The sequence below is a fragment of the Bradyrhizobium valentinum genome, assembly GCF_001440405.1.
In the GTDB taxonomy this organism is placed as follows: Bacteria; Pseudomonadota; Alphaproteobacteria; order Rhizobiales; family Xanthobacteraceae; genus Bradyrhizobium; species Bradyrhizobium valentinum.
In genome coordinates this window covers 1-43,306 of sequence record NZ_LLXX01000026.1, presented here as the reverse complement: position 1 = coordinate 43,306, position 43,306 = coordinate 1, and the positions used below count along the sequence as shown (strand labels likewise).

40 protein-coding genes are annotated in these 43,306 nt (G+C 63.0%); 16 read left to right on the top strand and 24 right to left on the bottom strand.

Annotated features, from left to right (window positions below; genetic code table 11):
* Window positions 1–3,452, bottom strand: a 3,452-nt coding sequence (locus CP49_RS45755; RefSeq protein WP_057849001.1) for a VCBS domain-containing protein, incomplete at its 3' end; no start/stop codon positions are given.
* Between the two features lie 698 nt (window positions 3,453–4,150).
* Here CP49_RS45755 and CP49_RS03980 point away from each other — a divergent pair.
* Window positions 4,151–4,951 carry a transglutaminase-like cysteine peptidase gene (locus tag CP49_RS03980; RefSeq protein ID WP_057849000.1) on the top strand — a complete coding sequence of 267 codons (801 nt, stop codon included), beginning with the start codon at window positions 4,151–4,153 and terminating at the stop codon, window positions 4,949–4,951.
* Window positions 4,952–5,196: 245 nt separating this feature from the next.
* Window positions 5,197–7,371, top strand: a complete 2,175-nt coding sequence (locus tag CP49_RS03975; protein WP_082645858.1) for a PQQ-dependent dehydrogenase, methanol/ethanol family — start codon at window positions 5,197–5,199, stop codon at window positions 7,369–7,371.
* 164 nt (window positions 7,372–7,535) lie between these two features.
* Here CP49_RS03975 and CP49_RS03970 read toward each other — a convergent pair whose 3' ends face one another.
* From CP49_RS03970 to CP49_RS03945, 6 genes are all read right to left on the bottom strand, one after another.
* A complete protein-coding gene (locus tag CP49_RS03970) occupies window positions 7,536–8,735 on the bottom strand; it encodes an ABC transporter substrate-binding protein (protein WP_057848999.1) in 1,200 nt (399 codons plus the stop codon).
* Between the two features lie 94 nt (window positions 8,736–8,829).
* Window positions 8,830–10,668, bottom strand: a complete 1,839-nt coding sequence (locus CP49_RS03965; RefSeq protein ID WP_057848998.1) for an AMP-dependent synthetase/ligase — start codon at window positions 10,666–10,668, stop codon at window positions 8,830–8,832.
* Window positions 10,669–10,805: 137 nt separating this feature from the next.
* Window positions 10,806–11,585 (bottom strand): ABC transporter ATP-binding protein, encoded by a 780-nt coding sequence (locus CP49_RS03960; RefSeq protein WP_057848997.1) that lies wholly within the window; start codon window positions 11,583–11,585, stop codon window positions 10,806–10,808.
* Window positions 11,586–11,595: 10 nt separating this feature from the next.
* Window positions 11,596–12,354: an ABC transporter ATP-binding protein gene (locus CP49_RS03955; protein ID WP_057848996.1), complete on the bottom strand. Its 759-nt coding sequence runs from the start codon at window positions 12,352–12,354 to the stop codon at window positions 11,596–11,598.
* Window positions 12,351–13,502 (bottom strand): branched-chain amino acid ABC transporter permease, encoded by a 1,152-nt coding sequence (locus CP49_RS03950; protein WP_057848995.1) that lies wholly within the window; start codon window positions 13,500–13,502, stop codon window positions 12,351–12,353. Before CP49_RS03950 ends, CP49_RS03955 begins: the two co-directional genes overlap by 4 nt.
* Entirely contained in the window at window positions 13,502–14,377 is an 876-nt protein-coding gene (locus tag CP49_RS03945) for a branched-chain amino acid ABC transporter permease (protein WP_057849044.1), read from the bottom strand. Before CP49_RS03945 ends, CP49_RS03950 begins: the two co-directional genes overlap by 1 nt.
* Before the next feature lie 288 nt (window positions 14,378–14,665).
* On the opposite strand from CP49_RS03945, the gene CP49_RS03940 reads away from it, so the two are divergent.
* Both CP49_RS03940 and CP49_RS03935 read left to right on the top strand, forming a co-directional pair.
* The gene (locus CP49_RS03940) at window positions 14,666–15,418 is read left to right on the top strand and encodes an ABC transporter ATP-binding protein (protein WP_057848994.1); all 753 of its coding nucleotides are present in this window, start codon (window positions 14,666–14,668) and stop codon (window positions 15,416–15,418) included.
* Window positions 15,415–16,935: a hypothetical protein gene (locus tag CP49_RS03935; protein ID WP_057848993.1), complete on the top strand. Its 1,521-nt coding sequence runs from the start codon at window positions 15,415–15,417 to the stop codon at window positions 16,933–16,935. Before CP49_RS03940 ends, CP49_RS03935 begins: the two co-directional genes overlap by 4 nt.
* Before the next feature lie 2 nt (window positions 16,936–16,937).
* Here CP49_RS03935 and CP49_RS03930 read toward each other — a convergent pair whose 3' ends face one another.
* Both CP49_RS03930 and CP49_RS03925 read right to left on the bottom strand, forming a co-directional pair.
* Window positions 16,938–17,909 (bottom strand): Bug family tripartite tricarboxylate transporter substrate binding protein, encoded by a 972-nt coding sequence (locus tag CP49_RS03930; protein WP_057848992.1) that lies wholly within the window; start codon window positions 17,907–17,909, stop codon window positions 16,938–16,940.
* A gap of 94 nt (window positions 17,910–18,003) precedes the next feature.
* Complete coding sequence (locus CP49_RS03925; protein ID WP_197423014.1) at window positions 18,004–18,888, bottom strand: alpha/beta fold hydrolase; 885 nt, start codon at window positions 18,886–18,888, stop codon at window positions 18,004–18,006.
* Window positions 18,889–19,102: 214 nt separating this feature from the next.
* On the opposite strand from CP49_RS03925, the gene CP49_RS03920 reads away from it, so the two are divergent.
* Window positions 19,103–19,933, top strand: coding sequence for an MBL fold metallo-hydrolase (locus CP49_RS03920; protein WP_057849043.1), 831 nt, complete (start codon window positions 19,103–19,105; stop codon window positions 19,931–19,933).
* A gap of 167 nt (window positions 19,934–20,100) precedes the next feature.
* Window positions 20,101–21,153 carry an amidohydrolase family protein gene (locus tag CP49_RS03915; protein ID WP_057848990.1) on the top strand — a complete coding sequence of 351 codons (1,053 nt, stop codon included), beginning with the start codon at window positions 20,101–20,103 and terminating at the stop codon, window positions 21,151–21,153.
* On the opposite strand, the gene CP49_RS03910 is transcribed toward CP49_RS03915, so the two are convergent.
* From CP49_RS03910 to CP49_RS03885, 6 genes are all read right to left on the bottom strand, one after another.
* A complete protein-coding gene (locus tag CP49_RS03910) occupies window positions 21,154–22,410 on the bottom strand; it encodes an aminopeptidase (protein WP_057849042.1) in 1,257 nt (418 codons plus the stop codon).
* A gap of 219 nt (window positions 22,411–22,629) precedes the next feature.
* Window positions 22,630–22,920: a DUF1330 domain-containing protein gene (locus CP49_RS03905; RefSeq protein ID WP_057848989.1), complete on the bottom strand. Its 291-nt coding sequence runs from the start codon at window positions 22,918–22,920 to the stop codon at window positions 22,630–22,632.
* Between the two features lie 47 nt (window positions 22,921–22,967).
* Window positions 22,968–23,690, bottom strand: coding sequence for a Crp/Fnr family transcriptional regulator (locus CP49_RS44295; RefSeq protein ID WP_057848988.1), 723 nt, complete (start codon window positions 23,688–23,690; stop codon window positions 22,968–22,970).
* Window positions 23,674–25,005 carry a heterodisulfide reductase-related iron-sulfur binding cluster gene (locus tag CP49_RS03895; protein WP_057848987.1) on the bottom strand — a complete coding sequence of 444 codons (1,332 nt, stop codon included), beginning with the start codon at window positions 25,003–25,005 and terminating at the stop codon, window positions 23,674–23,676. The genes CP49_RS44295 and CP49_RS03895 overlap by 17 nt, the downstream gene beginning before the upstream one ends.
* Window positions 25,006–25,009: 4 nt before the next feature.
* Window positions 25,010–25,399 carry a RidA family protein gene (locus CP49_RS03890; protein WP_057848986.1) on the bottom strand — a complete coding sequence of 130 codons (390 nt, stop codon included), beginning with the start codon at window positions 25,397–25,399 and terminating at the stop codon, window positions 25,010–25,012.
* A 121-nt stretch (window positions 25,400–25,520) separates the two neighbouring features.
* Complete coding sequence (locus tag CP49_RS03885; RefSeq protein WP_057848985.1) at window positions 25,521–27,431, bottom strand: DEAD/DEAH box helicase; 1,911 nt, start codon at window positions 27,429–27,431, stop codon at window positions 25,521–25,523.
* A 318-nt stretch (window positions 27,432–27,749) separates the two neighbouring features.
* Between CP49_RS03885 and CP49_RS03880 the strand changes: the two genes are divergently transcribed.
* Complete coding sequence (locus CP49_RS03880; RefSeq protein ID WP_057848984.1) at window positions 27,750–28,469, top strand: DNA-3-methyladenine glycosylase I; 720 nt, start codon at window positions 27,750–27,752, stop codon at window positions 28,467–28,469.
* 39 nt (window positions 28,470–28,508) lie between these two features.
* Here the strand turns inward: CP49_RS03880 and CP49_RS03875 are convergent, their stop codons facing one another.
* Window positions 28,509–29,741, bottom strand: a complete 1,233-nt coding sequence (locus CP49_RS03875) for a rhodanese-like domain-containing protein (protein ID WP_057848983.1) — start codon at window positions 29,739–29,741, stop codon at window positions 28,509–28,511.
* Between the two features lie 165 nt (window positions 29,742–29,906).
* Between CP49_RS03875 and CP49_RS03870 the strand changes: the two genes are divergently transcribed.
* Window positions 29,907–30,830, top strand: coding sequence for a LysR family transcriptional regulator (locus CP49_RS03870; protein ID WP_057848982.1), 924 nt, complete (start codon window positions 29,907–29,909; stop codon window positions 30,828–30,830).
* Between the two features lie 73 nt (window positions 30,831–30,903).
* Here the strand turns inward: CP49_RS03870 and CP49_RS03865 are convergent, their stop codons facing one another.
* Together CP49_RS03865 and CP49_RS03860 are read right to left on the bottom strand one after the other, a co-directional pair.
* Window positions 30,904–31,503, bottom strand: coding sequence for a thiamine pyrophosphate-dependent enzyme (locus tag CP49_RS03865; protein ID WP_057848981.1), 600 nt, complete (start codon window positions 31,501–31,503; stop codon window positions 30,904–30,906).
* Window positions 31,500–32,066, bottom strand: a complete 567-nt coding sequence (locus CP49_RS03860; protein ID WP_057848980.1) for a thiamine pyrophosphate-binding protein — start codon at window positions 32,064–32,066, stop codon at window positions 31,500–31,502. Before CP49_RS03860 ends, CP49_RS03865 begins: the two co-directional genes overlap by 4 nt.
* A 463-nt stretch (window positions 32,067–32,529) precedes the next feature.
* Here CP49_RS03860 and CP49_RS03855 point away from each other — a divergent pair, with 463 nt between their 5' ends.
* Window positions 32,530–33,489 (top strand): VOC family protein, encoded by a 960-nt coding sequence (locus CP49_RS03855; RefSeq protein WP_057848979.1) that lies wholly within the window; start codon window positions 32,530–32,532, stop codon window positions 33,487–33,489.
* A 102-nt stretch (window positions 33,490–33,591) separates the two neighbouring features.
* Here the strand turns inward: CP49_RS03855 and CP49_RS48555 are convergent, their stop codons facing one another.
* Window positions 33,592–33,726, bottom strand: coding sequence for a hypothetical protein (locus CP49_RS48555; protein WP_275187196.1), 135 nt, complete (start codon window positions 33,724–33,726; stop codon window positions 33,592–33,594).
* 62 nt (window positions 33,727–33,788) lie between these two features.
* Window positions 33,789–34,028 (bottom strand): hypothetical protein, encoded by a 240-nt coding sequence (locus CP49_RS03850; protein ID WP_057848978.1) that lies wholly within the window; start codon window positions 34,026–34,028, stop codon window positions 33,789–33,791.
* Between the two features lie 539 nt (window positions 34,029–34,567).
* On the opposite strand from CP49_RS03850, the gene CP49_RS03845 reads away from it, so the two are divergent.
* Entirely contained in the window at window positions 34,568–34,795 is a 228-nt protein-coding gene (locus tag CP49_RS03845) for a hypothetical protein (protein WP_057849041.1), read from the top strand.
* A gap of 113 nt (window positions 34,796–34,908) precedes the next feature.
* Here the strand turns inward: CP49_RS03845 and CP49_RS03840 are convergent, their stop codons facing one another.
* A complete protein-coding gene (locus tag CP49_RS03840) occupies window positions 34,909–35,715 on the bottom strand; it encodes a transglutaminase-like domain-containing protein (RefSeq protein ID WP_057848977.1) in 807 nt (268 codons plus the stop codon).
* A gap of 192 nt (window positions 35,716–35,907) precedes the next feature.
* On the opposite strand from CP49_RS03840, the gene CP49_RS03835 reads away from it, so the two are divergent.
* The 6 genes from CP49_RS03835 to CP49_RS03815 all read left to right on the top strand — a co-directional run bounded on the left by CP49_RS03835 (window position 35,908) and on the right by CP49_RS03815 (window position 40,318).
* Window positions 35,908–36,177: a hypothetical protein gene (locus CP49_RS03835; RefSeq protein ID WP_057848976.1), complete on the top strand. Its 270-nt coding sequence runs from the start codon at window positions 35,908–35,910 to the stop codon at window positions 36,175–36,177.
* Window positions 36,170–36,469 carry a hypothetical protein gene (locus tag CP49_RS03830; RefSeq protein WP_057849040.1) on the top strand — a complete coding sequence of 100 codons (300 nt, stop codon included), beginning with the start codon at window positions 36,170–36,172 and terminating at the stop codon, window positions 36,467–36,469. The genes CP49_RS03835 and CP49_RS03830 overlap by 8 nt, the downstream gene beginning before the upstream one ends.
* 84 nt (window positions 36,470–36,553) lie before the next feature.
* On the top strand, window positions 36,554–36,742 hold the full coding sequence (locus tag CP49_RS49125; RefSeq protein WP_082645857.1) for a hypothetical protein: 189 nt from the start codon (window positions 36,554–36,556) through the stop codon (window positions 36,740–36,742).
* Window positions 36,743–36,784: 42 nt separating this feature from the next.
* Window positions 36,785–37,063: a DUF1488 family protein gene (locus CP49_RS03825; RefSeq protein WP_057848975.1), complete on the top strand. Its 279-nt coding sequence runs from the start codon at window positions 36,785–36,787 to the stop codon at window positions 37,061–37,063.
* Window positions 37,064–37,188: 125 nt separating this feature from the next.
* A complete protein-coding gene (locus CP49_RS03820) occupies window positions 37,189–38,664 on the top strand; it encodes an amidase (RefSeq protein ID WP_057848974.1) in 1,476 nt (491 codons plus the stop codon).
* 241 nt (window positions 38,665–38,905) lie between these two features.
* Window positions 38,906–40,318 (top strand): DUF7986 domain-containing protein, encoded by a 1,413-nt coding sequence (locus tag CP49_RS03815; RefSeq protein ID WP_057848973.1) that lies wholly within the window; start codon window positions 38,906–38,908, stop codon window positions 40,316–40,318.
* 205 nt (window positions 40,319–40,523) lie between these two features.
* Here the strand turns inward: CP49_RS03815 and CP49_RS03810 are convergent, their stop codons facing one another.
* The 3 genes from CP49_RS03810 to CP49_RS03800 all read right to left on the bottom strand — a co-directional run.
* Window positions 40,524–42,053 (bottom strand): ABC transporter substrate-binding protein, encoded by a 1,530-nt coding sequence (locus CP49_RS03810; RefSeq protein WP_197423012.1) that lies wholly within the window; start codon window positions 42,051–42,053, stop codon window positions 40,524–40,526.
* Between the two features lie 49 nt (window positions 42,054–42,102).
* Window positions 42,103–43,053 carry an ABC transporter ATP-binding protein gene (locus CP49_RS03805; RefSeq protein ID WP_057848971.1) on the bottom strand — a complete coding sequence of 317 codons (951 nt, stop codon included), beginning with the start codon at window positions 43,051–43,053 and terminating at the stop codon, window positions 42,103–42,105.
* Window positions 43,050–43,306 (bottom strand): oligopeptide/dipeptide ABC transporter ATP-binding protein (locus CP49_RS03800; RefSeq protein ID WP_338060326.1); only part of this gene is annotated, 257 nt, incomplete at its 5' end. The genes CP49_RS03805 and CP49_RS03800, both read right to left, overlap by 4 nt.

Here is a 43,306-nt window from a genome sequence, read left to right as displayed (position 1 = left end):
ACCACGCCGGTGATGGCTGCGGTATGGCCGACATCGGTCAGGTCGACGTCGGTGAAAGCGACGGGGATCGTCACCGTCAACGCCGACGTATCGGCCTGCTCAGCCAGATTCGTTTGCACGATGTTGGCAATGACAGGCGCGTCGTCGGTGCCGGTGACGGTAACGACAAAACTCTTCGGCGTCACCCCGCCATCGCCATCGCTGATTGCGACCGTATAGGTCAGCGTCAGGACCTCGCCCTTCGCCAGGTAGTCGAACGCCGTCGAGGAGGCCGAGAACGAAAGGTTGGCGGAGCCGGAGGATGAACCGGCAGCCTTGGTCACTGAGCCCGGCGTGACCAGTGCGATCAGCGCCGCCGCGTTGAGCGAAAGGCCCGTGGTGGTGCCGGATGCCAGCACGCCGGTGATAGCTGCGGTGTGTCCGGTGTCGGAGAGGTCGCGATCGGTGAACGTGACCGGGATCGTCGTCGTCAGCGCCGTGGTGTCGGTCTGCTCGGTGAGGCTCCGCTGCGCTATATCAGCGATTTCGGGCGCGTCGTTGCTGCCGTTAACGGTGACGACGACATCCTGCCAGGTGATGCCGCCATGGTGGTCGTCGACCTCCACCGTGTAGGTCAGCGTGACCGTCTCGCTAGCGGCGAGATAATCGAAGTAGCTGTCCGGCGCCGAGAACGACCAGCTCTGCGAGCCGGTCACTCCGTTGGTGGAATCGGTCAGCGTGCCCAGCGACAGCCAGCCGAACTGCGTATTGTAGTCAGCGAGACCAGTCTGGATGCCGGATGCGATCACCTTGGTAATCGTCACCGCATGCGTGTCAGTCCAGTCGACATCTGCGAACGTGATCGCGCCATCGGCATTATCTGGCGCTGCCGAGCCGGAGGCGTCGGCGATCTCCGCGATTGCCGCGGTTTGCGGACTACTGGTGATATCAGCCGTATCGTTGGTGCCGGTAACCGTGACCGTGAGCGGCTTGGTGATGATTCCGCCATGCCCGTCATCGACCGTTGCGGTGTAGGTCAGTGTCAGGATCTCGTCGTCGGCCAGAAAGTCAAACGCGCTGTCGGCTACGCTGTAGGTCCAGCTTGCCGAGCCATTGTTGGTATTGCCGGCGGTCTGAACCACCGTCAGCGCGGCATCGACGGCGTCGAGTTGCGCGGCCGTGAGCGTGAAGCCGACACGGACCGAGATCTGGTTGGGGTCGGCGAAAGCGGCGCTCCAATAGGTGTACGAGGTAAAGGCGGCGCTCGCCACCGGCCGGTCGGTCAGATCGACGTCGGTGAACTTGATGGTGCCGGATGCGACATGGAGCGCGTTGGAGCCCGTCGGGTTTGGCTGGCTGGTGTTCGAAAGCTCGGCAAAGCCGTCGCTCGTCGTGACGATGGTCGGAACGTCGTTGGTGCCGATAACGACGACGTCGGCGCCATGGATCGACACGGTGATCGGTGTGGAGATGACGCCACCGTGGCCGTCGTCGACCTGGGCGACGTAGTTAAGTGTCAGTTTCTCGCCCTTGGCGACGAAGTCGAACTTGCTGTCCTCGATACTGTAGGTCCAGGTCGCCGAGCCGTTGTTGGTGTTTCCGCCCCCCTGCACCACGCTTAGCGGCACCTCGACGGCCAGGATCGCCGCCCGTTGCGCCGGCGTCAGCGTCGCGGTGACGTCGTTGCCTTGCGCATCATAGTAGCGGAATGGATCGGTGGCCGAGATCGCCGCGCTGACGACCGGACGATCGGTCAGGTCCACATCGCCAAACGTGACGGTGCCGGTCACGGTATCAATCACCGTATTACCGGTGCCAACCCGCTCCGTGATCGTGCCGCCGGTCGCGGAGATCGTCGGCTTGTCGTTGGTGCCGGTGATGACGATCGTAAACGGCACGAACGTCGTCTCGTTGTTCGGCGCGTAGTTGTTGTCGACCCGTGCCTGATAAGTCAGCTTCAGCGTCTCGCCGGCGGCGAGGAAGTCGAACGCGCCATCGGCGACGATGTAGGTCCAGGTCGCCGTACCGAAATTCTTGCCGTTGGGGTCTTGCACCACGACCAGCGGCACTTCGACCGCCTTGATCGCAGCCTGCTGCTGCGCCGTCAGCGTAGCGCTGACGTCGGCGCCCTGCGCATCCTGATAGGCAAAGGAAGAAAACTGCGCACTGACGCTCGGCGTGTCGCCGACGTTGATGTCGAGATAGTTGACGATGCCGGAGATGCTGTTGATCGTAGAGCTCGCGGTCACATCGACGCGTTCGGTAGTGGCGCCACCGAACGCCGCCGCTTGCGGCGGCCCCGGGATATGAGTGAGCCCGCCGACCGGCGCCGGAGCGGGCGCAGGCGCCGGCCTGTCCGGGATGTTGACGAACTGAAGCGTAACCGGAACGACGTCGTTGCTGGCCAGCTTGAGGAACAAGGTTTCCGGAACAATCGAGTCGGTGAAGTTGGTCGTCAGCTTGGTGTTCGGGTTGTTGAGGTCTGAGAACTTCAGCGAGAACACGTCGGTGATGATCTTCTGCGCGTCCGGCGACAGTTGCACCGACGACTGGAAACTCACCCCGCCCTGGCCGTTGATGATCGTCTGCGTGCCGGCCCTGTTGACGGTCGCGATCGGCGTCAGCGTGGTCTTGTCGAACAGGATGTAGGAGCCGGTGGTGCCGTCGGGCTCGACCAGCACCTGGAATTTCGCCGGCGGCGCGCCGCCCTGCGACGGCACCTCGAAATCGATCTCGACCAGCACCGCAGTGCCGCGGATGCCCATGGTCGCGACCGGCGTATCGACCTTCATGTCGCCATTCTTGGCGGTGGCGCCGGCGACGAAGGAGATGGTGCCCTGCACCAGGCTGAGCAGCGACTTGTTGTCCGACCCGTTCGGGTCGTAGACCATTTCATTGAGCACCATCTTGGCGTTCGATGCGAGGCCGAACACGGTGCCGTCGATGAAGGTGATGCCGAGCGTCGAATCGGAGCCGGACTGGACGACGTCACCTTTGTGGACGGTGTCACCCTGGTTCAGGATGATCGACACGCCGTTGCGGATCGCCGTCGCGTTGCCCGTCAGCTTGGTGACATGGCCGATCACCGCGGGCGCGACGCTGGCGCTGCCGTCGGCCTGCGCGAACTGGGTGTGCCCGCTCAGCGCGTTGACGATGTCGCCGGTGAGGTGGGCGCCGTCGGGCGAGGCCAGCGCCGCACGCTTCTCGCCCTTGAAGTAATCGCGCAGCACGACCTCGCGGTCGCCGCCGGTGAGGATCAGGTCGACGCCCGACCGCTTGAAGTCGCCGTGGAACAACAGGTGGGCATCAGAAATAATTATCGCGTCCGACGGTGCATGTGTCGAAACCTTGTCGACATGGAACTTGTCGGAAGACAAAAGATGGCCGTGCGGTGACAGCAGAGGCCCGAGGCCTATGTCCGCGCCGGAAAAAGGGTCGAGGTCGCCCGATCCGAATTTGCCGGCGTAATTCAATTGGTCACCATATATAAATAGTTAAGAATTATGAAATTTCCTGCGGGGTTTTCATAACACGCAGGTAGGGAACACAAAAGCACGTGGGCGGCGAATACCCTTAATATGGGGTAAGTCTGCAACAGGACCGAAAAGGTCCGGGAAAAGTGTCGGGCGAAAGTGTGGCGAGGAAAAGGCCGGATTTAACTCGGACTGATCGAAAAATGGGCAGGGCTCCCCCGAGGCATTAATTCTCCCGAGGCATAAAGATAAACAGCCATAATACTTTATCCTTGCTGCAGCGCAGCGAGTGCTGCTTCCCGAGGAAAGCGACAGCCGCCTGAAGGCCGATCATTTCCCGCCCGCTGGAAGCCGTCATCCCTTCGAAGCATCCAGGACAGGTCGCAATCGCGCCACCGGCGATTCTGCGAGCAAGGTTAATTCCGGTGACACTGTGGCCCTTCCGCAACCACAAACTCTGCGCAGGTCCCCAGCCCTTCCGGGATATCCGAGCGGCTTCTGATGAGCGCCGATCTGAGTGGATCGATAAAATTAGCTCTAACTGGCAAGGCCACGTTCAGGCTGTTTCGCAAACTCCCGGCTCGCCCCCTATCGTTTTAGACAGATCAAAAGAACCCTTGCCCATCCTGCCCATTCCGAAATGATCCGGTCACGAGCAGGCAGAACAAGCCCGCCGATGCCCGGACAAGGGGTGTCAGATGGGGTTGCCAGTCTATGCATACGCATGGCGTGCGGGCATCGTCGCGTGCGGCCTGGCCTGGTTCGGGCCAGCCGAGTTGCGCGCGGAGACGCCCGAGCCGTCTATGCGGGCGGAGCTGATCCAGCAATCGACCGAACCGTTCGGGCTTGCCGCATCCTCACTCTCCAGCGGCGGACTGCACGACAAATGGATCGGCGTGCAACGACGGCTCGACGACGAAATGGTGCAGCTTGCGCTCTGCGAAGGCGACCGTGACGGCTGCGTGTCGCCAGTCGCACTGAAATTCCTCGACATCGTCGATGCCGCCCGGCTGCGCGACGGCCGCGCCCGGCTCGGCGAAGTCAACCGCGCCATCAATCTCGCCATCCGGCCGGCAAGCGACCTCGCCCAACACGGCCAGATCGACGTCTGGGCGTCGCCGCTCGCAACGCTCGCGCGCGGCGGCGGCGACTGCGAGGACTATGCGATTGCAAAATTCGTCGCTCTGCGCCGCGCCGGCCTTGCGCCCGACGATCTCAGGATCTTGGTCCTGCGCGATACCATCCGCGGTGAGGACCATGCGGTGGCTGCCGCGCGGCTGGACGGCCGCTGGCTGACGCTCGATAACCGCCGCATGGCGATGGTCGAGGATGTCGACGTCAGAAATTTCCGGCCGACATTCGTGATCGGCCAGCACGGCGTGATGCGTTACGCCGATGCTCCTCTGCTCGCCGACGCCTCGGGCAAGAATTCTGTGGCTCCGCTCGTCGTGAGTTCTCTGGCCACCTCTGCGGGCCGGTCATTCCAACGTGCCGACTGACGAATGACGGCGCGCAATTGTTGCGCGGCGACGGCTGACAACAATCTGCTTTCCTTGCCTGATCTTCCTTGCGCTCGTGCCCGATGGTGCGCCGCAGCCGGTATGCCGGCTTGCATTCATTCAGTGAAAGACATGGCGAGACAGATTTTCTCTTTTTCATTTCGCGCCCCGCTTCGATTGACGCGATCCTTCTCACCGGCATAGCATTCCGGCAGATCCGCTAGAGATCACTGGGAGGGAATGAGATGACACGTTCACCGCGCGTTGATTCCGCTTGCCGTTTTTTTCCTGACATCGCCACCGTTTCCCATCGATCGCTGCGCCTTGCGCAGATCGCAATCGGGCTGGGCCTGACGCTATCCTGCAGCGCGGCACTCGCGCAGAGTCCCGCCAAGGGATCGCCCGAGCACATCAAGGCCGTCACCTCTGCCGTGGATGGCGCATTGATCAAGGCCAATACCGCGACGTCGCAGGATTGGCCGACCATCGGCCTCGACTATGCCGAGACGCGCTTCTCCAAGCTCAACCAGATCAATGCCGACAACGTCAAGAAGCTCGGGCTGGCATGGAGCTATCCGCTCGAGTCCTCCCGCGGCGTCGAGGCAACGCCGGTCGTGGTCGACGGCATCATGTACCAGACCGCCTCATGGAGCGTGGTGCATGCCATCGATGCCCGCACCGGCAAGCAGCTCTGGACCTTCGATCCCAAGGTCGACCGCGAAAAGGGCTACAAGGGCTGCTGCGACGTGGTCAATCGCGGCGTCGCGCTCTGGAAGGGCAAGGTTTATTTCGGTGCCTATGACGGCCGGCTGTTCGCGCTCGACGCCGCCACCGGCAAGGTGGTCTGGGAAAAGGACACCATCGCCAGCAAGGAGCACTCCTACACCATCACCGGTGCGCCGCGCGTATTCAACGGCAAGGTCGTGATCGGCAATGGCGGCGCCGAATTCGGCGCGCGAGGCTACGTCACCGCCTATGACGCCGAGACCGGCAACCAGGCATGGCGCTGGTTCACCGTGCCGGGCGATCCGTCAAAGCCATTCGAGGATGAATCGATGGCGGCCGCGGCCAAGACTTGGGATCCCGCCGGCAAATACTGGATCAACGGCGGCGGCGGCACGGTCTGGGATACCATCACCTTCGATCCCGATCTCAACCTCGTCTATATCGGCACCGGCAACGGCTCGCCCTGGAATCAGAAGATCCGCAGCCCCTCCGGCGGCGACAATCTCTATCTGTCCTCGATCGTCGCGCTCAATGCCGATACCGGAAAATATGCCTGGCACTATCAGGAAACGCCCGGCGATCACTGGGACTACACCGCCACCCAGCCAATGATCCTGGCGGACATCAACATCGATGGCGCACCGCGCAAGGTGATCCTGCACGCGCCGAAGAACGGCTTCTTCTTCGTCATCGACCGCACCAACGGCAAGTTCATCTCGGCGAAGAACTTCGTCGACGTGAACTGGGCCACCGGCTACGACGCCAACGGCCGGCCGATCGAGATAAAGGAGGCGCGCAGTGACGAAGCCTACGACAGCATTCCCGGCCCGGCCGGCGCCCACAACTGGCATCCGATGTCGTTCAATCCGCAGACCGGGCTTGTCTATATTCCGGCGCAGGGCGTGCCGACCAACCTCACGCCGGAAAAGACCTTCAAGCACAATGCCGTCGAGCCCGGCAAGTTCGCCAGCGCGACGGGCTGGAACATCGGCTTCATGCTGAATGCCACGCCACCCAAGAACCCGGCCTTCGGGCGCCTCGTGGCCTGGGATCCGGTCAAGCAGAAGGAAGCCTGGCGCGTCGAGCATGTGGCGCCGTGGAATGGTGGCACGCTCACCACCGCCGGCAACCTCGTGTTCCAGGGCACGGCCGACGGGCGCTTCGTCGCCTACAATGCCACCACGGGCGAGAAGCTTTGGGAAAGCCCGACCGGCTCCGGCGTGGTCGCGGCAGCCTCGACCTACATGCTCGACGGCAAGCAGTATGTCTCGATCGCGGTCGGTTGGGGCGGCGTGATCGGCCAGTGGATTCGCGCTACCGAATTGCAGAGCCCCGGCACGGTCTACACCTTTGCGATCGACGGCAAGGCACCGCTGCCGGCTTTCGTGAAGTACCAGACCGAGGGCCTGTTGAAGGGCGTGAAGTATGATCCGAAGGATATTCCTGAAGGCACCGCCATATATGTCGCCGCTTGCGCCGCCTGCCACAGCGTGCCCGGCGTCGACAACGGCGGCAATATCAGGAATCTCGGTTATGTGGCCGCCGAGAGCATCACCAACCTGAAGGACATCGTGTTCAATGGCCCGTTCCGCGACCGCGGCATGCCTGACTTCACCGGCAAGCTGAAGGAAGAGGATATCCCGAAGTTGCAAGCCTTCATCCAGGGCACCGCGGACGCGATCCGGCCGAAGTGACCGCCGCCGTCATTGCGAGCCACATGGATTGCTTCGTCGCTTCGCTCCTCGCAATGACGGAGGCAGATGTCGGGCGACATGCAAAGCCAAAATAAGAAGAGCTGCGCGATCGTCTCGCGCAGCTCTTGATCGTTGAGGCTGTGAAAGTGGAAGGAGATGCTCCCTCAGAACATCAGGCCTTCCTTGACCAGCACCCAGCGGCCGTTCTTGATCTGCTGGACCTGGGTGATCGTGTTGGCAAGATGGTCGGTCTTGGAGAACTTGGTCGGCGGTGAGTTGAAGATGTCGCGGAACTGCTCGCCTGACTCCAGCGCGTTCATCATTTTCTGGCCGGTCAGGTCCTTTCCTGCCTTCTCGGCATAGAACGCAAAGGTCATCACGGCGTTGTAGCCGATGATCGCCTGCGTATTGGCATCCGAGCCGAACATCTTCTTGTAGTTGGCCAGCCAGTCCTTGACCTTGCCCTTTGCCGTATCTTCGTATGGAATCTCGAAGCCCGAAGCCGCATAGAGGCCTTCGACGGCTTCCTTGCCGAGCGCCGGCACTTCCAGCACATTGGTCGGGGTGGCGCCGAGGAAAGTGACGTCCCAGCCGAGCTTCTTGGCTTCGCCCATCGCGCCGATGGTTTCGCGGATCACGGTACCGAGCACGACCATATCGCAGCCGTCGGCCTTCATCTTGGCGACCTGCGCGCTGAAGTCGGAAGCGCCGCGCTTGTAGCTGGTGACCGAGGCCGGCTCCAGCTTCATCGCCTTGACCTGCTGGGTGAAGCCGTCAAGCACGTTCTTTCCGTACTCGTCGTCCTGATGCAGGATGCAGGGCTTCTTGAAGTTCTTCCCCTCGATCATGTACTTGACCGCGGCGCGCGTGCTCTCGACATAGGGCAGCAGATTGTTGAACTTCAGCCGCTCCTGCGGCTTCGCCGGATCGAACTTGAAGGTGAATTCGGCTGCCGTCAGCGGGAATAGCTGCATCACGCCGGCATCGAACAGGATGTCCTGCGATGCGAGCACGGTGGGCGAGCCCATCGGGCCGACCATGGCGAACACCTTGTCGCGCTCGACCATCTTCTGCGACGCCAGCACGGCGCGCTTCGGATCGTAGCCGCTGTCCTCCAGGATCAGCTTGATCTTGCGGCCGTGGATGCCGCCGGCGGCATTGATTTCCTCAACCGCCATCTTCATGCCGTTGGAAACCGGAACGCCCCAGACCTTGATCGGGCCGGACAGATCCTGATGGGTTCCGATGACGATCTCATTGGCCGAGATGCCTTGATCGGTAACCTTGGTCTGGGCTGCGGCCGGCAGTTGGGTCAGCGCAAGGGCGCTCACCGCAAGGCCCAACGCCCTAAACGATTTCGACATTGCAATATCCTCCTTATTGGCCCGTGTTGAGCGAAGGGTGGGGCCTTCTTGTCCTTCGCCGCTTACTTGATGCTCGCTTCGAACTTTCGTTTCCCTACGCTACCGCCCGCTCGCCATACATGGCGTTGATCTCGGCCGCATAACGCTTGTTCACGAAACTGCGCTTCAGCTTCATGGTCGGCGTCAGTTCTTCGTCCTCGGGCGTGAGCTGACGTTCGATCAGGTAGAACTTCTTGATGGTTTCGACGCGCGCGAAGTTGACGTTGACCGCCTCGATCTCACGCTGGATCAAATCCTGGATTTCGGGCGCGCGGCACAGGCTGGCGTAGTTGGTGAAGGGAATGTCGTGGTCCTGGGCGTATTTTTCGACATTCTCCTGGTCGATCATGACCAGACACGTCAGGTACGGCCGCTTGTCGCCGATCACCACGGCGTCCGAGACGTAAGGCGAGAACTTCAACTGGTTCTCGATTTCCGACGGCGTGATGTTCTTGCCGCCCGAGGTGATGATGATGTCCTTCATCCGGTCGGTGATCCTGACGAAGCCTTCATTGTCGATCGAGCCGACATCGCCGGTATGCAGCCATCCCTTGGCGTCGATGGCCTCCGCGGTCTTTTCCGGCTGGTTCAGATAGCCCATGAACAGGAAATCGCCGCGGATCAGGATCTCGCCCTGCGGCGAAATCGCGACCTCGCCCCAGGGTGCGGCCTTGCCGACCGAACCGAGCTTGATGCGGTCGGGCGGCATGACGGTCGCGACCCCGCAATTTTCGGTCTGGCCGTAGACCTCGCGCATGTCGAGGCCGAGTGCGAGATACCAGCGGATCAGATCCGGTGCGATCGGCGCGGCGCCGGTAAAGGCCAGCCGGCAACGGTCGAGCCCAAGCATGCGGCGGATGTTGCGGAACACCAGCCAGTAGGCGGCGCGGTTGGCGAGACGCAACGAGAGCGGCGGCGTATCGCCCTGCAGCTTGTACTCGGTCATCCGGTTGCCGATCGCGAGGGCGTTGCGGTACATCCAGTTCTGGAACGTGGTCGCGTCCTTCAACGCGATCGTGATTCCGGAATAGAATTTTTCCCAGATCCTGGGCACAGCGAGGAAGGCGGTCGGCTGCACCTCGCGCAGATTGTCCGGCACAGTCTCCGGGCTCTCGGCGAAATTCATCACCGACCCCAGCGCCAGCGAGACGTAGTAGCCGCCGATCCGCTCGGCGACGTGGCAGAGCGGCAGGAACACCAGCCGCTCTTCGTTGTCGGTCGACGGAAACAGATCGTTGGCGTGGCGCATCTGATGCGTCACGCTGCGGTTGGAATGCATGGCGCCCTTGGGCGGGCCCGTGGTGCCTGACGTGTAAACGAGGATGGCGAGATCGTTCGCGCTGCGGCTTCCGATCAGCTCGTCCCACAGCGCCTCATTGCCCTGCTCGTGGTTACGTCCGAGCGCCATGAATTCAGCGAGCGACAGCACCATCGGGTCGCTGAAACCGTGTAGGCCTTCCATGTCGAACACGACGATCTTCTGCAGTGTCGGGCACCGCGAACGGCACGACAGGATCTTGTCGAGCTGCTCTTCGTCCTCGGCGAAGATCACCCTGGTCGAGGAATCGTTGATCAGATATTCGACCTGAGATGAGGAGTCGGTCGGATAGATTCCGGAGGAAACGCCGCCGGCGCAGAGGATGCCCATGTCGGCGTAGACCCATTCCGGCACTGCGTTGGCGATGATCGAGGCGACGTCGCCGGGCCGGAAGCCGATGGCATGCAGGCCGAATGCGATATCCTTTGAGATCTGCAGCCACTCGCGCCAACTGGTCGGCTGCCAGATGCCGAACTTCTTTTCGCGGATGGCGGGCCGGTCGCCGCGGGTTTCCACGGACGTCAGAAAACTCTTCGCGATCGTGTCGGCGACTGTCAGCACTGCCGGTCTGGCCATGCTCTCTTCCTCCCTCTGTCGCCTGCCTCAGGTGCCGGTCTTGGCAACCGGTCTTGCTTCTTGAAGCAGGGCCTGAATCTAGCTCTAACTCGTTCTGAACGCCATGCTTTTGACTGCGACGGTTAACGCCAAACCTTCTAACGCCAGGTCTTCTTCTTTTTCCAGCGTCGCTCGCCGCGGGCACCCTCTTCCTTGGCGCCGAGATAGAATTCCTGGATGTCCTTTGAGTTCATCAGCCGTTCGCAGGTGTCGTTCATCACGACCCGGCCGATTTCCAGCACATAGCCGTAATGGGCGGTCTCCAGTGCGACCTTGGCGTTCTGCTCGACCAGCAGGATCGACATGCCCTGTTCCTCGTTGACGCGCTTGATGATGGTAAAGATCTCCTTCACCAGGATCGGCGACAGGCCGAGCGACGGCTCATCCAAAAGCAGCAGGGTCGGACGGTTCATCAGCGCCCGCCCGATCGCCAGCATCTGCTGCTCGCCACCGGAAAGCTGTCCGGCCGGCTGGTTGATGCGCTCCCTCAGCCGCGGGAAATAGCCGTAGACGCGATCGAGATCCTGGGCGACGCCGTCGCGATCCTTGCGCGGATAGGCGCCCATCATCAGGTTCTCGCGCACCGAGAGGAACGGGAACACCTCGCGCCCCTCCGGCACATGGCTCAAGCCCAGCCGCACGATCTTGTCGGCCTCCATGCGCTGGATCGGCTTGCCCAGAAATTCGATCGAGCCCTTTTGGGGATCGAGAATGCCCGAGATGGTCTTGAGCACGGTGGTCTTGCCGGCGCCGTTGGCGCCGAGCAGGGTCACGATGCGGCCGCGCGGCACCTCGAGGCTGATGCCCCTGATGGCCATGATCGGCCCATAATAGCTCTCGATATTGCTGAGCTTGAGGATGATGTCGGAAGCGCTCATGGCATCACCCTCATGCGCCGAGATAGGCGGCGACGACGTCGGGATGGCGCTGCACCTCGGACGGCGAGCCCATCGCGAGCACGCGGCCGTAGTTGAGCGCAATCACGCGGTCGGAGACGCGATTGACCAGCGTCATGTCGTGTTCGACCATCAACACCGTAATGCCGAGTTCGGTCTTCATGTCGCGGATCCAGAACGACATGTCGCCGGTCTCCTCGACGTTGAGCCCGGACGACGGCTCGTCGAGCAGGATCAGTTTCGGCTCCGAGCACAGCGCGCGCGCCAGCTCGATCACCTTGCGGACGCCATAAGGAAGCCCCGAGATCAGCTTGTCGCGATAGGCTTCGAGATCGAGGAATTCAATCACCTGCTCGACGCGGCGGCGATGGAGCTTCTCGCCGGCGCGCACGCTCGGCAGGAACAACAATTCCTGCCAGAGCTGCGTGCTGGAGTGCCTGTGACGGCCGACCAGCAGGTTGCTCAGCATGGTCGCATTCTCGAACAGCTCGATGTTCTGGAAGGTGCGGGCAATGCCGAGGCCGGCGATTTCGTAGGCCGGCTGCTCGGTGATGTCCTGGTCTTCGAAAAAGATCTTGCCCGAGGTCGGCGGATAGATCCGCGAGATCAGGTTGAAGATCGAACTCTTGCCTGCACCGTTCGGGCCGATGATCGAGAGGATCTCGCCCTTCTCCACCGCGAAGCTGACGGAATCGACCGCTTTGAGGCCGCCGAAATGCAGAGACAGGTTTTCCGCACGGAAATAGCTCATCGGTTCCGCTCCGATTTCACGTAGATCTTCTGGCGTTTGAAGGTGGCGCGCTTGTAGAGCGGGAAGAGCTGGAAGAAGAGTTTTATCTTCAGCCAGCGACCGTAAAGACCGAGCGGCTCGAACAGCACGAACAGCACGATGATCACCCCGTAGATCGCGCCCTTCAGGCCGTTGGCGGACGCAATAGCCGCGACGTTGCCGTGAATTTTACCGGCCGTAATACTGTCGGCGCCAAAGGTCGCGGCAATCCCGGCGATGATGACGGGCAGGTCGTCCTTCAGATAGGTCAGGAACGGATCGATCATGACCAGGAAGATCGCGCCCAGCACCGCGCCGTGCAGGCTGAAGGTGCCGCCGATCAGGATCACGATGATGAACTCGATCGAGAGCTGCAGCGTGAACATTTCAGGAGAGATGAAGGAGAGCTTGTGCGCGAACAGCACGCCGGCTAGTCCCGTGATCGCTGCGCTGATCGCAAACGATTTCACCTTGTAGAGCGAGACGTTGACGCCCATGCTGCGCGCCGCCGTTTCGCTGTCGCGGATCGCGACGAAGGCGCGCCCCGTGGGCGAGCGCAACAGATTGAGCGTGCCGATGATGGTCAGGATCAATACGCCGAGACAAAGGAAGTAGAAGGCCGGGCCGTTTTGCGGCACGGCCTGCCCGAACAGGCTCAAGGTCTTGACGCGCATGCCCTCATTGCCGTGGGTCACGCTCTCCCAGCGAGCCAGCACTTCCTCAACGATGAAGGCAAAGGAAATCGTCGCGATGACGAGGTAGATGCCCGTCAGCCGCAGCGCCGGGAATCCGACCAGCGCCCCGACCACGCCGGTCAACAGGCCGCCGGCCAGGAAGTAGACCGGAAACGGGACGTTGTATTGCTGCAGATAGGCCGCCGTGTAGGCGCCGATCGCCAGAAAGGCGGCGTGGCCGAGCGAGGCCTGCCCGGTGAAGCCGGTGAGAATCATCAAGCCTACGCCCACCGTGGCGTAGATGCAGACGAACACCAACTGGCTGACCAGATAACTGGAAAGCACGAACGGCGCGACCGCCAGAAACGCCAGCAGGATGCCGTAGGAAACGATGTAGCCGCTGTGCGGGAACAGTCTGATGTCGTCTTCGTAATCCGTCTTGAAGAGGAACCGCATTAGACCTTCTTCCGCATATGAATACCGAACAGGCCTTCGGGCTTGAGCAACAGCACCACCAGAAGCACGATGTAGGGCGCGACGTCCTTCCAGCCCTGCGGCAGGTAGAAGCCGGCCATGCTTTCGATCACGCCGATCAGCACGCCGCCCACCACCGCGCCGGGAATGGAGCCGAAGCCGCCGAGCACCGCGGCGGGAAATGCCTTCAGGCCCAGCACGAGGCCGACATTGGAGTGAATGAAGGTGATCGGCGCCAGCAGCACGCCGGCGGCGGTCGCGACCGCCGCAGCGATCGCCCACACGATCGAGACCACGCGCTTGACCGGAATGCCCATGTAGTAGGCAGCGAGCATGTTCTCCGAACTGGCGCGCATGGCGGTACCGAGCGTGGTGCGGTTGAAGAACAGGTACAACAGCGCGCACAGGATGATGGTGGCGGCGATCACCGAGAGCTTGTCGTATGCCAGCACCAGCGAGCCGATCCGCAACACGCCGTCGCTGAACGGCGTCTCGATCTTGAAATCGTCGGTACCCCAGATCATCCCGACCACGGAGCGCAGGAAGTATCCGAGCCCGATCGTCGCCATGATGATGGAAAACTGCGGATAGCCGAGGATCGGACGCACGACGACGCGTTCGGCCAGCATGCCGAACGCGGCCATGGCGATGACGGCACCGGCGAATCCAAGCCAGTAATTGAGACCAAGCATGCCGATGAATGTGAAGGCGAAAAATCCGCCCAGCATCATCAAATCGCCCTGGGCGAAATTGACGACCTCGGTTGCCTTGTAAATTAGCACAAAACCGAGCGCGATCAGGCCATAGACGCAGCCGAGCGCGATGCCACTCACGAGCTGCTGAACGAAGTCCAGCATCATTTCCCTCCCCGATGCCGGGCGATTCTGTCGATCGCCTCTTTCGCATCTTGTGTCTACACGCTGCCAGGCATCGACGATGCCGACAGCCGCATATGTCCCGCTGCATTGAGCCCAAAGCGCCGAGCCCTGTCAACAAAGCGCTGCCGGCCGCGCCGTTAACAATTGAGGAGAAATGCCGCAGCCCGGGAAGTTGCGGGGGTCGGCGCGATTTGGTGCACCAGATTCACCGCGCCGAAAGTTCTTCGGTTCATGGTCCGCGATGAACAACCGGATCGCCCTGAAGTCATGAAGTCAGATGTATCGGCGCTCGAAGTGCAAGGGTTAACGAAGCGTTTTGACCGCCCGGCGGTCGACGCCCTCGACCTCACGGTCCGCACCGGCGAGTTCTACGCCCTGCTCGGCCCCAACGGCGCCGGCAAGACCACGACCTTGCGCATGGTCGCCGGCCTGCTCAAGCCCGACGCCGGCTCGGTCTCCATATTGGGCGTCGATGCGCTCGCCGATCCCGTCGCCGCAAAACAGATCATGGCCTGGGTTTCCGACGAGCCGATGATCTACGACAAGCTGACGCCGCTGGAATATCTCGAATTCGTCGCCGGCCTGTGGGGCATCGATCCCGCAACTTCCGAAACTTCCGCTCACCAGCTTCTGGCGTCGCTCGGACTGGAGCCGCATCTGCACGAACGCTGCGAGGGATTTTCCAAGGGCATGCGCCAGAAGGTGGCGCTGGCCGGCGCGCTGGTTCACGATCCGCGGCTGATCATCCTGGACGAGCCGCTGACCGGGCTGGATGCGCTGTCGGCGCGTCACGTCAAGGGATTGCTGCAGGAGCGAGTCCGTTCCGGCTGCACCGTGATCATGACGACGCATATCCTCGAAGTCGCGGAGCGGATGGCCGACCGGATCGGCGTCATCGCCGCGGGCCGGCTGGTGGCCGAGGGCACGCTCACTGAGCTCCGCCAGCAGAATGGCCGCGGCGATACCAGCCTTGAGGACATGTTCATCGCACTCGTCGACGCCGACGCGGCGGCCGCATGAGTTCGGCCGCGGCGCTCACCTGGTTTGCCCGCCACGAGATCCGGCTGGCCTGGCGCGAATGGCTGGCGATGGTGACCGGCAGCCGCGGAAGGCGGAAGCGCGCCATCATCGCCCTGATCGCCTTTGTCGCCATCATGCACCTGCCGGCCTATGCGGTGATCGGCCGCTTCGCTGATCTGCAAGCTCCGGGCAAGCCCGAGCTGATCGTCATCACAGCGACCATCTTCCTCGCCTGGGCCCTGATGTTGTCGCAGGCGATCGAATCCGTGACGCGGGTGTTTTACGCCCGCGCCGATCTCGACCTCATCATGTCGTCACCGGCGAACCTCGCCAATGTGTTCTCGGTGCGGATCGCGGCGATCGCGCTGTCGGTCACCGGAATGGCGCTGTTGCTGTCGACGCCCTTCGTCGACGTTCTCGTGATCGGCGGCGGCATCAGATGGCTCTCGGCGTTCGGCGTCGTCGTCGCCATTGGCCTTTCGGCCGCGGCCGTTGCGATCGCAATCACGGTCGCGCTGTTCAGGCTGATCGGCCCGAACCGCACCCGCCTCGTCGCGCAGATCGTGGCTGCCGTCATCGGTGCCGGCTTCGTCATCGCACTCCAGGTCGCAGCCATCCTTTCCTACGGCACGCTGTCTCGCTTTGCGGTGCTGACCTCAGATGCCGCGGCGGCCTATGCGCCTGCGCTCGGCAGTCCGCTGTGGTGGCCGGCGCGTGCGGCGATCGGCGATGGCATGGTGCTGTCGTGGCTTTTGGCCGGCGGGCTCGTGCTGCTCGGCGCCGTGATGGCAACCTTCTCACCGAAATTTGCGGACACCGCCGTCAGCGTCGCCGCAACCACCCGGACCGTCCGTCGCGGGCCGCGCGCGACCGCATTTCGCGGCGGTTCGCGGCAACAGGCGCTGCGTGCCAAGGAGTTTTTGCTGCTGTGGCGTGACCCGTGGCTGTTGTCGCAAAGCCTGATGCAACTCTTGTATCTGGTGCCGCCAGCCCTGCTGCTGTGGCGAAGTTTTTCCGAAAGCTCGGCCGCGATCGTGCTGATCACGCCCGTGATCGTGATGGCGGCGGGCCAGCTTGCCGGTGGGCTCGCCTGGCTGACGATATCGGGCGAGGACGCCGCCGACCTGGTTGCGAGCGCGCCGCTGCCGCCGTCGCGCGTGATCCGCGCCAAGGTCGAAGTGGTGCTGATCTCCATCGGCGCCATCTTCACGCCGCTGATCGCGGCACTCGCGTTTGCCTCCGTGACGCAGGCGATCGTCACCGCGCTCGGCGTCATCGTCGCAACCGTCTCCGCCGCCGCGATCCAGCTCTGGTTCCGCGTGCAGGCCAAGCGCAGCCAGTTCCGCCGCCGACAGACGTCGTCACGGATTGCGACATTTGCAGAAGCATTCTGCTCGATCGGCTGGGCCGCGACCGCGGCGCTCGCCGTCACGATTCCGATCGCCGCCGTGGTCAGCGGCGCGATGACCGCGGCAATCCTCGCCGCGACGTGGAAGATCAGCCCGCGGCGGGACTAGTCCTACTGCTTCTCCAGCCCTGCCCGCTCGATCACGTCGCGCCAGCGCACGATTTCCTTTTCGATGAACGGGATCATCTCGGCTTTCTGCAGCGTCATCGGGCGGGTGCCGACCTTTTCGAAATGCGTGCGCACGCGTTCCGACGTCAACGCCGCGTGCGCGGCCGCCGCCAGCCGGTCGACGACCGGTGCAGGCGTGCCCGCCGGCACCATGATCGACGACCAGCTCTGGGTGGTCATTTCCTTCATGCCGAGTTCGGCCATGGTCGGCACGTTCGGAAAGGCACGCAGGCGGTCCGGCGCGGTGGTTGCCAGCACCTTCAGCTTGCCCGCCTCGACATGCGGACCGACCGAGACCGGATAGTCGAACATGACGTCGACGCGGCCGGCGATCATGTCGTTCAATGCCGGCGCGCTGCCCCTGTAGGGCACATGCTGCATCTCGACGCCGGAGACCGTCTTGAACAGCTCGGCAACCAGGTGCGTCGCGGTGCCGACGCCGGAGGAGGAGAACGTCACCTTGCCCGGATTCTGCTTGGCGTAGGCGACGAATTCCGGCACGGAGTTGTAGGGCGCCTCGTGATAGGCGACGAACAGGTTCGGGCTTTCGCCAACAAGATGCACCGGCAAAAAGCTCGTCAGCGGATCGTAGGACAGGTTTTTGCGCAGTGTGACATTGGCCGCCATCGTGCCCTGCGTGCCGTAGATCATCGTGTAACCATCGGGCTTGGCGCGCGCCACCTGCTCGGTGCCGACGGCTCCGCCGCCGCCGGCACGGTTGTCGATCACGACCGACTGGCCAAGCGTCTTCGACATTTCTTCGGCGACGATGCGCGACGTCGTATCGGTGATGCCGCCCGGCGCGAACGGCACGACCCAGGTGATCGGACGGCTGGGGAATTCCTCGGCCGCAGCCGACGTGATGACAGCGGTCGACGCGATCAGGATCGCGGACAAGACGTGACGCTTCGCCATGGAATTCCGCCCCGTAAAATTCTGTCCTTCTGAAGAGGACTTGCGCGGCGAGGATGACGGCTTTCGGCACGCCTTGCCATGCGGCAAAGTCGACCTACGCCTTGACCAGCTCCATCACCGCCGCGGCAAACGATTCGGGCGCTTCCTGCGGCAGATTATGCCCGGCGCCCGGCACCACGCGATGAACGCGGCGGCCGGTGAATTTCGGCGCGCTGGCCGCGCCGTCGGTCGCGGGGGCAACGCCATCATCGGCGCCATCAAGCGTGATTGACGGCACAGTAATCGGAGGCAACGCCGCCAGCCTCTGCTGGATTTCAGCATATTGCGGATCGCCCTCGGCAAGACCGAAGCGGTGGCGATAGCTGTGGATCACGACATCGACGTAATCGGGATTGTCGTGGGCCATTGCAGTTCGCTCAAAGCCGGCATCGTCGAACGCCCAGCTAGGCGACCATTGCTTCCACAATATCCTGGCGATCTCGCGCCGGTTGGCGGCTAGTCCCGCGCGGCCGCGCTCGAGCTGGAAGTAGTATTGGTACCACAGCGCCAGCTCGCGCTCGGGGCGCATCGGCGCCATGGCGTTGGCGATGTCCTGGATCAGGTAGGAATTGACGCATACGAGGCCGATGCAGCGTTCCGGCCACAACGCGGCGCCGACGCAGGCCGCGCGACCGCCCCAGTCGTAGCCCGCGAACACCGCACGGCGGATGCCAAGCGCATCCATCAGCGCCACCATGTCGGCGCCGACCGCCGCCTGCTCGCCCGAGCGCGGCGTTGCGGATTCGCGAAATCGCGTCGGTCCATACCCGCGCAAATAGGGAACGATGGCGCGGCAGCCTTGGGCTGCCAGTTGCGGCGCGACGTCGACATAGGAATGAATGTCGTAGGGGAAGCCATGCATGAGCATCACGGCCGGTCCATCGACGGGACCGGCCTCGTAATAGGCGATGCTGAGGACGCCGGCATCGACGTGGCGCAGCGGTTCCAGCCGTTTGGACGACGGCGCGCGCGTGGCGGAAGCAGTTGCGGCTTTTTCGGACAAGGCGACCTCCCAGGTTGCATTTCACACTACGGCAGGACTGCCTGCGCATGAAGCAAATCCAGCACGCCGCCGTGCCGGAATGCCATCATGACGTCCACGCAATTCGGCGATAGAGTATTGCCGGCGGCCGTTGCCGCAGATGGGTCACGCCATGTTGCGATCGCTTAACGTATCCCTTGCCCTCGCCCTTGCGTTCCTCGGTTCGTTGGTACTGCCGGCGGCCGCTCAGCAGCAGCCATTGCGCAGCGAATGCCTCGCCATGGCAAACGCGCCGCCCCGAGCGATGCCGGTCAGCTTGCAACGCGTTGCCGCCAAGTCGCAGGAAGTCGCCATCACCTATGTCGGGCATTCCACTTACTATATCGACACGCCCGACGGGGTGCGGATCGGGACCGATTTCAACGGCGCCTACCGGACCGGTCGCTTGCCCGATGTCGTCACCATGAACCGCGCGCACTCGACGCACTACACGCTGTTTCCCGATCCAAAAATTCCGCACGTCCTGCATGGCTGGGGCGAGAATGGACAGGCGGCGCAAATCTCAACGCGCGTCGGCGACGTCTATATCCGCAACGTACCCACCGACATCCGCCGCTACTTTGGCGAAGGCTCCGGTGGCCAGATGCTCAAGGACGGTAACTCGATTTTCATCTTCGAGGTCGCCGGCCTCTGCATCGGCCATCTCGGACATCTGCATCACAAGTTAGATGAGACGCATTTCGCGGCGATCGGCCGGCTCGACATCGTCATGGTGCCGATCGACGGCACCTATACGATGTCGCTCGACGGCGTCTCCGAGATCACACGGCGCCTGCGTTCCTCCATCGTGCTGCCGATGCACCGCTTTGCCACTCCGCTCGACGAGTTCATGCGCCTGATCGGCCAGCAATTCACCATCGACCAGCGCACCGAGCGGACCCTGAAGATTTCGCGGGAGACGCTGCCGGGCACGCCGACGGTGATCATTCTGGAGGGGGTGTGAGTCGAAGGCGCGGGTTTCCATCGCCGTCATTGCGAGCGAAGCGAAGCAATCCACTCTTCCTTTGCGGCTCCCATGGATTGCTTCGCGGAGCCTGTCATCCGGCGGCGCTACGCGCCGACCGGGTGGCTCGCAATGACGAACAATAGAAATCACGGGAGACGATATTCATGGCCGCCAGCACTGCACCCGCCTCCAGAAGCGGGCTCTATGCCGATCCGCGCGAAGACTGGCTGGCGCAGCACACCGAGGAGATCATCGATCCGGCGCGCCCGATCGTCGACCCGCATCACCATCTCTGGGACCGCGGCGGCCTGCGTTACATGATCGAGGAGATGTCGGCCGACATCGCCTCCGGCCACAACATCGTCGCCACCGTTTATGTCGATTGCCGCTCGATGTACCGCGCGCACGGCCCCGAGGCGTTTCGCCCTGTCGGCGAGGTCGAGTTCGCCAATGGCGTTGCGGCGATGGCGGCTAGCGGCGGCTACGGCAAGGCCGCGATCTGCGCCGGCATCGTCAGCCACGTCAATCTCCTGCTCGGCGACGGCGCGAAAGCCGTGCTGGAAGCGGAGATCGCGGCTGGCAACGGTCGTTTTCGCGGCATCCGGCATTCTTCCGCCTGGGATGCCGATCCCAACGTCGCCGGCATGTATGCGACGCGGCCGAAAGGATTGCTACTCGACAGCACCTTCCGCAAGGGCTTTTCCCACCTCGCCCCACTGGACTTGAGCTTCGACGCCTGGCTGTTTCATCCGCAGATCGGCGAGCTCACCGATCTCGCCCGCGCCTTTCCCGAGACCAGGATCGTGCTCGATCATTGCGGCGGCCCGGTCGGCATCGGCCGCTTTGCCGGCCGGCGCGCGGAAGTTTTTCCGGAGTGGAAGGCCTCGATCCAGGAAATCGCCCGATGCCCGAATGTCGTCGTCAAGCTCGGCGGGCTTGCGATGTGCCTGCTCGGCTACGACTTTCACCTGCGGCCAAAGCCGCCTTCATCGGAAGAGACCGCCGCCGCGTGGCGCCCCTATGTCGAAACCTGCATCGAGGTGTTTGGGCCCGATCGATGCATGTTCGAAAGCAATTTTCCGCCGGATAAGGGCCAGTGCAGCTATCAGGTGATCTTCAACGCCTTCAAGCGGCTGGCCGCGCAGTATAGCGAAACCGAGAAGGCGGCGCTGTTCGCCGGGACGGCGATTGACGTTTACAGGCTCAAGATCGATTAATCACGCCCACTCGCCCTTGCGGAATACCGGCACGCGGCGTCCGTCGGCGTGCACACCATCGATGTCGGTTTCGCTTGATCCGATCATCCAGTCGATATGAATCAGGCTCTTGTTGCCGCCTTGAGCCGCAATCTGGTCCGGCGTGAGCTTGTCGCCGTTAACGAAGCATTTCGAATAGCACTGCCCGAGCGCGATATGGGAGGCGGCGTTCTCGTCGAACAGGGTGTTGAAGAACAACAGCCCGCTCTTGGAGATCGGCGAGGAATGCGGCACCAGCGCCACTTCGCCGAGACGCGCTGCGCCCTCATCGGTATCGAGCACCTTCTTCAGCACTTCCTCGCCGCGCGAGGCCTTTGCCTCAACGATGCGGCCTTCCTCGAACCTGACAGCAATATTATCGATCAGGGTGCCCTGATAGGACAGCGGCTTGGACGAAACGACGTGCCCGCTGACGCGCCGACAATGCGGCGTGGTAAAGACCTCCTCGGTCGGAATGTTGGCGTTGCAGGTGATGCCATTCCTGGCGGTCGCGGCGCCGCCTTCCCATTCGTGGCCGTCGGCGAGGCCGATCGTCAGATCGGTGCCCGGGCCGAAATATTTCAGCGCGTGGAAGCGCTGGCCGTTCAGCCACTCGGTCCGCTCGCGCAGCACGGCATTGTGCTTCTCCCATGCGGCGACGGCGCCATCCTGGTCAACGCGCGAGGCCGCGAAGATCGCGTCTGCCAGCTTTCCTACTGCGACATCCAAGGGGATGTCGGGGAAGACCTGCTTCGCCCAGGACGGGCTCGGATAGGCAATGATGTTCCAGTTGGTATCGAAATTGACGATCTTCTCCAGCGCCGGCTGATAGGCGATCGAATTGGCCTTGCTGGCGCGCGCCACCTTCACGGGGTCCTCACCCGACAGCAGCATCGGATTGTCGCCGACGATGGCAAGCCGCGCGGTGTTGGCGGTGAATGCCTTCGCCATGCCTTCATAGAGCCAGTTGGCGGCCCGATCGAAACCGTCGTTGTGGCCATAGCGATAGCGCGCCAGCGTGATCTCCTCATCCGACAGGATCGGGGTCACGATACCCGCGCCGGCCTTGTAGGCATGTACGGCGATCCGGCGCACCAGCGGCAGCGCGACCGAGGGCGCCGTCAACAGCAGGTCCTGTCCGGGCTGCAGCCGCAAGCCCACCTTGACCGCGACCTCGGCGAGGCGGTCGAGTTTCACGGGATCGATCAAGGCGGAAACGCTGCTCTGATATGCGGTCATGATTCTTTTGGCCAATGCTGCTTGAACTTTTAAGGCTTCGCAGCTTCGGCCGTGATCACACGATCAAGCCAAAGCGAGCGAAGCGCCTGACAACAGCAATAGCACAAGAATGGTCCGGCGAAACCCGATCTCGTTGACGTTCCGGAATGCAACAATGCCAGCACGGAACCCGCAAACAGCGCCGCGCAGCGCTGATGGCGAGGTCGATCATCTAGCCGGTCAGGGCAAGCCCCTCACCGTGAGCACGACGGCGTCGGCGCCCGCCTTGCGATCGACCGATATCTGCTGATACTCCGGCGAGTTCTGGAATTCCTTTGCCGCGGCATCATCAGGAAATTCCATGATCACCACCTTGTCGCGCGGCCACTCGCCTTCCAGCACGACCGGATGCGCGTCTGCCACCAAGAGCTTGCCCTTAAATTTACTGAACACGCCCATAAAGCGGGATTGATAGCGGTCGTAGAGCTCGCGGCGGGTGAATTTCAACTGGGCGATGATGTAAACCGACATGACTGATCCTGTGCTGGATTTCCGTTTGGGACAGCCGCGAGACCGCGCTAGTGGTTGCGTTCCCCGGCAATGAAGCCGTCGAGACGTTTCACATTGCGGATCACGATCTTGCCGCGGCTCTTCGAGATCAACCCGAGCCGCTCGAATTCGGACAGCGCGATCGCGACCCAGCTTCGGCTGACGCCGATCATCCGGGCGAGTTCCTGCTGGGTCAGGCCGACCACCGACAGGCATTGGCGCGTCGGGTCACCCTGCTCCGGCCGTGCCAGCGATTTGAGAATTGTGCCGAGCCGCACCGACGCCCGGTCCAACACCATCGGCCCGCTGCGTTCGATGCTTTCAATCGAGAGGATGGCAAGCAGCCGCGTGACGTTCCAGTGGAATGGCGGAATTTCTGCAAGGCACTGCAGGAAGTCGGCGCGCGTCATGATGGACGCAGTGGCCGCTTCCAGGGCTTCGGCCGACAATATCCGCGCCTGGCCGGTAACGGTCGCCGCCAGCCCCAGTATCGTACCGGGCAGGCAGATGCCGAAGGTGAACTCTTCTCCATTTTCGATGGTCTGAAACAGCCGCACACGGCCCTCAGTGACCAGCAGCAGCGTATCGCTCGGCTCGCCCTGATCGAACAGCACTTCCTTGGGATCGAACGACACGGCCCTCATGCGATCGAGGATCATCTGACGCTGCGCGGCGCTGAGCCCCTCCGTCGCGATGCTCCATTTCGGCGACAGCGCTCTCGCGGGAGCCTGGACGTCAGGCAGGGTTTGCATGAGCGTGTCCTTTCTCAAAACAGTCAAGCTGTCCCTTGAATTCCAGCGACGCGAAAATGGCGGGTCCATGCTGCTTGAGCCATTCCGGATCGACGTCCAGGCCGTTGGCCTGCAAATAGGGGCGGCCTTCGTCGACAATCATCTGCCAATCGTCCAGCAGTCGAAACTCCTTCAACCGATCGGAATGAGGAATACCGCCAAGCGCCTCGACCAATAGATCGGTGTAGTTGAGCACGCGGAATTTTCCACCGGCCTCGGCGCCTATGAATGTCGCGTGGCAGCCATGATAAAGGGTAACCAGAATATCGGCGCCGGTCGCCTCAGCGCGCGCGAGAAGTTCGCCGTGTTCGCGCGCGGCTAGTTCCGGCGCCTTGCTGCAGCCCGAGCCGCCGCAGGTATAGCCGGACTCAAAGACGGTTTCGATGATCTCCAGCTCCGGAATCGCGCGCAACAGCAAATCGACGTTGCGGCAAATATCGGCGCGACCGACATGGGCATGGACGATGACGCGGCGCGGAATCGGGATCACGAATTTTTCCCGCAGTAGGTCAAGTCGCCCGACGAGATATTCGGTTACATGGTCGAACTCGTAAGCAGTCTTGCGGTACCCTTCGAGGGTTTCGCCGAGGTGCAACTGGCACGTCGGGCACCAGTTCAGGACCCTTTCCGGCCTGAACCCTTCGAAGCGGTCGATCGCGTTGGCGGTGACACGCTCGCCGGTCCGAACTTCGCCTTCCCATTTGGTGGCGATCACCCCGCAGCAGGAGGACGGGCCGCCGACGACTTCATAGTCCGCCCCCAGCGCGTCGAGCAGCGCCATCGAGTTGAACAGCAAATGAGGCGTGCGCAACGCGTTGCAGCCGAGATAGAAGACGATCGGGGCGCGCCTTGGCCGGGGCGGCACGAATACCCGGCGGAATTCCTCAGGTATCAACTGCATGGCGGCCATGATCCTGATGGCGCGGGACATGCGGCGAAAGAGCTCGGGGGTTTTCGATCCACGCGACGCCGATCTGGCGCTGGCGAGTGCGAGCATCTTGCGCGGATTGATCGCCTCCGGGCAGACCGGGATGCACAGGCCGCAGCCGTTGCAGGTCGACGCCCAGACGTCCGATGCCGGATCGAGTTCTCCCTGCCCGCCGAGGAAGCCGACGATGCCGCCGACGACCTGCTCCGCCGGAGCATTCGTGGCAGCGCCATACGGAATGACGGGGCATACGCGGACGCATTCTCCGCACGTCATGCAGGCACCCGCGATGGCCTGCGCTTCGGTGGTGAGGAAATCTGCCAGCGAGCCGGGTGACGGGCGATCCATCGTATCAGTCCAGGCAAACGATGGCTTCGATCTCGACCAGCATCCGCGGATCGACGAGCTTGCTCACCTCGACCAGCGTCGCGGCAGGGCGGCCGCTGAAATAGGGAAACCGGATGTCGCGGGTGTCGCGGTTGAAGCGATCGATGTCGGTCGTGAAGATGGTGAATTTGACGACCTTGTCGAACGAGGTCGCCGCCTGCTCGAGAATGTCCGACAGGTTGGCAAAGCATTGCGTGACCTGCGCCCGCATATCACCGTCGCCGACCACTTCGCCATTTGCATCGCGCGCGGTAATTCCCGCGGTGTGCAGCAGGCGCCCGGACGAAATCACGCCCAGCGAAAACGGCACCGTCGTTTCAAAATGCTTTCCCAGCGTCAGGACTGTCCTGGCCATGCAATCTCCCGGCACCTGTTTCAATGCGCGGATACAAGGCTAATCCAGGTCTGCGGAAATCTCTGTTAAGTAGTCGGCATTCGCGTTCCGAAAAATTACTCCGGACGCGGGACCGCCACGGCTAGCCGCGAAGTTTCTTCTTTTTCTTCTTTCCGAATGCGGCTTTCGCGGGCGCTTCCCGCTCATGCCACGGCTTGCCGGCGCGGGACGGCTTGTCGCGATCCGGCTTCCTAGCGTTGAAACGCACTTGGTTAGCGAGATTCGTTTTGTCAGACGGCCTGTCATCTCCCTTGACGGGGTCGCGGTCCGGCTTGCTGCCGTGAACCTGGCCGCGCGGTTTCGGCGTCCACTCTTCCTTGCGCAGTTCCTCGCGCGGCGAGGCATTCTTCATCGCCTCGATGCGGATGCTGTCTTCCTTGTCGGGACGGCGGATTCGCGCGGCGAAGCGGTCGGCGACACGCGCGGAAATCTCGAATTCGGTGGTGGTATCGAGAATGCGGATGGCGCCTATATCGTCCTTCTTGATGCTGCCGCGGCGACACAGCATCGGCAGCAGCCAGCGCGCTTCCGCGTTCTTCCGGCGTCCGATCGCCGCGGTGAACCATACGCTGTCCTCCGCAATCCGATGGCGCGCCGGCGATTTTCCCGGCTTCGATCCGCGTCCGTCCTCGCGATCCACCCTCTCCCGCGCGCGTTCCGCACGCGATTTGACGCGATCCTCGCCGGGATCGACGATGTCCTCGGGCGAAGGCAAGCGTGCGCGATGGAGCCGCGCCAGCGCTGTGGCAATTTCCTCTACTGACCGCTCGGCGAGCAACGCCTGCGCGAGCGCCTGATCATCGGCATTCGACTCGGCAGTAAACAAATCGTCCTGCAATAGCCGCTGCTGATCGAGTTTTCGGATTTCGTCGGGCTGCGGCGCCATGCCCCAGGCCGCGTCGATGCCGGCGAGTTTGAGCAGCATGTCCGCGCGTCGCCGCCGTGCCGGCGGCACCAGCAGAATACTGACGCCCTTGCGGCCGGCGCGACCGGTACGCCCCGAGCGGTGCTGCATGACTTCCGGATCGTTCGGAAGATCAGCATGGATGACGAGATCGAGATTCGGCAGGTCGATGCCGCGCGCGGCAACGTCGGTTGCGACGCAGACGCGGGCGCGCCCGTCTCGCAGGGCCTGTAGCGCCAGCGTTCGCTCGTTCTGAGTCAACTCGCCCGACAGAGCGACCACGGAGAAGCCGCGTTCCAGCAGCGTTGCCTGCAGATGTCGCACGGCATCGCGCGTGTTGCAGAACACCAGCGTACCCGGCGATTCGAAAAAGCGCAGGATATTGACCACGGCGTGCTCGACATCGCCGGCGGCGATCCGGATCGCGCGGTATTCGATGTCGGCATGGCCGCCCTCGTCGCCCGCGACTTCGACGCGGAACGCGTCGTCCTGATACTCCTTCGCCAGCGCGACGATGCCGGACGGCAGGGTCGCCGAGAACAGCAACGTACGGCGATCGTCCGGCGTAGCCTGAAGGATGAATTCCATGTCCTCGCGAAAACCGAGATCAAGCATCTCGTCGGCCTCATCGAGCACGATCGCCTTCAGTTCCGAAACGTCGAGCCGGCCGCGCCGCAGATGATCGCAGAGCCGCCCCGGGGTTCCGACCACGATATGAGCGCCCGCCGCCAGCTCACGCTGCTCGCGGCGCGGGTCCATGCCGCCGACGCAGGATACGACGCGCGCGTCCGCGTATTGATAGAGCCAGCCAAGTTCGCGATGGACCTGAAGCGCCAACTCGCGCGTCGGCGCAACGATCAATGCCAAGGGGGCCGCGGCACGCTCGAACCGCTCGGCGCCATCAAGCAGTTTCTTGGCGATCGCCAGACCATAGGCGACCGTCTTGCCGGAACCGGTCTGTGCCGAAACCAGGAGATCGCGGCCGGCGGCGGCGTCGGCCAGCACCGCGGTCTGGACCTGTGTAAGCCGATCGAAGTTACGTTCCGCCAAAGCTCGGGCGAGCGGCGGATGGGTGGGCAATAATGTCACGAGATGTCAGACCCTGGTTGGCTCTATCAGCCGGAAAATGTTGAATACCGCCCCGAACCGAAATGGCTCGAAGCTGCGCGTTTCACGAAGCGCAGCCCTACGGCCTGACCGATTTCACTGAGGTGGGGATGCTTTAGGCGAAAACCAACCAATACGCCATCCATTCTTTGCAGATCAGCCGATCACTTCTGCGGCGGTTAACCTTTCACGCAGCATGCACCGCGACGCTGGGAATCCCGGAACGATCGGCTACACTGCGGTTTTGAAGCGTTTCGCGCCTGTTTTTCACATCAGCCGTCTTTCAAGGGGCCGTGCACCGTGACCGCGTTCAAGACCATTCGCGCCCGCGCCGAGAAGCGCAAGGGCGGCCCGAAGGCGCTCACCAAGCTGCTGCCGGCAAAGCCGGACCCGAAGACGCTCGCCAAGCTCGGCGACGACCGGATCCTGGCCGAAATGACCAAGCGGGTGTTCTCCGCGGGCTTTGCCTGGAGCGTGATCGAGAACAAATGGGCAGGCTTCGAGAAGGCGTTTCTCGGCTTCAAGCCGGGCCCGCTGTCGCTGAAGCCGGACGAGTTCTGGGATGATCTGATGAAGGACACGCGGATCGTCCGCAACGGCGCCAAGATCATGTCGGTGCGCGCCAATGCAGGCTTCGTCCGGGACATCGCCAAGGAGCATGGCAGTTTCGGCAAGTTCCTCGCCAATTGGCCGTCTTCGGACGAGGCCGGGCTGCTCGAATTGCTGGCCAAGCGCGGCAGCCGGCTCGGCGGCAACACGGGACAGATGATGCTGCGCTTCCTCGGCTGGGACGGGTTCGTCACCTCCAGGGACGTGGTGCTCTGCCTGCGCGATGCCGGGCTCGACATCGCGGAGACCGTCACCTCCAAGCGCGACCTCGCCAAGGTGCAGGCGCAGTTCAATGCATGGGCCGAGGAGACCGGGCTTGCTTATGTGCAGCTCTCGCGGATTTGTGCGCTGTCGATCGGCGAGAACTACACGGCCGAGAAGCTTGAGAGCATGATGGGCGTGGACGATTGATCCGGCTTCGCTCTTTGAGTTACGGCGGGACAAGTGGAATCATATAACGAAGAATCCATGCGTGGCGTCGCGGCGGAGCTGTTCAACGAGGCCGTATTCCCAGTCGAGATAGGCCTGCATCGCGCTTTCCCTGACATCGGTGCCCTCATAGGGCCGGCGATAGCGGTGTGACGGATCGGGCTTTGGAATCACCTGCGGCGGTCCGATCTCGAGTTCGCGATCATAGCCGCCTTCGAGCACATAGGTCTCCCATCCCATCTGCGCGAGCCAGGACGCGGTCATGTCGGCGCGGACGCTTCTATTGTCCGTCAGCACGATGCGTGCGCCGCGTACCGGGGCGGCCATGTCGATCTCCTGCACCAGTTGCCCGCCGGCATAATGGCGGAAGCCCGCGAGATGGCCGGCCGTGTATTCCTCCTCCGAGCGGACGTCGAAGCGGTACAGCGTGCGATCGGACTGCGCCAGCAGCGCCGCCATGTCCGCAAACCCGATGTGCCGGACGCCGGCGCGATAGGCGACGTCGCGCGCATTGGCTTCGCCGCCATTAATGGCGCCAATCTCGCCGCGCCTGCTGGAGCCATGTTCGAGACCCTGTTTGGCCAAGGTCCAGCCGATCGTTCCGTTGCGCAGCGCCCGCACCTTATTGGTGACGCCGGCATTGATCAGCGACTGGGCACCGATGATCGAGCGGGTGCGGCCGGCGCAGTTGACGATGATGGTGGTTTCGGGGTCCGGCGCGGCGCGGCCTGCGCGCAGCACCAGTTCTGCGCCGGGCACGCTGATCGAGCCGGGGATATTCATGGTCGCGTATTCGTCGAACCGGCGGACATCGAGGATTTGAATGTTGGCGCTGCTCGCGATCAGGGCGCTGACTTCCTCGGCGGCCAGCGAAGGCGTGTGGCGGCGATGCTCCACCAGTTCGCCAAAGGCCTTGGCATAGGAATTGACATCCTGGAACAGTTCATAGCCGGCCGACTTCCAGCCCTGCAGCCCGCCGTCTAGTTGGCGGACATCGCCGTAGCCCAGCGCCGTGAGCCGCTCCGCCGCCACGGCAACGAGGCCCTCGCCGTCATCATAGAGGACGATCGGAACGTCCTTGCGCGGTAGCCGCGCTTCGGCCTCCAACGTGATCCGTTCGGCCGCCATGTTGGCGGCAAACAGGGGATGGCCGGTGGCGAAGACGGCCTCGTGCCTGACATCGAGCAGCGCGATTTCTTCGCGCAACAGCAACGCGGTGCGGACTTGTGAGGGACTGACAGAGGGGACGGTCATGGATCGTGGATTCCGGATGAGGATCGTTGCTCCATTAACAGCATCGAGAGCGGCGCGTCACGTCGGCCGAAGCCATTAACTCTCATGTCATCGAACATTGAACTGATTGCACCGACGTCCCGGAAACGGCGTATGATATCAGCCAGATGAGCAGCTAGGCCCCCGATGGACCTCAAACAATTGCGCACCTTCCGCGCCGTCGCCGAGCTCGGCAGCCTGAGCAAGGCGGCCGACCGGCTGCGCGCCGCGCAGCCCGCGCTGAGCCGGCATATCAAGCTGCTGGAGCACGAGCTTCGCGTCGAGCTGTTCGTCCGCAACGGGCGCGGCATGCTGTTGACCAGCGCCGGCCGGATGCTGCTCGACCGCACCACCGGCCTGATCCGCCAGATCGAGCAGGTCAGCGACGACCTCAAATCGGCGAACGGCAATCCGTCGGGCCGCGTCATCCTCGGGATGGTGCCGACGGTAAGCGCGGTACTGTCGGGGCGATTCGCCCGCCGCGTCCTCAACGAGTATCCCGACGTCTCGCTGCGCATCGTGGAGAGCTACGGCGGGCACCTGGTCGAGTGGCTGCACCGCGGCGAAATGGATCTCGCGATCATCTATGGGCCGGCGGTCGATCTGCATCTTCAGGTCCAGTCCATCGGACGGGAGGATATCGTCGCCGTTGGGCCGCCGGGCTCGGGCTTGAACAAGCGGAAGCAGGTCGACCTCAAATGGCTGGTGAAGCAGAAGCTGATCCTGCCCAGCATCTCGCATGGTTTGCGGGCGCTCTTGGAGAAGGCGCTGGCGCGCGAGAAGCTGAAGCTCGACGCCACGATCGAGGTCGATTCCTACCGCGCCCAGATCAGCCTGATGGAGGAGGGGCTCGGCTATACGTTGCTGCCGCCCTCGGCCATCCGCACCGAAGTGGCGGCGAAACGCCTGGAGATGGCGGCCGTGAGCCCTTCTGTGTCGCGCGAACTGATCCTGGCCTCGCCGATCGCCCATCCGCCCTCGATCGCAACGACGACGATTGCGACGCTGATCGTGTCGGAGATCCAGCAGCTCTCCCGGGAGGGGCGCTGGAAGATCAACATGACGGCGTAATGCTGCCGGGCACTCCTGCCTCGTTATGCCCGGGCTTGTCCCGGGCATAACGACGTCGTGTCGGTAGCATTCCTCAATTATAAAGCGCCTCGTCTCCCAGCACCGATTGCCGGAAGCGCGTCGCCAGGATGACGCCATCCGCCGGCGGCATCACGAACACCAGCGCCTCGGGATTGATCTTGATCTGCGCAAACGCCGTTCCCCTTCCCGCATGCGCGAGCTCGCGGAGCTCGGTGACTTCGGCCATCGTGCGCACGATGCGCGAGGTGCGGATGCCGCAGGCGGTTGCGATGGCGGCGAGGTCGACGCCGGAAGCGGTCGGGGTTTTCTGCATGCCGGTCTCGCCGAAGCGCTCATTGTCGAGCACGGCGACCGTGAGATTCTTCGGCGCCTCGACTGCGATGGTAGCGAGCGAGCCGATGTTCATCAGCATTTCGCCGTCGCCGGTGATCACGAGCACCTTGCGCTTGGGCTGCGCCAGCGCCAGCCCAAGCCCGATCATGGCAGCAGCGCCCATCGCCCCCCAGAGCGGGAAATTGTTGGGATGATCGCCGGCGGCGGAGACATCCCAGTTCGGCGCGCCGAGGCCGGCGATGACGAGGAGATCGGCGCGGTCACGCAACAATTCGTTGACGACGTCGCGGCGATGCAGAAGCGCGTTCGGGTTGGTCATTTGCGGGCAAGCTCCTTGAAATTCTTGGCGCCGAGCACGCGCTGTCCGATCAGGACCGCCACCGGCTTCCAGGTATTGAAGGCGAGATTTGCCGCGCCCTGCACGGTGGAGGCCACGAGATCAGGCTCGTCCACTTTGTTCACGATCACGCCCATGGCCTCGAGCGAAGGGCGTGTCCCCTGCCCCATCGGAATCTGCCATGGATTGAACTCGCCCCAATCGCCGCGCATGGTGACGATCATCAGAAGCGGCATGTGGCAGATGACCGGCAGCGACAGCATGTTGATGCAGTTGCCGACGCCGCTCGATTGCAACAGCAGAACGCCGCGCTCGCCGCCGAGCCACGCACCGGCCAGCATCGCCACGCCTTCCTCTTCCGTCGTCAACGTCACGACGCGGGTTTCGGGATCGGCCTCGAAGGAGCGGATCAGACGGCTGTGGCCGGCATCCGGCACCATGGCGACCTGGCGAACGCCGGCATCCTTCAGCGCGCGGTAGATCTCGTCCGGCCATGTCGGCAGCGCGGCCGGCGCCTCGCTCCGCGATTTTGCTGCTTCCGCCATCGGGCTCAGTTTCCTCTGCGATTCCTGACTTGAGTTGCACGGAGAATAGATCGCGGCGGGGATTCAAGGAATTTGAATGTGGACATGGCTTCTATCGCAAAATTGAAAGGCTGGAGGTGGGGATGCGGATGATCGGGGCCTCGCCCTTCGAGACGCCCGCCTTTGGCGGGCTCCTCAGGGCGGAGAAACAAGCAATTTGCTGTCGTCCCTGCGAACGCAGGGACCCATACTCCGCGGCAGTTCTTGTTAGAAAAGACAGACAACTACGACCTCACAAACAACTTCGGCCGGTGGCTACGGGTCCCTGCGTTCGCAGGGACGACGTGAGGATAGATTTCGGGTTCGACCGTCAAACAGCTCGCGACTTCGTCGCGCCCCGGAATGACGACGGGAGCGGCGCTACTTCGGCTTGGAATCCGGCGCAAGATTTGCTTCGCTGTGGCGATTGCCAGAAGGAGCTTTCATGACCATCGACCTGACCCGCCGCACGCTGCTTCACCTCGCAGGCGCGTCCTCCCTGGGCGCGGCGGCCGTTGCTGCGGCGCAGGCGGAGGGCACCAGCGGCGGGCCGACCTTCGCCAACCGGACGCCGATGCGCGTCGGCATGGTGACCTTGCGCGTGCGCAATCTCGATCTCGTTACCGATTACTATCGCGACGCGATCGGGCTTACCGTCATGCAGCGCACGGCAACCGGCGCCCGTCTCGGCGCGGGCGGCGTGCCGCTGCTCGATCTCTCCTTACGCGCGGGCGCCCCCGCCGAGGCGCGGAACGCGGCGGGCCTCTATCACACCGCGTTCCTGATGCCGACGCGCAAGGATCTCGCGCGCTGGCTGGTGCACGCGGCAAAGAACAAGATTCCGCTCTCCGGCTTCGCCGATCACCTCGTCAGCGAGTCCGTCTATCTCGACGATCCCGAAGGCAACGGCATCGAAGTCTACGCCGATCGCGCGCCCGAGACCTGGAAATGGGATGGCGGCTCGGTCGCGATGGCAACTGACCAGCTCGACATTGACGGCCTTCTGGCGCTGACGGATACGCGAACGACCAACTATGCCAAGGCCCCCGATGACTTGCGCATCGGCCATATGCACCTGCGGGTCGGCGATCTCGAACAGGCGGACCGCTTCTACAGTGGCGTCATCGGTTTCGATCCGACGCGTAAGCGGAGCGGCGCGGCGTTCCTGTCCTCGGGGCGCTATCACCATCACCTCGGCCTCAACGTCTGGCAGAGTGCCGGCGCGGGCCAGCGCGACGACACGACGACGGGACTTGCGTGGTTTTCGCTGGAGATCGCGGCGCCCGAAATCCTGCAAGCACAGGAGCAACGTTTGCGGCAAGCCGGTGCGCCGGCTGCGGCGATCGAGAACGGCATCGAGACCGTCGACCCCTGGGGCACAAAGGTGCGGCTGATCAAGGTCTGATGCTGGCAGCGATCGTCGATGGCTCCTGCCCAGCATGGCCCGATAGGCCATGCGACCGCGGGGCGGAAAATGAGATCCGTCCCCGCCAAGCGGTACCGAACGCTATTTTTTCTTGCCGGACCCCAAGGTCGGCTGCCAGCCGCCGGTCTTCTGGCTTGGCGCCGCGGCAATCACCTTGATCTTCTCCTTCTTGGGTTTCTTGACTTCCCGATTGCCTCTTTGCTCGCCTTTAGCCATGTCGATCTCCGTGGGTTGATGGTAATGCCGGAGCCAATGCAGATCCGGCTAGATATCGTCGACTAGAATCGGGGCGCGTCCAGATCATACCTGACCTTCAACGTCCTGATCAGATCGAGCGTGCAGGTGCGATAAAAGTTATCGCCCTCCGACGTTGGCCGACTGATGCTCGCGCTCCATCCGTAAGCATCGTCGAAAACAAACATCGTCATCCCCGAAGGCCAGGGACCATGAAGCGCCCTTGCCTGCTCGACAATCATATCCTGGAGTTCGGCGGCGGTCTTGAAGGGTCTGACGCTCATGGCTTGCCTCCGGACCTATCCATTTAGGATCGCCGCTGCCACCACCAACAGAAAAAGGAAGAGCGGGACGATGACCGGTGGCACGATCCAGTCGGCCAAGCGAAATCGAGACAACGGAAGCTCCCTTCTCGGCGGGAGCGCTCGTTACTCTCAGTCACCGATGGACGCCATGGAAAACGCGGTGATGGTGAACTCTAGGCTTAGGTGCCGCGGATAGCGAGCGCCAAAGCGCCACAGGACGCACATTTGGCCAGGTGCCGCTTGCTGCGATCGACACTGGAGGCGCGTCATAAGCGCCGACCCTTTGCCATCGCTGGCCGCGGGATTTCCCTCGACATCGCGGCGGAAAGAGCGTCTGCTACACCGGTCACCGCCCATCCAGGCCGCAAGGCGACGGGCGTCTGGGTCGATTCCGACGCGGCCCAGCTAATCTCCGGCAAGATCGGACAACATCTCTCCATCTTATGCCGCCGCCGATTCAGACCAGCCCCTCAGCCGGATCCAACGGGATCATCGCGGTGAACGCGAAAGGAATGACGATGAAAAAACCCCTGCTTTCCATTGAAGAACCTGAGCCGAAGAAGGCGGTGCGGGCCGACAGGCCGCCGACTGAAGGGTTCGCGACGATTGTCGACGGCCATTTCAAGTCGCAATTTGATACGGTCGAGGCTGCGGAAGCCTCCGGCCGCAAGCTGAAGACCGCCTATCCGATGCTTCAGGTCCAGATCTACGATGCCGCCATGAAGGTGCGTACCTTGGTGAGCTAGCAAAGTTGGCTGTCGCGCCGCCATCGTCCGGGCAGAGCAAGCCCCCTACCAGCCGGCCTCCTCCATCTCAGCAACCGCGGCAGATCAAGCGGGTCGACGTGTGACGATCCGTGTCACGCAACCTCGTCGGTCCAGACCTTGAAGCCGACCAATGTGTTTGGCCCGAAGGTCTGGGTGATCGGCACATCGGAGGCATCGCGGCCCTGCGCGATCAGGATGCGACCGATCCTCGGCACGTTGTTGCGCGGATCGAAAGTGCGCCAGTGTCCGCCGAGATAGGCTTCGAACCAGCCGGCGAAATCGCCAGCGGGCCAGGGTTTCGGCGTGCCGATGTCGCTGAGATAGCCCGTGCAATAGCGCGCGGGAATGTTCATGCAGCGGCAGAACGCAACGGCGAGATGAGCGTAATCGCGGCAGACGCCCTTGCCTTCCTCGTAAGCCTCCCACGCCGTCCTGGTGGCGCGCGCGTGCTCATATCCGAAGGCGATGTGACGGTGGACGAAATCGCAGATCGCCTGGACCCGCGCCCAGCCTGACGCCGTTTTCTCGAACAATTGCCAGGCGATTTCCGAAAGCCGGTCGGTCTCGCAATAGCGGCTGCCAAGCAGATAGACCAGGGTATCCGCGGGCAGATCCTCGACCGCGTGCTGTATCGCCGAAGCAAACACCGGATCGGGCAGGCCGCTGTCGCGCACGACGCCATCGGCCGCAAGACGCACGCGGCCGGCGGGCGCAACCATGCGGCTGCACCAGTTACCGAACATGTCGCGATAGGGCGTGATCTCGACGACCGGGTCGGTGGTGAGGAAGTCCGGCACGATGACATCGGACGCACGCGTGAAGTGTGTGCCCAGCACCATGATCATCGGCGTCGGCTGTGGAAAATCGTAGAGCATTTCGAATCCGACGCGAATCTTCACTCGAAAGGCCTTTCCGGCTGCTGACTGATCGAGATGGCTACGAAACCGTCCAATACAAGGCGCTGGCTGCCTTATTCAATCAAATGCGGCCGGCCTGAAGAAAACGATAGCTAATTGCCGCAAAAGCGCGCACGCTGCGACGATGTCCGCAAAATATGATGTCTTCGTGCGCAGATACGCGAGGCTGCCCGCATGACCACACGCACGCGACGGGAAACGGTTCATTTCAGGCATCCGTTCCGCATCAAGGGTGTCGACCGGCAGCTCTCGCCTGGAGCTTACGAAATCATTACCGACGAGGAGATGATCGAGGGTCTTTCGTTCCCGTGCTTTCGGCGTGTCGCCACCATGATCATGGTTCCCGGCGCGCCGCCGCAACGTTCCGCGATGGAAATGATCTCGATCAGTTCGGTTGATCTGTCCGACGCGCAACGCATCGATGCGAGTGCGCCGCGTGACTGAGACCCCGATCGAGCTCGACAAGCATCGCGGCATGGCAGCGCAGAAGGCAACCGATATCCGCCGCATCCTCGCCGAAGTCGAGGCCAACGCGAAGCTGCTGCGTGACAAGCAGGGCGTTGTCGAAATCGAGATCCTCGCCGCGCCGGCCATGTCGTGGCCCGAGGCGGTAGCCAAGGCGCGTTACGTGCTCAATCTGTACTCCGCCGGTCTCGCGCCGACCGACACGCATCACCGCGACCTCGTGGCCGCAGTGCTCGCGGACCTCACCCGCCTCTCGGGAGAAGAGACCTGAACAAACCAATGTTCAGCCGCAACGGCCAGCTCCTTCATCCCGCCCGTTCCGACCAGAATCGGACGGCCCAACTGAAAGCACCTGATGCAAAATCTCTCGCCTCGTCACGTCATGACGGAAGAATCGCTTCGCCTCGGGGTCGAGTCCGGCTGGTACTCGACCAAGGTCAGTGGAACCTTCGTCTCGGGCCCGCATTCTTCCGAAGCGGACTGCCTGCGCAGAATCGCAGAAATCAATCCGCCGCCGGTAGCAAAAAAGAGAGGGTTAGCCTGATAAGGCGATGGTAAGATCGTTCCGTTTCGGGAGGAAAGCCTGATGACGTTCGCGCGCGGCAACATCCGAGGCTATGACGACGACCGGATGGTCCTGCTGTTCTCCATGATGGACGGCGCCAGGGAAGTGCCCTGCGCCGTCAGCGCTTCGGCGATGGACGATCTGGAACACGTGCCGCGGACGCCGGCAGGCCAGCGCGAGGAGCAGTTCGCGCGCCTGCGAGACCGGATCGAGGCGTGCGCCTCCCGCAAATTCCAGGCGCGGGAGTTCGAAGGCACTCCCCCCGGCATCATCGTGCGCAGCATAGATTTCCGTTCCTGAAAACGCAGCCGCTCAACGGCCGTCGGGAAAGTCACGATGAACCGATCTGCGGACCGTTGAAAAACAGTTCCGCCTTTCCCCGATCATGTTCTAAGGTCCCAGCTATTTTCGAGGGGACCGATTGCATGAACTTGGCGATGAGCTGGGATGAATGGGCCGTGCATGACGGCGTTGCGCTGGCGGCACGCGTCGCGAAGGGTGAATTGACGGCTGCCGAACTGGCGGCGCAGGCGGCTGCGGCGATCGCCAAGGTCGATCCCCCGCTTTCAGCCGTCGTCGAGGTGTTTGAGGATGCGATCACCGATCCCGGCACCGACGGAACCAATCTCGCCGGGCCGTTTGCCGGCCTGCCCTTCCTGATGAAGGACCTCGGCCCGACATTGAAGGGCCGCCTGCAGGAAATGGGCTCGCTCTATATGCGCGGCAACCGCGCCGCGGCCGACACGTTCCTGACGACGAAAATGCGCGCCGCCGGACTCAATTTGATCGGGCGCACCACCACGCCGGAATTCGGGGTCTGCAGCTCCGCGGAGAATCCCGCGGTCTATGTCACGCGCAACCCCTGGAATACCGACTACACCACCTGCGGATCGTCGGCCGGCAGCGCCGCGATGGTCGCCGCCGGCGCCGTCCCGATCGCGCATGCGACCGATGGCGGCGGCTCGATCCGGATTCCGGCCGGCGTCAACGGCAATATCGGGCTGAAGGTGTCGCGCGGCGTGTTCTCGCTATCGCCGCATCTGTCCGATCTCAGCGGCCTGGTCTCCATCCAGGGCTGCCAGTCGCGCACGGTGCGCGACACCGCAGCCTTCGTCGATGCCTGCCGCGGTCCGGCGCCGGGCGAATTCATGCCGTTCTGGAGTTCGCCGGAGCCCTATACGAGGATGATCTCGCGCGATCCCGCGCGGCTGAAAATCGCGCTCTCGCACCAATGGGGCGACTATCAGGCGACGCCGCATATCGCCGCCGAGCTGGAAAAGGCCGGGCGTTTTCTGGAAGGCCTTGGCCATCATGTCGATTACGCGTTGCCTGACGTGAATTATCGCGACGCCTTCGCGGCGCAGACCACCTGCTACATCAGCAATTTTGCGGTCGTGATCGGCAACATGCTCGCGCCGCGGGGACTGGAGCGGCCGCCGGCCGATCTCATCGAGCCCGTCAACGTCCGGATCTGGGAGGCGGGCCGGCATATCAGCTTTGCCGACCGGGCCCGCATGCAGGCGGTGTTCAACACGACCTCGCGCGGCTTCGGCGCCTTCTTCGAGGACTGGGACATCATCCTCACCCCGATTACGGCGTTGCCGACGCCGAAAGTCGGCACCACGGAGTATCTCACCATCAGCGACAATCCGTCGGTGCTGGACTGGTTCGGCAACCTCTGGCGTAATTTTGCCTTCACGCCGCTCGCCAATCTCTGCGGCATCCCCGCGATCTCGCTGCCGCTCGCAGCCCACGACAACGGCCTTCCGCTCGGCATTCAGGCGATCGCCAAGCAGGCCAATGACGGGCTATTGTTGCAACTGGCCGCGCAGATCGAACGGGCGATCGGTGGCAAGTGGAATGCCGGGCAGAAGCCCGGCGTGCATGTGACGACGGGGTGAGCGGCGGTTGATCTCAGCGGTCATTGCGAGCGCAAGCGAAGCAATTTCATCGCGCCGCGGCAAGAATGACTCCAAAGGCATTCGCCGAAACCACGACCACCGCGATCGAGCCCGGAACCAGTGCAACCTCGGAGCCGGACCGGCACTGACCAACCCCTGTTGATTTCGCGAGGAGTGAATTGCAGACTTTCGTCGCAAAGATAGAGTAATGCGCGGACCGCGGCGATGGTGGAACCGAACTATGGCACGCAAGCATTTGCTCGACGGGCTGATGAAATGGGCAACGCGCGAAGAATGGCGCGACCGGTTTGAAGCGGTCCTTGAAGAGCATGTGCTGCCCACCTGCGACGAGACCGACCTCGAGCCCGGCGACATCCTGTCGATCCTCGGCAAGGATCTCTTCATGAGCACGGTCTGGGCCTGCGCCTTCGAGGACATGCTGACGCGGGAATTCGACGACGGGAACAGTATCGTCGACGATTATCTGAAGCACCGCGGATGGAAGGAAACCGCAACTGTTCGCGCCTATATGACCGCATTGCGAAATTCCGTGGTCAGTCTCTATGAAGTAAGCGATGTCGTCCTCGACAAATCGTTCCGCGCGCGCGACCTCGTGCGCGGAGGCGACCCAGTCCTGATCAGCGAGCGATCGGCAACCCGCTCCCTCAAACAATGGGACCGCTTCGCCGGGCGTGTCATTCAGGTCGGACAGCAGACCCAGATCAGCGGCGGCGTATTGCTGTACGAGCACGAGACGTCGGAGGACCTTGTCGAAGGCCTTCGCAGCATCGGCAAGCTAACCAGGAAGCAAAAGCAGGCGCTTGCCAGAGAGATCGGAGAGGATTTCGACCCAGTTGCGATTGCCAGGCTTTCGGAGACTCAAAGGCTTCGTGCGGTGAGCGCGGTATTCACGACCTGCTGGCTCCTCGACGCGATCGATCGGGCCCTTCAGCCGAAAACTCCCGACTTGCGCAACACCGATGGCGATGAACTAAAGCCATGCACGGTTTGCTACCCGCTCGCCAACGGCACGGCGGAGGACGATATACGCATCGCGCTGGATTCGTGCGCCGATCTCCGGCCGGTAACCGCCACGCAATGGAATTGGGTCCGCCCAAAGACGCGCGCTGTTGCAGCGGCCGCCCGAGCTCGACCGTCGAAATCCCTGACCATCGAATCGACGTGCGACGACGGCGCGCTGTCGCTCGGCAGCGTGGAGCTGAACGGCAGAACCCTGGTGCTTTCCGTCAATTCGCTGGAGCGTTCGGAACGGGGGCGTGAACTGTTGTCCGCGATACTCGGAGAGCGCGTCGGGCAGCCCGCGGTCGAGATAGAAACTATCGAGCAAATGTTAGAGTCAGGCGATGCTGATGAACCTCAACAGATCGATCTTTCCGAGGAGGAGCGGCGCGCCATCGTCCACGAATACATGGACCGACATTATCGCGACACGCTCGATGAGCCGGTCCCGATGCTCGGAAACAAATCGCCGCGCGCCGCGGTCAAGACCAAAAGCGGACGCGCAAAAGTCGTCGACTGGCTCAAGATGATGGAGAACCGGACGGCCAAGGCCGGCGAATCCGACACTGCGATGGCGAGTTACAGCTTCGGCTGGATGTGGACGGAATTGGGCGTCGACGACCTGAGACGATAGGCGCATCACCGGGTTTATTTGCCGCGCTTGCCCCGCGTCATTGCGAGCGCAGCGAAGCAATTCATCTCACCTCAGCAAGAAGGAATGGATTGCTTCGCGGCGCCTGTCATCGGGCGCGCATTCGCGCGACCCGTTGGCTCGCAATGACGGTGGAAACGGCACCAGCCCACATAGCGCTGCCCGGGCCGTTGAATCCGCGTCTGCCCTACTTCCACTTCGCCAGATAGAAGCGCGGCAACTCGTCCGGGTACGGCGTGAAGTCGAGCTGCTTGGAGTGGCCGTAGGTCGTCACATAGGTGTGCAGCGGCGCCCAGTAGGCCTGTTCGGTGATCTTCTTGATCGCCATCGAATAGGCCTCCTTGCGCACCTCCGGATTGATGGATGATCCGCCCTGGAGCAGCCATTTCTGCACGTCCGCATCGCGCGCATAGTCGTCGGCGCCGCCATCGAAGAAGTTGGGCATAATGGCCGAGACGTCGTTGATCGAGTAGCTGCCCCAGCTACCGAGATAGGCGCGCAGTTCGCCCGCCTTGGCGCGTTGGATCAGAGCCGCCGTCTGGAGCTGGTTGAGCTTGGCGCGGATGCCGACCGCATGCAGGTAGTTCTGAACGGATGATCCCCATTGCGGCAGCACGTAGCTTGCAAGCTCCACCTCAAAACCGTCGGGATAGCCGGCCTCCGCTAGAAGCTTCTTTGCCTTCGCGGGATCGTAGTCGTAGGCCACCGCGGCCTCGGCATCGCAGCCGAACTGCGACGGGAAGCACGGCGCTGACGGAACGCGGCTGCCGCCGGTGACGAGCTTGTCGGCGATCGCCTTGCGGTCGATCGCATGCCAGATCGCCTGACGCACCTTCTGCTTGGTCAGCGGATTGTCGGCGCCGGTGCGGCCGCTGGCGTCGAGTGAGAGGTAACCGATCCGCATCGACTCCTTGCGCACCGCCTGCAGATGCGGCATCCGGTTCACGGGCTCGAGCTGATCCGGGTTCATGTTCCAGATCCAGTCGGCGCGGCCGGCGAGCAATTCCGTCATTTCGGTGCCGGCATCCGGCACGAAGCGCACGCTCATCTTCTTGATCGCCGGCTTGCCCTTGGGGCTGCCGGCCCAGTAATCCTCGAACCGCTCGAAGTCGATGGAGACACCGGGCTCGACCTTGGTGATCTTGTACGGGCCTGCGCCGACAGGCGCCTTGGCGTAGCCTTCCGCGCCGACCTTCTCGCGATAGGCCTTGGGATAGATCGGCAGCACCAGCGCAAAATATTCGAGCGCCGCGGGATTCGGCCGCTTGAGCTTGACGCGCACCGAAAGATCGCCGGTCTTTTCCGCCTTGTCGATCCAGTTGTAGTTCGACGGCGTCGATACGCGGCTCGCCGGATCGGCCACGAGGTTGATGGTGTAGACGACGTCGTCGGCGGTGAACGCGCTTCCGTCGTGGAACTTGACGCCCGGCCGCAGTGTGAACTCGATCGTGGTCGGATCCGGGAACTTCCACTCGGTTGCCAGCAGCGGCTCGAGCTTGAAGGTATCCGGATTGCGATAGACCAGCGCGTCCCAGCCCTGATGGTGCATCACCACGCCGGTGCGCAGGTTGTTGTAGAAGGGGTCGACGTTGGGAAGCGCGTCGCGCATCACGATCCGCAGCGTATCGGCGGATTTCTGCGCCGCCGCGGGCGCCACACCGACGCCGAGCAGAGCCGCTACCAGAATTGCGCCGCCGAGCTTGTTTTGCATACGCATATCGCCCTCCATTATCAGTGTTTTGTGAAGTGGCGTGATGAAGCACGCCTTAGGCCAGATGACATTCTACCATTCCCTGGGGAGGGCGGACCATGCGCGTTGGTGCCTCATGGCGGCAGCGTTCGACCGCAATGCGGCAGCGCGGATTGAACCGGCAGCCCGGCGGAATATTGGCCGGATCCGGCATGGCGTCGCCGAGGCCGATGTCCGGCACGCCCTTGCCCGGCTCCGGTGTCAGCACACTTTCCAGCAGCACCTGCGTATAGGGATGCCGGGGCTCGCGAAACAGCGCGTCGGTTTCGTTGCGCTCGACGATCCGGCCGAGATACATCACCGCGACTTCACTCGCCACGTGCTCCACGACCGCAAGATTGTGGCTGATGAAGAGATAGGTCAGCCCGAGATCGCGGCGCAGGTCGGCCAACAGATTTAGGATTTGCGCCTGCACCGAGACGTCGAGCGCGCTGGTCGGCTCGTCGCAGATCACGATCCGCGGTTCCAGCACCAGCGCCCGCGCAATCGCCGCCCGCTGGCGTTGCCCGCCGGAGAGCTGCGCCGGCATGCGCTCGCCCATGGCGGCCGAAAGGCCTACACGCTCGAGAATGCCGCCGACCCGGCGCCCGATCTCACCGCGCGAGAATGTGCCCTGGGCTTCCAGCGGTAGCGCCACAATGTCCTTGATGCTCCGGCGCGGGTTAAGCGAGGCGAATGGATCCTGGAATACGGGCTGGATCAGCCGGGCACGCGCCTTGCGGTCGAGATCGAACAAGCGCTTGCCGTCGACCAGCACGGTCCCTGCCGTCGGCTTCAGCAATCCGAGGATCATGCGCGCGAGCGTGGATTTGCCGCAGCCGGATTCGCCGACGACGCCGAGCACGCTGCCCGCCGGCACGCTGAAGGTCACGTCGTCGACCGCGACCACGCGCTTTTCCGCCGACATCAACCCGGTGTGGACGCGGAACTCACATCGCAGCTTCTCAACCTCGATCGCGGCGGTCATGCGGGTTGTAGCTCCGCCCAGTCCGGCTCGAGCCGGCAAAGATAGTCGTGCGCGTTGCTCGCCGGCCGCCGCGGAATTGCACGCGCGCATGTCTCGTCGGCATAGGCGCAGCGCGAGCGAAAGGCGCAGCCGGCAAAGCCCGGCCCGATCGCCGGCACCACGCCCGGGATCGAGCCGAGCGGCTTGTCGCGCTGCACGCGGCCCGGCACCGGCACGCAGGACAGCAGCCCGCGCGTGTAGGGGGGTTGCGGCG

Coding starts and splice junctions, on each gene's coding strand:
- CP49_RS03980 (WP_057849000.1), top strand. CDS start 4,151: ATGGGGTTGCCAGTCTATGCATACGCATGGCGTGCGGGCATCGTCGCG.
- CP49_RS03975 (WP_082645858.1), top strand. CDS start 5,197: ATGACACGTTCACCGCGCGTTGATTCCGCTTGCCGTTTTTTTCCTGAC.
- CP49_RS03970 (WP_057848999.1), bottom strand. CDS start 8,735: ATGTCGAAATCGTTTAGGGCGTTGGGCCTTGCGGTGAGCGCCCTTGCG.
- CP49_RS03965 (WP_057848998.1), bottom strand. CDS start 10,668: ATGGCCAGACCGGCAGTGCTGACAGTCGCCGACACGATCGCGAAGAGT.
- CP49_RS03960 (WP_057848997.1), bottom strand. CDS start 11,585: ATGAGCGCTTCCGACATCATCCTCAAGCTCAGCAATATCGAGAGCTAT.
- CP49_RS03955 (WP_057848996.1), bottom strand. CDS start 12,354: ATGAGCTATTTCCGTGCGGAAAACCTGTCTCTGCATTTCGGCGGCCTC.
- CP49_RS03950 (WP_057848995.1), bottom strand. CDS start 13,502: ATGCGGTTCCTCTTCAAGACGGATTACGAAGACGACATCAGACTGTTC.
- CP49_RS03945 (WP_057849044.1), bottom strand. CDS start 14,377: ATGCTGGACTTCGTTCAGCAGCTCGTGAGTGGCATCGCGCTCGGCTGC.
- CP49_RS03940 (WP_057848994.1), top strand. CDS start 14,666: ATGAAGTCAGATGTATCGGCGCTCGAAGTGCAAGGGTTAACGAAGCGT.
- CP49_RS03935 (WP_057848993.1), top strand. CDS start 15,415: ATGAGTTCGGCCGCGGCGCTCACCTGGTTTGCCCGCCACGAGATCCGG.
- CP49_RS03930 (WP_057848992.1), bottom strand. CDS start 17,909: ATGGCGAAGCGTCACGTCTTGTCCGCGATCCTGATCGCGTCGACCGCT.
- CP49_RS03920 (WP_057849043.1), top strand. CDS start 19,103: ATGTTGCGATCGCTTAACGTATCCCTTGCCCTCGCCCTTGCGTTCCTC.
- CP49_RS03915 (WP_057848990.1), top strand. CDS start 20,101: ATGGCCGCCAGCACTGCACCCGCCTCCAGAAGCGGGCTCTATGCCGAT.
- CP49_RS03910 (WP_057849042.1), bottom strand. CDS start 22,410: ATGACCGCATATCAGAGCAGCGTTTCCGCCTTGATCGATCCCGTGAAA.
- CP49_RS03905 (WP_057848989.1), bottom strand. CDS start 22,920: ATGTCGGTTTACATCATCGCCCAGTTGAAATTCACCCGCCGCGAGCTC.
- CP49_RS44295 (WP_057848988.1), bottom strand. CDS start 23,690: ATGCAAACCCTGCCTGACGTCCAGGCTCCCGCGAGAGCGCTGTCGCCG.
- CP49_RS03895 (WP_057848987.1), bottom strand. CDS start 25,005: ATGGATCGCCCGTCACCCGGCTCGCTGGCAGATTTCCTCACCACCGAA.
- CP49_RS03890 (WP_057848986.1), bottom strand. CDS start 25,399: ATGGCCAGGACAGTCCTGACGCTGGGAAAGCATTTTGAAACGACGGTG.
- CP49_RS03875 (WP_057848983.1), bottom strand. CDS start 29,741: ATGACCGTCCCCTCTGTCAGTCCCTCACAAGTCCGCACCGCGTTGCTG.
- CP49_RS03870 (WP_057848982.1), top strand. CDS start 29,907: ATGGACCTCAAACAATTGCGCACCTTCCGCGCCGTCGCCGAGCTCGGC.
- CP49_RS03865 (WP_057848981.1), bottom strand. CDS start 31,503: ATGACCAACCCGAACGCGCTTCTGCATCGCCGCGACGTCGTCAACGAA.
- CP49_RS03860 (WP_057848980.1), bottom strand. CDS start 32,066: ATGGCGGAAGCAGCAAAATCGCGGAGCGAGGCGCCGGCCGCGCTGCCG.
- CP49_RS03855 (WP_057848979.1), top strand. CDS start 32,530: ATGACCATCGACCTGACCCGCCGCACGCTGCTTCACCTCGCAGGCGCG.
- CP49_RS48555 (WP_275187196.1), bottom strand. CDS start 33,726: ATGGCTAAAGGCGAGCAAAGAGGCAATCGGGAAGTCAAGAAACCCAAG.
- CP49_RS03850 (WP_057848978.1), bottom strand. CDS start 34,028: ATGAGCGTCAGACCCTTCAAGACCGCCGCCGAACTCCAGGATATGATT.
- CP49_RS03845 (WP_057849041.1), top strand. CDS start 34,568: ATGAAAAAACCCCTGCTTTCCATTGAAGAACCTGAGCCGAAGAAGGCG.
- CP49_RS03835 (WP_057848976.1), top strand. CDS start 35,908: ATGACCACACGCACGCGACGGGAAACGGTTCATTTCAGGCATCCGTTC.
- CP49_RS49125 (WP_082645857.1), top strand. CDS start 36,554: ATGCAAAATCTCTCGCCTCGTCACGTCATGACGGAAGAATCGCTTCGC.
- CP49_RS03825 (WP_057848975.1), top strand. CDS start 36,785: ATGACGTTCGCGCGCGGCAACATCCGAGGCTATGACGACGACCGGATG.
- CP49_RS03820 (WP_057848974.1), top strand. CDS start 37,189: ATGAACTTGGCGATGAGCTGGGATGAATGGGCCGTGCATGACGGCGTT.
- CP49_RS03815 (WP_057848973.1), top strand. CDS start 38,906: ATGGCACGCAAGCATTTGCTCGACGGGCTGATGAAATGGGCAACGCGC.
- CP49_RS03810 (WP_197423012.1), bottom strand. CDS start 42,053: ATGCGTATGCAAAACAAGCTCGGCGGCGCAATTCTGGTAGCGGCTCTG.
- CP49_RS03805 (WP_057848971.1), bottom strand. CDS start 43,053: ATGACCGCCGCGATCGAGGTTGAGAAGCTGCGATGTGAGTTCCGCGTC.